This window comes from Roseivirga echinicomitans, from assembly GCF_001592935.1.
GTDB classification, from domain to species: Bacteria; Bacteroidota; Bacteroidia; order Cytophagales; family Cyclobacteriaceae; genus Roseivirga; species Roseivirga echinicomitans.
This window is the reverse complement of the sequence record NZ_LRDB01000051.1, coordinates 115,343-173,013: the sequence shown is the minus strand read 5'-3', so window position 1 is coordinate 173,013 and position 57,671 is coordinate 115,343. Positions and strand designations below refer to the sequence as shown.

At 40.4% G+C, this 57,671-nt stretch carries 59 protein-coding genes and 1 tRNA gene (1 of these 60 cut by a window edge); 29 read left to right on the top strand and 31 right to left on the bottom strand.

The window, feature by feature from the left end:
* Positions 1 to 20: 20 nt before the first annotated feature.
* On the bottom strand, positions 21 to 797 hold the full coding sequence (locus tag AWN68_RS19100) for a hypothetical protein (protein WP_068418991.1): 777 nt from the start codon (positions 795 to 797) through the stop codon (positions 21 to 23).
* Positions 798 to 911: 114 nt separating this feature from the next.
* On the opposite strand from AWN68_RS19100, the gene AWN68_RS18015 reads away from it, so the two are divergent.
* From AWN68_RS18015 to AWN68_RS17995, 5 genes are all read left to right on the top strand, one after another.
* A complete protein-coding gene (locus AWN68_RS18015; protein ID WP_068418988.1) occupies positions 912 to 1,223 on the top strand; it encodes a hypothetical protein in 312 nt (103 codons plus the stop codon).
* A gap of 48 nt (positions 1,224 to 1,271) precedes the next feature.
* Entirely contained in the window at positions 1,272 to 3,467 is a 2,196-nt protein-coding gene (locus AWN68_RS18010; protein ID WP_068418984.1) for a TonB-dependent receptor, read from the top strand.
* A gap of 176 nt (positions 3,468 to 3,643) precedes the next feature.
* The gene (locus AWN68_RS18005; RefSeq protein WP_084362930.1) at positions 3,644 to 4,408 is read left to right on the top strand and encodes a DUF6503 family protein; all 765 of its coding nucleotides are present in this window, start codon (positions 3,644 to 3,646) and stop codon (positions 4,406 to 4,408) included.
* A 121-nt stretch (positions 4,409 to 4,529) separates the two neighbouring features.
* Positions 4,530 to 5,111 (top strand): hypothetical protein, encoded by a 582-nt coding sequence (locus tag AWN68_RS18000; RefSeq protein ID WP_068418982.1) that lies wholly within the window; start codon positions 4,530 to 4,532, stop codon positions 5,109 to 5,111.
* Positions 5,112 to 5,121: 10 nt separating this feature from the next.
* A complete protein-coding gene (locus AWN68_RS17995; RefSeq protein ID WP_068418981.1) occupies positions 5,122 to 6,540 on the top strand; it encodes a flotillin family protein in 1,419 nt (472 codons plus the stop codon).
* Between the two features lie 471 nt (positions 6,541 to 7,011).
* Here AWN68_RS17995 and AWN68_RS17990 read toward each other — a convergent pair whose 3' ends face one another.
* Complete coding sequence (locus AWN68_RS17990; protein ID WP_068418978.1) at positions 7,012 to 7,437, bottom strand: GxxExxY protein; 426 nt, start codon at positions 7,435 to 7,437, stop codon at positions 7,012 to 7,014.
* A gap of 303 nt (positions 7,438 to 7,740) precedes the next feature.
* Here AWN68_RS17990 and AWN68_RS17985 point away from each other — a divergent pair, with 303 nt between their 5' ends.
* On the top strand, positions 7,741 to 8,691 hold the full coding sequence (locus AWN68_RS17985) for a carbon-nitrogen hydrolase family protein (RefSeq protein WP_068418975.1): 951 nt from the start codon (positions 7,741 to 7,743) through the stop codon (positions 8,689 to 8,691).
* A gap of 76 nt (positions 8,692 to 8,767) precedes the next feature.
* On the opposite strand, the gene AWN68_RS17980 is transcribed toward AWN68_RS17985, so the two are convergent.
* From AWN68_RS17980 to AWN68_RS17965, 4 genes are read right to left on the bottom strand one after another with little or no spacing between them, the layout of a single operon-like run.
* Entirely contained in the window at positions 8,768 to 9,739 is a 972-nt protein-coding gene (locus AWN68_RS17980) for a DUF4097 family beta strand repeat-containing protein (RefSeq protein WP_068418973.1), read from the bottom strand.
* A gap of 25 nt (positions 9,740 to 9,764) precedes the next feature.
* Positions 9,765 to 10,541 carry a HEAT repeat domain-containing protein gene (locus AWN68_RS17975; protein ID WP_172796087.1) on the bottom strand — a complete coding sequence of 259 codons (777 nt, stop codon included), beginning with the start codon at positions 10,539 to 10,541 and terminating at the stop codon, positions 9,765 to 9,767.
* 29 nt (positions 10,542 to 10,570) lie between these two features.
* Positions 10,571 to 11,440 carry a DUF4097 family beta strand repeat-containing protein gene (locus AWN68_RS17970; RefSeq protein WP_068418965.1) on the bottom strand — a complete coding sequence of 290 codons (870 nt, stop codon included), beginning with the start codon at positions 11,438 to 11,440 and terminating at the stop codon, positions 10,571 to 10,573.
* Positions 11,441 to 11,460: 20 nt separating this feature from the next.
* On the bottom strand, positions 11,461 to 12,000 hold the full coding sequence (locus AWN68_RS17965; protein ID WP_084362929.1) for an RNA polymerase sigma factor: 540 nt from the start codon (positions 11,998 to 12,000) through the stop codon (positions 11,461 to 11,463).
* A gap of 156 nt (positions 12,001 to 12,156) precedes the next feature.
* On the opposite strand from AWN68_RS17965, the gene AWN68_RS19085 reads away from it, so the two are divergent.
* From AWN68_RS19085 to AWN68_RS17955, 3 genes are all read left to right on the top strand, one after another.
* Positions 12,157 to 12,324 (top strand): hypothetical protein, encoded by a 168-nt coding sequence (locus AWN68_RS19085; protein WP_172796086.1) that lies wholly within the window; start codon positions 12,157 to 12,159, stop codon positions 12,322 to 12,324.
* Between the two features lie 3 nt (positions 12,325 to 12,327).
* Positions 12,328 to 13,296: an MBL fold metallo-hydrolase gene (locus AWN68_RS17960; protein WP_068418961.1), complete on the top strand. Its 969-nt coding sequence runs from the start codon at positions 12,328 to 12,330 to the stop codon at positions 13,294 to 13,296.
* Positions 13,297 to 13,371: 75 nt separating this feature from the next.
* The gene (locus AWN68_RS17955) at positions 13,372 to 13,830 is read left to right on the top strand and encodes an MgtC/SapB family protein (protein ID WP_068418958.1); all 459 of its coding nucleotides are present in this window, start codon (positions 13,372 to 13,374) and stop codon (positions 13,828 to 13,830) included.
* A gap of 159 nt (positions 13,831 to 13,989) precedes the next feature.
* Here the strand turns inward: AWN68_RS17955 and AWN68_RS17950 are convergent, their stop codons facing one another.
* The 3 genes from AWN68_RS17950 to AWN68_RS17940 form a co-directional block, all read right to left on the bottom strand.
* Positions 13,990 to 14,274, bottom strand: coding sequence for a GIY-YIG nuclease family protein (locus tag AWN68_RS17950; RefSeq protein WP_068418957.1), 285 nt, complete (start codon positions 14,272 to 14,274; stop codon positions 13,990 to 13,992).
* Between the two features lie 79 nt (positions 14,275 to 14,353).
* Positions 14,354 to 14,638 carry a GIY-YIG nuclease family protein gene (locus tag AWN68_RS17945; protein ID WP_068418955.1) on the bottom strand — a complete coding sequence of 95 codons (285 nt, stop codon included), beginning with the start codon at positions 14,636 to 14,638 and terminating at the stop codon, positions 14,354 to 14,356.
* 39 nt (positions 14,639 to 14,677) lie between these two features.
* Positions 14,678 to 14,752 (bottom strand) — tRNA-Val (locus AWN68_RS17940).
* A 164-nt stretch (positions 14,753 to 14,916) separates the two neighbouring features.
* Here AWN68_RS17940 and AWN68_RS17935 point away from each other — a divergent pair.
* The 3 genes from AWN68_RS17935 (at position 14,917) to AWN68_RS17925 (ending at position 19,203) form a co-directional block, all read left to right on the top strand.
* On the top strand, positions 14,917 to 15,408 hold the full coding sequence (locus AWN68_RS17935) for an RNA polymerase sigma-70 factor (protein ID WP_068418953.1): 492 nt from the start codon (positions 14,917 to 14,919) through the stop codon (positions 15,406 to 15,408).
* Positions 15,409 to 15,514: 106 nt separating this feature from the next.
* Positions 15,515 to 18,193 (top strand): carboxypeptidase-like regulatory domain-containing protein, encoded by a 2,679-nt coding sequence (locus AWN68_RS17930; RefSeq protein ID WP_068418951.1) that lies wholly within the window; start codon positions 15,515 to 15,517, stop codon positions 18,191 to 18,193.
* A gap of 53 nt (positions 18,194 to 18,246) precedes the next feature.
* Positions 18,247 to 19,203: a FecR family protein gene (locus AWN68_RS17925; RefSeq protein ID WP_068418949.1), complete on the top strand. Its 957-nt coding sequence runs from the start codon at positions 18,247 to 18,249 to the stop codon at positions 19,201 to 19,203.
* A gap of 99 nt (positions 19,204 to 19,302) precedes the next feature.
* Here the strand turns inward: AWN68_RS17925 and AWN68_RS17920 are convergent, their stop codons facing one another.
* Positions 19,303 to 20,592: a UDP-N-acetylmuramoyl-tripeptide--D-alanyl-D-alanine ligase gene (locus AWN68_RS17920; protein WP_068418948.1), complete on the bottom strand. Its 1,290-nt coding sequence runs from the start codon at positions 20,590 to 20,592 to the stop codon at positions 19,303 to 19,305.
* A gap of 128 nt (positions 20,593 to 20,720) precedes the next feature.
* Here AWN68_RS17920 and AWN68_RS17915 point away from each other — a divergent pair, with 128 nt between their 5' ends.
* Both AWN68_RS17915 and AWN68_RS17910 read left to right on the top strand, forming a co-directional pair.
* The gene (locus tag AWN68_RS17915) at positions 20,721 to 22,892 is read left to right on the top strand and encodes an FG-GAP-like repeat-containing protein (RefSeq protein WP_172796085.1); all 2,172 of its coding nucleotides are present in this window, start codon (positions 20,721 to 20,723) and stop codon (positions 22,890 to 22,892) included.
* A complete protein-coding gene (locus tag AWN68_RS17910) occupies positions 22,889 to 23,281 on the top strand; it encodes a hypothetical protein (RefSeq protein ID WP_068418943.1) in 393 nt (130 codons plus the stop codon). Before AWN68_RS17915 ends, AWN68_RS17910 begins: the two co-directional genes overlap by 4 nt.
* Positions 23,282 to 23,332: 51 nt before the next feature.
* On the opposite strand, the gene AWN68_RS17905 is transcribed toward AWN68_RS17910, so the two are convergent.
* The 3 genes from AWN68_RS17905 to AWN68_RS17895 form a co-directional block, all read right to left on the bottom strand.
* Positions 23,333 to 24,121, bottom strand: a complete 789-nt coding sequence (locus AWN68_RS17905) for an amidohydrolase (RefSeq protein WP_068418940.1) — start codon at positions 24,119 to 24,121, stop codon at positions 23,333 to 23,335.
* A gap of 267 nt (positions 24,122 to 24,388) precedes the next feature.
* Positions 24,389 to 25,531, bottom strand: a complete 1,143-nt coding sequence (locus AWN68_RS17900) for a methionine aminotransferase (RefSeq protein ID WP_068418937.1) — start codon at positions 25,529 to 25,531, stop codon at positions 24,389 to 24,391.
* Between the two features lie 664 nt (positions 25,532 to 26,195).
* Positions 26,196 to 26,951, bottom strand: a complete 756-nt coding sequence (locus AWN68_RS17895) for a S1 family peptidase (RefSeq protein ID WP_068418934.1) — start codon at positions 26,949 to 26,951, stop codon at positions 26,196 to 26,198.
* 268 nt (positions 26,952 to 27,219) lie between these two features.
* Here AWN68_RS17895 and AWN68_RS17890 point away from each other — a divergent pair, with 268 nt between their 5' ends.
* From AWN68_RS17890 to AWN68_RS17860, 7 genes are all read left to right on the top strand, one after another.
* Positions 27,220 to 27,993 (top strand): ATP-binding cassette domain-containing protein, encoded by a 774-nt coding sequence (locus tag AWN68_RS17890; protein ID WP_157716329.1) that lies wholly within the window; start codon positions 27,220 to 27,222, stop codon positions 27,991 to 27,993.
* The gene (locus AWN68_RS17885; RefSeq protein ID WP_084362928.1) at positions 27,986 to 28,579 is read left to right on the top strand and encodes an AAA family ATPase; all 594 of its coding nucleotides are present in this window, start codon (positions 27,986 to 27,988) and stop codon (positions 28,577 to 28,579) included. The genes AWN68_RS17890 and AWN68_RS17885 overlap by 8 nt, the downstream gene beginning before the upstream one ends.
* Before the next feature lie 4 nt (positions 28,580 to 28,583).
* Positions 28,584 to 29,438 carry a DUF4435 domain-containing protein gene (locus AWN68_RS17880; RefSeq protein WP_068418926.1) on the top strand — a complete coding sequence of 285 codons (855 nt, stop codon included), beginning with the start codon at positions 28,584 to 28,586 and terminating at the stop codon, positions 29,436 to 29,438.
* Positions 29,439 to 29,756: 318 nt separating this feature from the next.
* Positions 29,757 to 30,011 (top strand): DUF6364 family protein, encoded by a 255-nt coding sequence (locus AWN68_RS17875; RefSeq protein WP_068418923.1) that lies wholly within the window; start codon positions 29,757 to 29,759, stop codon positions 30,009 to 30,011.
* The gene (locus AWN68_RS17870) at positions 30,001 to 30,432 is read left to right on the top strand and encodes a PIN domain-containing protein (protein WP_068418920.1); all 432 of its coding nucleotides are present in this window, start codon (positions 30,001 to 30,003) and stop codon (positions 30,430 to 30,432) included. The genes AWN68_RS17875 and AWN68_RS17870 overlap by 11 nt, the downstream gene beginning before the upstream one ends.
* A gap of 181 nt (positions 30,433 to 30,613) precedes the next feature.
* Positions 30,614 to 30,955: a type II toxin-antitoxin system RelE/ParE family toxin gene (locus AWN68_RS17865; protein ID WP_068418917.1), complete on the top strand. Its 342-nt coding sequence runs from the start codon at positions 30,614 to 30,616 to the stop codon at positions 30,953 to 30,955.
* Positions 30,942 to 31,244, top strand: coding sequence for a helix-turn-helix domain-containing protein (locus tag AWN68_RS17860; RefSeq protein WP_068418913.1), 303 nt, complete (start codon positions 30,942 to 30,944; stop codon positions 31,242 to 31,244). The genes AWN68_RS17865 and AWN68_RS17860 overlap by 14 nt, the downstream gene beginning before the upstream one ends.
* Before the next feature lie 219 nt (positions 31,245 to 31,463).
* Here the strand turns inward: AWN68_RS17860 and AWN68_RS17855 are convergent, their stop codons facing one another.
* The 12 genes from AWN68_RS17855 to AWN68_RS17800 form a co-directional block, all read right to left on the bottom strand.
* Entirely contained in the window at positions 31,464 to 33,644 is a 2,181-nt protein-coding gene (locus AWN68_RS17855) for an acylase (protein WP_068419142.1), read from the bottom strand.
* Between the two features lie 319 nt (positions 33,645 to 33,963).
* Positions 33,964 to 34,575, bottom strand: a complete 612-nt coding sequence (locus tag AWN68_RS17850; RefSeq protein WP_068418910.1) for a thiol:disulfide interchange protein DsbA/DsbL — start codon at positions 34,573 to 34,575, stop codon at positions 33,964 to 33,966.
* A gap of 83 nt (positions 34,576 to 34,658) precedes the next feature.
* Positions 34,659 to 37,268, bottom strand: coding sequence for a DUF5686 and carboxypeptidase regulatory-like domain-containing protein (locus AWN68_RS17845; RefSeq protein WP_084362927.1), 2,610 nt, complete (start codon positions 37,266 to 37,268; stop codon positions 34,659 to 34,661).
* 141 nt (positions 37,269 to 37,409) lie between these two features.
* A complete protein-coding gene (nadD, locus tag AWN68_RS17840) occupies positions 37,410 to 37,985 on the bottom strand; it encodes a nicotinate (nicotinamide) nucleotide adenylyltransferase (protein WP_068418902.1) in 576 nt (191 codons plus the stop codon).
* A gap of 4 nt (positions 37,986 to 37,989) precedes the next feature.
* Positions 37,990 to 38,562 (bottom strand): guanylate kinase, encoded by a 573-nt coding sequence (gene gmk, locus AWN68_RS17835; protein ID WP_068418900.1) that lies wholly within the window; start codon positions 38,560 to 38,562, stop codon positions 37,990 to 37,992.
* Between the two features lies 1 nt (position 38,563).
* Positions 38,564 to 38,857 (bottom strand): hypothetical protein, encoded by a 294-nt coding sequence (locus tag AWN68_RS17830; RefSeq protein WP_157716326.1) that lies wholly within the window; start codon positions 38,855 to 38,857, stop codon positions 38,564 to 38,566.
* Between the two features lie 10 nt (positions 38,858 to 38,867).
* On the bottom strand, positions 38,868 to 39,476 hold the full coding sequence (locus tag AWN68_RS17825) for a sigma-70 family RNA polymerase sigma factor (RefSeq protein WP_068418895.1): 609 nt from the start codon (positions 39,474 to 39,476) through the stop codon (positions 38,868 to 38,870).
* A 111-nt stretch (positions 39,477 to 39,587) separates the two neighbouring features.
* A complete protein-coding gene (locus AWN68_RS17820) occupies positions 39,588 to 40,661 on the bottom strand; it encodes a 6-bladed beta-propeller (protein ID WP_221405744.1) in 1,074 nt (357 codons plus the stop codon).
* A gap of 163 nt (positions 40,662 to 40,824) precedes the next feature.
* On the bottom strand, positions 40,825 to 41,619 hold the full coding sequence (locus AWN68_RS17815; RefSeq protein ID WP_394330281.1) for a TIGR02757 family protein: 795 nt from the start codon (positions 41,617 to 41,619) through the stop codon (positions 40,825 to 40,827).
* Between the two features lie 26 nt (positions 41,620 to 41,645).
* A complete protein-coding gene (locus AWN68_RS17810) occupies positions 41,646 to 43,604 on the bottom strand; it encodes a hypothetical protein (RefSeq protein ID WP_068418890.1) in 1,959 nt (652 codons plus the stop codon).
* A 3-nt stretch (positions 43,605 to 43,607) separates the two neighbouring features.
* Positions 43,608 to 44,471, bottom strand: a complete 864-nt coding sequence (locus tag AWN68_RS17805) for a muramidase family protein (RefSeq protein ID WP_172796084.1) — start codon at positions 44,469 to 44,471, stop codon at positions 43,608 to 43,610.
* Complete coding sequence (locus tag AWN68_RS17800; protein ID WP_068418885.1) at positions 44,468 to 45,259, bottom strand: DUF4905 domain-containing protein; 792 nt, start codon at positions 45,257 to 45,259, stop codon at positions 44,468 to 44,470. The genes AWN68_RS17805 and AWN68_RS17800 overlap by 4 nt, the downstream gene beginning before the upstream one ends.
* A gap of 55 nt (positions 45,260 to 45,314) precedes the next feature.
* Between AWN68_RS17800 and AWN68_RS17795 the strand changes: the two genes are divergently transcribed.
* The 3 genes from AWN68_RS17795 to AWN68_RS17785 are packed head-to-tail and all read left to right on the top strand — an operon-like array spanning position 45,315 to position 48,309.
* Positions 45,315 to 46,685, top strand: coding sequence for an NfeD family protein (locus AWN68_RS17795; protein WP_089082133.1), 1,371 nt, complete (start codon positions 45,315 to 45,317; stop codon positions 46,683 to 46,685).
* Entirely contained in the window at positions 46,682 to 47,935 is a 1,254-nt protein-coding gene (locus tag AWN68_RS17790) for an aminotransferase class I/II-fold pyridoxal phosphate-dependent enzyme (protein ID WP_068418882.1), read from the top strand. The genes AWN68_RS17795 and AWN68_RS17790 overlap by 4 nt, the downstream gene beginning before the upstream one ends.
* Positions 47,935 to 48,309 (top strand): globin domain-containing protein, encoded by a 375-nt coding sequence (locus AWN68_RS17785; RefSeq protein WP_068418879.1) that lies wholly within the window; start codon positions 47,935 to 47,937, stop codon positions 48,307 to 48,309. Before AWN68_RS17790 ends, AWN68_RS17785 begins: the two co-directional genes overlap by 1 nt.
* A 3-nt stretch (positions 48,310 to 48,312) precedes the next feature.
* On the opposite strand, the gene AWN68_RS17780 is transcribed toward AWN68_RS17785, so the two are convergent.
* From AWN68_RS17780 to trxA, 4 genes are all read right to left on the bottom strand, one after another.
* Complete coding sequence (locus tag AWN68_RS17780; protein WP_068418877.1) at positions 48,313 to 48,735, bottom strand: hypothetical protein; 423 nt, start codon at positions 48,733 to 48,735, stop codon at positions 48,313 to 48,315.
* Positions 48,736 to 48,838: 103 nt separating this feature from the next.
* Positions 48,839 to 49,327: a GNAT family N-acetyltransferase gene (locus AWN68_RS17775; protein ID WP_068418874.1), complete on the bottom strand. Its 489-nt coding sequence runs from the start codon at positions 49,325 to 49,327 to the stop codon at positions 48,839 to 48,841.
* 352 nt (positions 49,328 to 49,679) lie between these two features.
* Positions 49,680 to 50,837, bottom strand: a complete 1,158-nt coding sequence (locus tag AWN68_RS17770) for a fatty acid desaturase family protein (RefSeq protein WP_068418871.1) — start codon at positions 50,835 to 50,837, stop codon at positions 49,680 to 49,682.
* A gap of 329 nt (positions 50,838 to 51,166) precedes the next feature.
* Positions 51,167 to 51,466 carry a thioredoxin gene (gene trxA / locus AWN68_RS17765; protein ID WP_068418868.1) on the bottom strand — a complete coding sequence of 100 codons (300 nt, stop codon included), beginning with the start codon at positions 51,464 to 51,466 and terminating at the stop codon, positions 51,167 to 51,169.
* 119 nt (positions 51,467 to 51,585) lie between these two features.
* Between trxA and AWN68_RS17760 the strand changes: the two genes are divergently transcribed.
* On the top strand, positions 51,586 to 52,314 hold the full coding sequence (locus AWN68_RS17760) for a carbon-nitrogen hydrolase family protein (protein WP_068418865.1): 729 nt from the start codon (positions 51,586 to 51,588) through the stop codon (positions 52,312 to 52,314).
* A gap of 370 nt (positions 52,315 to 52,684) precedes the next feature.
* Here the strand turns inward: AWN68_RS17760 and AWN68_RS17755 are convergent, their stop codons facing one another.
* Together AWN68_RS17755 and AWN68_RS17750 are read right to left on the bottom strand one after the other, a co-directional pair.
* A complete protein-coding gene (locus AWN68_RS17755) occupies positions 52,685 to 54,130 on the bottom strand; it encodes an aldehyde dehydrogenase (RefSeq protein WP_068418862.1) in 1,446 nt (481 codons plus the stop codon).
* A 9-nt stretch (positions 54,131 to 54,139) separates the two neighbouring features.
* The gene (locus tag AWN68_RS17750; RefSeq protein ID WP_068418860.1) at positions 54,140 to 54,928 is read right to left on the bottom strand and encodes an SDR family oxidoreductase; all 789 of its coding nucleotides are present in this window, start codon (positions 54,926 to 54,928) and stop codon (positions 54,140 to 54,142) included.
* Between the two features lie 88 nt (positions 54,929 to 55,016).
* Between AWN68_RS17750 and AWN68_RS17745 the strand changes: the two genes are divergently transcribed.
* From AWN68_RS17745 to kynU, 4 genes are all read left to right on the top strand, one after another.
* Positions 55,017 to 55,547, top strand: a complete 531-nt coding sequence (locus AWN68_RS17745; RefSeq protein WP_068418857.1) for a 3-hydroxyanthranilate 3,4-dioxygenase — start codon at positions 55,017 to 55,019, stop codon at positions 55,545 to 55,547.
* Positions 55,548 to 55,617: 70 nt separating this feature from the next.
* Positions 55,618 to 56,631 (top strand): amidohydrolase family protein, encoded by a 1,014-nt coding sequence (locus tag AWN68_RS17740; protein ID WP_068418854.1) that lies wholly within the window; start codon positions 55,618 to 55,620, stop codon positions 56,629 to 56,631.
* Positions 56,632 to 56,634: 3 nt separating this feature from the next.
* Complete coding sequence (locus AWN68_RS17735; protein ID WP_245658032.1) at positions 56,635 to 57,129, top strand: methylated-DNA--[protein]-cysteine S-methyltransferase; 495 nt, start codon at positions 56,635 to 56,637, stop codon at positions 57,127 to 57,129.
* Positions 57,129 to 57,671 carry the 5' end (the start) of a kynureninase gene (gene kynU / locus AWN68_RS17730; RefSeq protein ID WP_068418849.1) on the top strand. The gene runs 726 nt beyond the window's last position, so the window shows 543 of its 1,269 coding nt (coding positions 1-543); the start codon lies at positions 57,129 to 57,131; its stop codon lies off the right edge, out of view. Before AWN68_RS17735 ends, kynU begins: the two co-directional genes overlap by 1 nt.

Genomic DNA, 57,671 nt, shown 5'->3' with positions numbered 1-57,671 from the left:
TAAAATTAATTAAGAAAGCCTTAATTAGCTTTCAACTTGTAGTCAATCTTTACGGTTTGCTCAGAAAACATACTGCCTCTTTCAGAAAAAGCACCGCCTTGTCCACCGCCAGCACCTCCACGACCTCCGCCTCCAGATCTGCCACCAGCACCAGCTTGTGCACCGCCTCCTCCCTGAGGTTGCGAAATAGCGTTCACTGTAAAAGCAATTTCTATTTCAGACTGACTTAAGGCATTCAAATCTACAGTTCCATCAAAAAGCTCTTTTAAAGGAAGTACCAGTTCATAACTCAACAACCTAGTTCTACCTTCTCCTTCGAGACTAAGTATCAGCTGAGTATCATTCATTTCGTTAAGCCCTATGGTTCCTTTCAAGCTTGAAAAACCTTTCAACTTTGCATCAAGTTTGGAGTCCAACAACCCTATTAGCAACATTTCTTGGAGCAACGCCTTGTCCTCTGCTGAACCCTGAGCCCTTAACGTTCCGCTAGACTTATCTTTAGAAGCCAATGGGTAATCGATATTAGCATTAAGCTTTGGCTTTGTCTTGGCCTTTAATTTTACACTCATTCCGGCCTGCATCACCATATTTAAACTTTGCTGATTGGCAGTTTGAAAAATCAGATACAAGTTTTCACTATCGTTCTTGACGCCTGTTAAGAAAGAGGTCTTCTCATCTTTGGTCAGTTCTTGTACTGCCCAAACCTGTCCTTCGGGATTAGTCGTTAGTTGAGTCTCCTGCGCTTTAGTCATTTGGCAGGCAATCAATAGAACCACAAGGAAAATGTTTTTTTTCATAAGTTATATTTTAGCTCCGTTTAGACGCCAATACTGCTTTCAGGTTTAAGCACTTTAAGCGTATATTTTTCACTATTAACCCTGCTGATTGGTTGGATTGATTAACTTTGCAAAATGCAGTGGTCAAAGACCTTCATGGCCTTATTAATTCTCTTTTTTAGCCTTACGCCTTGTGCGGAAGGTTGGGAAGAAGACAATTGCTCAAATGAAAATGGAATTCATGCAGAATCTGAGCCTATTGATTCGCATGAAGAAGCCGATACTTGCACTCCTTTTTGTGCCTGTGCCTGCTGTCATATTCCGCTCACTACAGTGTATGTTTTTCCGAAAATGCCAGAAAATGACCCTCCAGGTGATTTCCTAGTTGAAGTATCGGAAAGCATTACTCCTCCACTCTTTGAAATTTGGCAGCCTCCGAAAATCTAATCTCCCTTCAGATTACAATTAGATTTTTAAACCAAATTCAATTCAAAAATGATCAAAAAATACATTCTAGCATCTCTTTTTACGGTGCTGTTTACCCATATGGCCGCTGGCCAAAACAACATTAGGTTTCAAGTTATCGATGAAGAAACCAACACCCCATTAATTGGAGCTACGGCTTATGTAAGTGATACTAAAGGTGGGATTTCTGATAGCCAAGGCTATGTAAACCTCACAGGTTTAAGTGGAACTCAAGTTGAAGTTCGCTTTTCCTTTGTGGGGTATGAAACGCAAACCAACACTTATATTTTCAGTGAAGTAGGAACTGAGACTATCAAAATCATAATGGAGTCTGCCACTGAAGAGCATGAAGAAGTGGCTATTGTTACTGCCACTCGTTCCAGCAGAAGTATTGAGGAAATCCCAACGCGAATTGAGTTTTTAGGCACGGAAGAGTTGGAGGAAAAAGCGGTAATGAAATCATCAAATATCGCCATGTTGCTTCGCGAAAGTACAGGCATTCAAATGCAGATCACTTCACCAAGCTCGGCCAATCAAAGCATCAGAATTCAAGGTTTGGATGGGCGTTACACCCAGCTTTTAAAGGATGGATTTCCGCTTTACGGTGGTTTTTCTGGTGGCTTAAGTATTATGCAGATCCCACCTTTAGATTTAAAGCAAGTTGAAGTAATTAAGGGAAGTAATGCAACACTTTACGGTGGTGGTGCTATTGCGGGTTTGGTAAACTTGGTAAGTATTCAACCCGAAGATGAAGCAAGATTTAGATTGATGCTAGATCAAACTTCGGCCGGAGGCACAACGGTGAATACCTTTTACGCCAAGCGAAACGATAAATTCGGAATGAGCCTATTTGCCTCAGGAGGTTTGCAAAATGCCTATGATGTAAACGATGATAATTTCTCGGACATTCCTGAATCGAAAGCCTTAACCTTCAACCCTACTTTCTTTTATTACCCTTCTGCGGACAGTAAAATCAGACTGGCCTTGAGTGGTACTTTCGAAGATCGATTGGGTGGAAATTTAAATGCTATTGATGCAGAGCAAAGCAGTGCGAATGTCTATTTGCAAGAGAACACCACCAACAGGCTTTCATATCAGTTAAGTTATGAGAAAAACTGGGATGAAAACAGATCATTCACAGTCAAAAATAGCTTACTAAGCTTTGACCGTACTATCCAAGAACCAAGCCTTGTGTTTAATGGTCAGCAATATGCCACTTTTAGCGAAGCGGCCTATTCCTTTGGAAGAGAGAAAAGCAGATGGATTGTTGGCGCCAACCTTTATTCTGACAATTTCACCGAAGACAGTGGCACAAATAACAACCGTAACTATGAGCAAATTACGGCCGGTGCTTTTGTACAGCAAGTAGAACAGGTTTCAGAAACATTCTCTATCGAATCTGGAGTTAGATTTGACCATAACAATGATTATGGCTGGTTTGCTCTCCCAAGAGTATCTCTTTTTTATAAGCCAGCTTCTAAATTCACTTACCGATTGGGTGGCGGTTTGGGTTATAAAACACCGACCATCTTTTCAGAGGATACCGAAAGAATGTCTTTCAGAGGTTTAGATGCCTCCAACTTAACGAGCCTGGATGCTGAAAAATCCTTTGGTGGAAACTTCGACATCAACTACAAAACCGCCATTGGTGAACGATGGACTTTCAGTGTAAATCAGTTATTCTTTTATACTCAACTAAACGATCCATTGGAGCTTCATCAAGTTCCGCTCTCTACTTCTTTCCGTTTTGAAAACGCTGGAGATCACATGCGCTCTCAGGGGGTTGAAACAAATTTGAAACTGACTTACAATGATTTCAAGCTATTTTTCAATTATGCCTTAATCGACACGCAAGAGAAGTTTGACAACCGAGATGACCAGAAACCATTAACGGCCAAACATAACATTGGGGCGGTTTTGGTGTATGAAGAAGAAGGTAAATGGCGAATTGGCCTTGAGGCTTATTATACTGGTGAGCAATACCGAAGAGACTTGACTAAGACTGATAACTATTGGATTACGGGCTTAATGGTGCTTCGTAAATTCAAAAACATCAGCCTCTACAGTAATTTCGAAAACTTCTCTGACACACGCCAATCTAAGTTCGAAAACATCAATTTGGGTTCAGACATGAATCCATCGGCTCTTGATATTTGGGCACCATTGGAGGGCTTCGTGGTGAATTTCGGAGTCATCATAGATTTTGGTCATTCAGAACATCATTAAGAGACAAACTGCACTTAATGCCACGTTTCATAGTTATTTGAAGCGTGGCATTTTTTTTATTACTCGCTCATATCTGTTGGTTTTAGGTCAGACGCATTACACCAAAGCCCAATTCATAGTGAGATCGCTAACTTTGTTTTATCTTAGCCGTAAGTCCTTTCATAAAATTAAAAAGAATGAACCTTAAAACATCTGCCCTACTTCTATCTGCTTTTGCTATGGCTTGTTCTTCGCCACAGAAAACGGAAAAAGCTGAACCCAAAAGTAAAGTGCAAGAAATTGTCGATGAATCCATTGCATTTCATGGCATGGAAGGCTTAAACAATGCCGACTTTTCCCTCACTTTCAGAGACATTGATTACACCTACAAAAACAGCAACGGGATGTTTGAATACACGCGTACCCAAACCGACAGCATTGGTCAGACGGTTTTCGATGTAATGAATAACGATGGTTTGGAAAGGTTAACGGACGGTGACACAACAAACATAACAGAAGAAAAAAGAGCCGCTTATACCCGATCAGTCAATTCAGTGATTTACTTTTTCAGGTTACCTTTTGGCTTGAACGATGCTGCGGTAAATAAAACACTCATAGGCGAAAAAGAGATCAAGGGCAAAACCTATTACGAAGTAAAAGTAACTTTTGGGGAAGAAGGCGGTGGTGAAGATTTTGACGATGTATTCCTTTATTGGTTCGACAAGGAAGATTACAGCATGGATTATTTGGCCTATCTATACCATACTGATGAAGGTGGAATGCGTTTTCGCGAAGCCATTAACCCTAGGCGAGTGAACGGAGTTCTAATTCAGGATTATGTGAACCTGAAGCCAGAAGACGAAAGTATGGACATTATGAATATAGCGGAACTATATAATGCGGGTGAGCTCGAAGTACTTTCTGAAATCATTAATGAGAATGTGAAATTCACCATAAAATAAGAAGGTTGAATATCACTAACTGCTCAACCAACCTTTCACCCTAAGTTTTAAACCACCTCGACAAAAAGGTGAATATACTGAGGAAATAAATCAATACTTTAAGACATATAATTCTATTACTATGTCTTTTAATTTTTCAGAATGGTGGGATGCCCTAGAAACTACCCATAAAATTTATTGGGGGTTGGCCATTCCATTTTCCATCATTTTCATCATTCAAATGATCATGACCTTTATTGGTGGTGAAGTAGAAGTGGATGGAGACGCAGACTTTGATGTTGACAATGATGGAGGAGCAGGCTTTCAATTTTTCACCCTTAAAAACTTCATTGGCTTTTTCACCATCTTTTCTTGGACAGGAATCGCCTCGATCGACTCTGGGTATAGCGGCCTTACCACGCTAATCATTGCTACAATATCTGGGCTTATTATGATGAGCATAATGGCCTCACTTTTCTACTTTTTCAGTAAACTTACCGACAGCGGTACAATGAACATCAACAACGCAAAAGGCGGGATTGGTGAAGTGTACATGCGCATTTCTGCCGAAAGAGGCAATGTAGGTAGAGTATTGATCAAGGTTCAGGGCTCTTTAAGAGAGCTAGAAGCCATAACCGATGACGAAATAGACATCCCAATGGGCTCGGTTGTCAACGTTAAAGACGTCATCAACAACAACATACTTTTAGTGTCTAAAAATTAACCTAATCAATATGAGCGAAACTTTTATCATTATTATTGCCGCTGCGGTCGTCTTTATCTTTGTGATGCTAATAGGCATCTTCAGGCGATACAAGCGTTGTCCCTCCGATAGGATTCTAGTTGTTTACGGAAAAGTAGGCAATAATGCTGGCTCCGAGACTGGTAGATCGGCAAAGTGTATTCACGGGGGTGCTGCATTTATTTGGCCCGTCATCCAAGACTATGCCTTCCTAGATCTCACTCCAATTTCTATAGAAGTAAACCTTACCAATGCACTGAGTAGACAAAATATTCGTGTAGATGTTCCTTCAAGATTTACGGTTGGTATTTCTACAGAAGAAGGTATAATGACCAACGCTGCAGAAAGGCTTTTAGGCCTTTCTCAACAGAATATTCATGACTTGGCCAAAGACATTATATTCGGTCAATTGCGTTTAGTTGTGGCTACAATGGACATTGAGGAAATTAACTCTAACAGAGATAAATTTTTAGCCAATGTAGCTTCTAACGTTGAGCAAGAATTGAAAAAAATTGGCTTGAAGCTGATCAACGTTAACGTAACCGACATTAAAGATGAGTCGGGCTATATTGAAGCACTAGGTAAAGAAGCGGCTGCAAAAGCCATTAACGATGCAATTAAGAGCGTTGCCGAAAAAGACCGTGACGGTTTGATTGGCCAAGCCAACGCACACCAAGATCAACGTACACAAGTAGCTGCAGCTGGGGCAAGTGCTGTAGAGGGTGAAAACTTAGCGAAGATTAAAGTAGCACAGTCTGATGCCCTTCGTTTGGAGAAAGAAGCCGAAGCCAGAAAAATTGCCACCGCTGCTGAAAAAGTACAGTCGGCCAAAGCATTGGAAGAAGCCTATGCTGCTGAACAACAAGCAGAAAATGCCAGAGCAGAAAGAGACAAATCAAGCCAAACGGCCGATGTTGTAATCCCAGCTCAAATTGATAAGCAGCGTGTAGAAATTGCTGCTGAAGCAGAGGCTGAAATGATTAGAAGAAAAGCAAGAGGTGAAGCCGATGCAATTCTTTACATGAAAGAAGCGGAAGCAAAAGGTATTTACGAAGTACTCACCAAGCAAGCACTCGGTTTAGAGCAAATTGTGAAAGCGGCTGGAGAAAACTCTAGAGATGCTGTACTCCTACTGATAGCTGATAAACTACCAGAATTGGTAAGGTTGCAAACTGAAGCGATCAAGAATATCAAGATTGATAAAGTAACTGTTTGGGAAGGTGGTAACACCACTGACGGCAAAAACTCTACCGCCAACTTTATTTCTGGATTGTACAAATCAGTTCCTCCATTGCAAGACATGTTCAACATGGCTGGAATGCAATTGCCAGATTATCTGAAAGGAAAATCTGCTGAGGAAATCCAGCAAATGGCAGAAGAAGTGAAAAAGAAAGAGGAAGGCGAGGCCTAAACCTTATCAAAACTCAAAAATTTAAAAGTCAAGTCGAAAGGCTTGACTTTTTTTATTGTCCATTGTCAGGATTTGGATTAGGTGGATTAAAGGATTGTTAGATTTTCTTTGGGCTGAACAGTGAGCTTTCGAACTCTCAATCAGTTAGTAAATGAAGCTTCAACATATTCCCAATAATTTGGGCGGTGAGAATAAAAGATCATGCCTTCCTAAATCCGATAATCAAGTAATCCTCTGAATCCAAATACTGAGCTTGAAGGGATAGCAAATGTTAGTATTCAGATTACCTAGATTAAAGGATTGTTAGATTTTCTTTGGGCTGAACAATGTCCTTTCGAATTCTCAAGTAACAAATGAGACTCCAACATATCCAATAATTTTAGAGGTGTAGGTAAAAGATCATGCCTCCCTAAATCCTATAATCAAGCAATCCACTGAATCCAAATACTGAGCTTGAAGGAACACCAAATATCATGATCTAGGATGCCTAGGCTTTGGAATCGTGTTAGGCATTTTATTTTTAGGGTGTCTAAGTCTTTTCACTTCTAGGCTTCTAGCTCCAAAATTTATCAACAATCCTTTTTGCAGTTTATATGCAACTAAATAATTCAAGCCTTGTGCTAAGTGAACATCCTCCATCTGAGTTACAGCCTTCATTTCTACCATAACCTCATCCTCCACTAAAAAATCAACTCTTCTAGTTCCTATATCAAAACCTTCAAAATAGATTTTCACTTCAAGCTCTCTTTGAAAGCCTAAACCAGCCTTGGTCATGGCTATAGCCAAAGCCCGCTGATAAATAACTTCCTGAAAGCCGTTACCCAAAGTTGCATGTACGTGCATAGCGCAGCCTATGATTTTATAGGTAAGAGGATCTTCTATTTTCTCGATTTCCATTTTTAAAACAAAATAGATCTATCTAAATTAATAATAATCTAATTAAAAAACACCTTAATCGTAAGGATTGGGATTGCATAGATTTTGAGATTATTGGATTTCCTATGGCTGTAAGTATGCCGTAGAGTTTTTTGATCGCGCAAGCACAAAAAGTGTCATTATTATTTTTAATAATAAAAGGTTAAAAAACTGCGCTTCATAAAATCCCGTAATCTAACAATCCTCTGAATCCAAATACTGAGCTTTTTCACCTCGCACAAACTCCATCTTCCTTTTTGACTTCAGAATGATTAATATCGCTTCATGAATCAGAAGACCACCATCGGAGTTGTGCAATCCGCACCGGAGTATCTTAATGTTGAAAAATCAATGCAAAAGGTGGAAGCGCTTTTAAGAGAAGCCGCAGCCAAAGGTGCGCAGCTAGTCACTTTTGGCGAAACTTGGTTTACTGGTTACCCCGCTTGGATAGACTATTGTGATGAGTACGCTCGCTGGGATTTTCCCGCCACCAAAACCGTTTTTGCTAGAACCCATGAGCATAGCTTAGACGTAAATGGCCCAGAGGTAAAGCAAATCGGGAAATGGACCAAAGAACTGGGTGTAGTGGTCGTAATGGGCATCAATGAAAAAGTGACTTCTGGGATTGGAAATGGCACTATTTACAATAGCCTGCTGACATGGAATGAAAAAGGAGAATTGGCCAATCACCATCGCAAACTGATGCCAACTCACACGGAAAGACTTCTTTATGGCCAAGGTGATGGTGCAGGATTGCAAGCTGTTGACACAGCCTTTGGTCGAATTGGTGGATTGATTTGTTGGGAACACTGGATGCCACTGACACGCCAAACCATGCACAATTCTGGTGAACATATTCATGTGGCGGTTTGGCCAAAAGTGCATGAAATGCTACAAGTGGCTACACGCTCATACGCCTTTGAAGGTCGTTGCTTTGCCGTAGGTGTTGGTCAAGTCATGAGGGTGAAAGACATTCCTTCTGAGTTTAAGCTTCCTCCAGAATTTGAAGGTAAATTTGAAGGTAAACCTGAGCACATGATTTTGAATGGTGGTAGCTGTATTTTCGGGCCAAGTGGAGAAACTATTTTAGCACCGCAATGGGATGTTGAAGGTGTGTTCACAGCCGAAGTAGACCTAAACAAATGCTACGAAGAACGATTGGCTTTGGATGTAACTGGACATTATCAACGCCATGATGTTTTTGAACTATCCGTAAACAAAAAAAGGCCGAAGTAAATCAGCCTTTTTTTTTGTCGATTACCCTATTATAAATCACTCATAATAAGAGCCCTTTAAGCTAAAATCTTAATAATTACCCTTTTCGGATATATATGTTTCCGTTTCTGGTTTCCATGGTTACTTCTGCTCCGCCACCATTGAGTTTTCCTTCCACCCAATCTTCGTACTTCACCTTATAACCATTGCCTTCTTTACTCTTTTGAGGTGTTGCTTTTTGAAGTGCGAAATTTTCGAAGTCGGTAAAAATATCCTTAAAAGTTTTCATTTTGGTTGAAAACTTAGTACCCGCTGGAACAGTCAAGTCTACATTACCATTGTAGGTAGTGAAAATCATTGGAGCATTAGCCGTTACCGCACTGAAAGTAGCTTTCACCTCTCCATTGTAGGTACTTGCGCTCGCAGACCCACTAATGTTGTTCAGCGTAATTGGCCCATTGTAACTTTCTATACTGTGCTCACCATTCACGCCTTCTATTTCAATTGCTCCGTTATTATAGGTTTGCACATCAAGGCTAAAGTTGGCAGGCACCTGAATCTCAAAATCAATTCGGTTGTTCCAGCCTTCTGTTTCGATTTTCACCGTGTTATTGCGTTCTTCTGCCTCCACATTAAAACCGCCACTACTCAACAATCGCATACCATCTTTACCTGATTCACGCTCCACTTTTTTGCTGTACTTAATCATTTTGACCTTCACAGTTGGCCCCGAATAAGCTGAAACCTTAACCGTTCCATTATGGGACTCTACTTGTAGTTTTCCTTTTTCGCCTGGCTTGCTTAGCGGAATTTCAAGTTCTTCTGTGTCTTGCTGATATTTTTCTTCCCATTTATCTCCCGAATCTCCAAACCCCATTCCGAACATGCCATCAATACTGCTCATCGCCTCTTCTATGTGTGCACCTAAGTCGATTTCAAAGTCTGGCCCCATCGTCATTTTAAGATCTGGAGTTACTTTAACTTTCATTTTCGGATCTACCTTAATCTTTTGAGCACTCATGCTAAAAGCCGCGCAAATCGCTAATAGTGTTACAATTACCTTTTTCATATCGTTTGTTCTTTTGAGTCTTTGATTAAATAATTTTTTCCATGCTCGCTCTGAGCGTAACTTTTACATCTTCTGGTGTTTGATCGCTTTCTAGGATAGATTTTAATTCATCCTTGGCTTTAGTCTCCTGAAGCTTCACCATCAGTTCAGCAAGATTCACTTGCATCAATGGCGACTTTTGTTTCGAAATACTGTTCACAAGCCCTTCCCTAACCTTGGGGTCACTAGTATACCCCGCCAAGGTGTTTAGCGCTGCAATCCTCACATTCGTGCTTGGGTCACTGTTGAGGGTAAGAAAAAGTGCGTCAATCACTTTTTCATTAGAAGAAGAAAGCGCAGACGACATTTGCACCCCTTTCAATCGATCTGAAACAGATTCCCTTTCCAGCATGGCCATCATCATCATTTCTCGCATCTCCACCATCTGACCGTTCAAATCGGTCAACTCTTCTTTATAGGAATTACTCCCCAAGTTTGAGCCCAGAAAAAGACCGATGATTAACACTCCTATTCCAAAAGCCATTCTACCATACTGGTTTCCGAAAAGCGAAGCGTTTATTCTTTCTAATAAGGAAGTGGGATTTTTAGCCTGAGGTTGTTTTAACTGTGCCTCATTCAGCATTTGATAGAAATTCTCTTTCAAAGCAGCCGAAGGTGCTGGTGCGGATGAACTCAGCATAATTCCCTGAAGTTTCGCCATCTCATCTACCTCGGCCATATCAATATGTCCTTCTTGAACGTATTGTTGGAATTCCTTTTCCCTTTCAGGAGAAAGCGTGCCATCAATATATTCGGTGATCATTGACATATATTTATTTTCCATCTTATCCACTATTTAGCTTTCATTACCCTTATATCTCCATTCAATGTTTTGAATGTAAACTTGGGCCCTCCATTACCTACTTGGTAACTGTTGGAGTTATCAACCTTATATTTTGTGCCACCACGTTCACCTTTATTGGCTACCATTCTTGGGGATAACTTTTGAGTAAATTCGAAATCACTGTAGACTTCTCCCCATTGAGTTTCGAAGTTGTAAAAGGCACCTAAATTAGCTGGAGCAAAGATTTCTATTTCCCCATTGACTGTTTGGAATTCCGCAAATTCTGCAGGCATTTTCAAGTAATTCACCTCAATTTTACCGTTTACAGTACTGGCTTTGGTATTGCTTTCTACATCAATCAAAGTCACATCGCCATTCACATTATTGGCATACACCTCTCCCTTCACCCCCTTTATGTAGAGGTCGCTCTTATTCACCGTAGAGATTTTCACGCTGATATTTCTTGGCACTTTAACTTTGTAGTCAAGCCTCACCCTGTAATTAACTCGTTCTCGATCTTGATTCCAGTCCCAACCACAAGCCAAAGGGTCATCTCTTTCCCTCACCTTATTATTTGGAGTTGTAAATCTCGCTCGTACAAAGTCGTCTCCTTGACCAAAATCAAGTTTAACCTCTTCCATACCCTGTTTAATCTCTGATTGATTCCCAGAAATTCGTTTCTCTACTTCGATTTCTATGGTGTTACCATCATGGACTTCTACCTCAATATCTCCTTCGATATTGCATACAGCAAACCAAGTTGCCTTTTCATTCTTCACGGTAAAGCTCTTTTTCACCGTCTCGGTTTGGCTTTGCCCCTTAACCATCAGGGCTGGCAAAAGTGCCGCAAACAAAATCATGTATTTTATACCTTTCATTATTCAGCTATTTTGATGTTTTACTGCGCAGAAGGTGTTGCCTCCAACTGCATATAGACCATTTTTAAATCCTTCAATGCCCTGAAGATTCGCACCTTCACTGCACTTTCAGTAATTCCTAATAAGTCGGCAATGTCTTTATATCGCATCTCCTGATACTTACTGAGGATAAGGACTTCCTTCTTTTCGAAAGTCAGTTGATTCATGGCATGCTGCAGCAAATCCATTTCTTCCTTTTGAATTCTATTCGACTCAGCGTTACTCTCGTTTCTGAAATATTTATCAGTCACCTCTACATCTTCCTTGTAGCCCATCTTTTTGTTTTTCCGGTAGTAATCAGAAAAAAGATTTCGAGCCATATGGTACATCCAGGTTTTAAACTGTCCGTCTCCTTTGTAGGTGTGCTTGTATTTCATCACTCGCAGAAACACATTTTGCACAAGATCTTCACTCACCTCACGGTCAAGGGTTAAGCGATAAAAAAAGCCATAAAGGCTCTTATTATATCGCTCGAATAACAACCCGAGTTTTTCGAGCTGTCCTTCTTTTACTTGTAGCATCAACGCGTTGTCAGAGAGAGAATCCAATAGTTTATTTTAAGAATTCAATGGGGGAAACCTAAGCTTTTTAGAAAGGTTACATTCAAGGTACACTTTTTTGTTTTTATTCAGATATGCCCTATATTCATACACCCTAAGTATTATCGAACAATGGAAATGACAACAGAAACCCTCGAACAAGAAATTCAAACGCTAACTGCGCAACTTACTGGAGACATGTTTAAAGACATGGACATTAAGGATCAAATACACAATTTAACGATGAAATTAAATGGGGTAAAACCTATGGATTCGTCTATTGATTGTGTAGGCTGTGGAAGCTAAGCCATGAAAATAGCACCAAATTCAACCATAAAAATTGAGCCTCTTTTGGCTCTTTTTTTATTCCTATTCACCGCTTGTAACGAAACGGATAACCAAAGAGAAATCCCTACCGAAGCTCCCTTCCTTGTGGTTTTGGGTGTAGCACAAGATGCGGGCTACCCACAAGCAGGGCAAAAACAGGAATGGGAATTGATTAAAGAGAAAAGCGCCAGACCAAAGAATGCAGTGGCACTTGGCCTTGTTGATCCCACGACAAAACAACGCTGGCTTTTTGAAGCCACTCCCGATTTCAAACTTCAGCTGCAAATGCTAGATGATGTTTCGGAAACCAATAATTACCCTTTAGACGGTATTTTCTTAACCCATGCGCATATTGGCCATTATACTGGACTCATTCATTTGGGACGAGAGGTGATGGGCACTTCAGGTGTTCCTGTCTATGCCATGCCTAAAATGAAGACTTTCTTGGAAGAAAATGGCCCTTGGAGTCAGTTAGTTGATTTAAATAATATTGAAATCAAGACTCAGCAAGACAGCAGCGCCATTCAATTGAGCAATAGTATTTCCGTTACGCCCTTCATCGTTCCACATCGTGATGAGTTTTCAGAAACCGTTGGTTACGAAATTAGAATCAAGGGTAAGTCCATCATTTTTATTCCAGACATTGATAAATGGAGTAAATGGAATCAAGATGTCATTGAAGTAATCCAAAAAAGTGACATGGCACTACTAGACGCTTCCTTCTTCAAGAATGGCGAAATATCAGGGCGCGACATGAGTGAAATACCACATCCTTTTGTGGAGGAAAGCATGGGATTATTTGGCAAACTCTCAGTCGAAGATAAAGCCAAGGTCCACTTTATCCATTTTAACCACACCAATCCCATGAACTTCAGTGATAGCGAGGAATCAAAATTGGTACGCGACAAAGGCTTTAAGATTGCTTATGAAGGCCAAATTTTGACATTTTAGAAACCCTTGTTCATAACAATCTCTAACCTTCTCTAGTTGTTTTTGTATCTCTTTAAGAGTTGAAATTTAGGTTGTATGGAGATCGATCATCAAGAATTAGAAATATTATTGAATGTCTTAGTTGCTACTGTTTTATGTGGTTTAGTGGGTTATGAACGTGAAAACAAAGACAAACCAGCTGGCTTAAAAACAAATATGATTGTGGGAGGCTTCAGCTGCCTAATCGTCTCACTCTCTCTCCCATTAATCGATTTCGTCCATAATTACGAGTTTCAAGAAGCAGTAAAAGCAGATCCAATTCGAATACTACAAGCCCTTGTGGTAGGCATCAGTTTTATTGGTCCTGGAACAATCATTAAACAGAATCACGACAAAGTAAAGGGACTTACCACTGCTGCCACCTTACTCTACTGCCTTGGAATAGGCATTTCCATAGCTTTACACAAGTACATCATTGCGATAGGCATTACCTTAATCATTCTGATGATTAACTACTCCTTCACGAGATTAAAAGAAAAAATCATCGACAAGTGAGAAGATAGACAAGATTTGCAATACTCCTTTGAGGTAAACCATATTATCTAGAATTGATCGAATATATACCTAGTGCATAAACACAAAAAAAGACAGCCATTTCTGACTGCCTTATTGTGGGCGCTGAGGCTCCGAAGCTTCGGAGCGAACCCTGACCCCTTATTTAAACCTTAACAAAAGATCACTAATTATTTTTGACTCCGATTGTAATCGCTCTATGAATTTCCGGCTCTTCTGCTGCTTGATAAATCGTTCAAGCTTCAATGCCTGACTTCGATCAATACATTCAACTTCTAAAAACAACTCCCAGTCCGAAGCAGACTTGGTACTGGCGTTCTTATAAAAACCTCCATTGTGTTGCTCCAAACGACCTGATACAAAGGCGGTTTCGCCTATATAATAGCGGTCTGTTGATGGAGAATATAGAATATATACGTAGTGCATAAACAAAAAAAAAGACAGCCATAAATGACTGCCTTATTGTGGGCGCTGAGGCTCCGAAGCTTCGGAGCGAACCCCGACCCTATTTAAACCTTAACAAAAGATCATCAACTATTTTTGGCTCGGACTTCAATCGCTCTATGAATTTTCTGCTCTTCTGTTGCTTAATAAATCGCTCAAGCCTCAAAGCCTGAGTCCTGTCAATACATTCAATTTCTAAAAACATCTCCCAGTCCGAGGCGATTTTTGTTACTGAATTCTTATAAAAGCCAGAGTTATGTTGCTCCAAACGACCTGATACAAAGGCGGTTTCGCCTATATAATAGCGGTCTGTTGATGGAGAATATAGAATATATACGTAGTGCATAAACACAAAAAAAGACAGCCATAAATGACTGCCTTATTGTGGGCGCTGAGGGATTCGAACCCCCGACCCCCTCGGTGTAAACGAGGTGCTCTGAACCAACTGAGCTAAGCGCCCTTCCTAATTGGGAATGCAAAGGTAATATTGGTTTTCATTATTGCAAATAGTAACGTGAAATAAAATTCATTTTTTTCACAACCGAATCAAAAAAGCTTCTTGAGCACCTTTAAGCCTATATTTTGACTAACTTCGCGTGGGTCTTAAAATAGAATCCTCCTAAAATGACGCTCGTAGAGTTCAAACAAATATTCGATCTCTATTATACTCCTATCAAGAACTTCCTTTATTATAGATCGGGAGACGTAGATTTGGCTGAAGACCTGACTCAGGATGTCTTCATGAAACTCTGGGACAAGCGTGAAGAAATCAATCAAGAGACTGTAAAAAGCTATCTTTACACCATTGCCAGCAACATGTTGCTCAATAAGTTTCGCCATGACAAAGTGGTGTTTAATTTTGCGGAGAAAAACAAAGACCAGTTTAATGAGCAATCACCTCTATATGCTTTAGAGGAAAAGGAGTTTAAAGAACAACTAGAGCAGACAATTGCAGCAATGCCCGAAAAGCAAAGAGATGTGTTTTTAATGAACCGAATTGACGAATTGACCTACAAGGAAATTGCAGAGAGATTAGAGTTGAGTGTTAAAGCGGTTGAAAAACGTATGCATGGAGCACTATTTTTCTTACGAGACAAAGTGAATCACAAAATTTAACTATATATTGAATAAGTGTATAACAACGCCCTCATAATGGGTTAGTTTTGCACCAATAAACTTATATTTCAAAATCAATTACAAAGAGGTAACGTTACAACAAGCAGTGCGAAAATTAACCTGCCTTCTCTTACTCTTTTTCATCAGTGGGCTGCTTTACTCGCAAGAACTTCCTAATATATCCATTTCTGAAAACTTCAATAACACCTCACTATCCAAAGTCATTCGTGTATTAAAAAACAAGTATGACGTTAAAATCGCCTATGATGACGCCTTGGTTACTGGAGTTAAAGTGAATGGGCAATACAACGATAAATCCATCACCGCTTTCCTTAATGAAATACTCTCATCTAAAGGGATTGACTACCAAGTTCTAAATGGAAAAATAATCCTCACTCCTGGACAGGTTAATATTGACCTTAAGACCCCAAGTCTATTTGACCTTACTGTTTTTGGAATGATCCAAGATGCCCAAACTGGAGAGCTGTTACCCAATGCTTTGATCAGGGTTGCTGGAGAAAACAAAGGTACTGTCTCTAATAAAGACGGTTTTTTCTCTTTGAGTCAAGTACCTACCGATACATCCACTATAGAAATAACTTATCTGGGATACAAAAAGAGCAAGGTAAAGCTCGATCCCACTAAATCTAGAATGGCCATTCGGGTTTCTATGGCAGAAAACACCTTGGATTTAGCAGAGTTTACCGTTGTTGATCTTCGAACAGACAATACAATTCAGTATGGAGAAGAAATAAGCCAAATATCCATTGACCCTCATAGTCTAACTTCTTTGCCAAGTTTAGGAGAATTAGATATTTTCAGGTCGCTCCAACTACTACCAGGTATTAGCGGAACCGATGAGACTTCTTCGGATCTTGTTATCAGAAATAGTCCATCGAGCCAAAACCTAGTATTACTAGACGGATTCAAAATATATAGACTCGATCACTTTTTCGGAGTTTTTAGCGCAATCAACCCTGATGCAATACGGGACATACAGGTTTATAAGGGTGGTTTTGGTCCTAAATATGGGGATAGAGTTTCTGGAGTAGTTGATATAACGGGTAAGTCAGGAAATTTCAATAATCCAGAATACTCATTCGGTATAAACCTTCTTAGTGCGAGGATGAGTGTAAACGCGCCTTTAAATGAAGGCAAAGGCGCCATTCACTTCAGTACTAGAAGGGCCTATACCGACATTATTAGGAGTAATCTATTTCAGAAACTTTATAAAAATTACCGTGAAAGTTCGAACCAACTCAACAACCAAGAAAACAACAACTCACTCAGACCAAACTTTCATTTTTACGATTTCAATCTAAAATCTACATACAACCTTTCCAATAGGGACATCGCCAGTTTTTCAATGTACTGGGGCAGAGACGAGCTATATACTGACTTTGATCAAATCACAGGCTCAAATACCAATCGCACCACAGAAAACATAGATGAAAATTCCCTTTGGGGAAACATAGGCATTGGAGCCACATGGTCGCGAAATTGGAATAAAAATTACTATTCAAGTTTCCAGGTGGCTTATTCAGGTCATAACTTTGACTACTCTTTTCAAAGCGAGGATCGAGATGAAAATGGGCAAGTCGCTAGAACTCATAGTGCAGAGCGCCTCAACGAAGTAGCCGATTTACAAATCAATTACAGGCATGAGCTAAAGCTAAAAGAGATACACAAAATCGATTTTGGACTCAATGTCTCTTCGATTAACACAATTAATGACGTTACCATTGATGAGCGAATACAGCAACCCACTGGCAATAGAAAGCAATCAGGTAGTGTTGTTGGCTTATACGCATCAGATGAACTTAGGGTCACAAAGAACTTTAGACTGAATGTAGGTTTCAGACATAACGTGACAGACCTTACGAACGAAAATTACTTTGGGAGGCGACTAGGAATGACCTACCAGCTCACACCTTCATTGAAACTGAAATTGTCGAACGGGCAATACTATCAGCTAGCAAGGCAAATCACTTATGACGACCCACACTCTAACCTTCAAGACGGTTGGAATTTGGCCAACAATCAAATGTTTGGCGCAATAAAGGCAGAGCACCTTATTGGAGGCTTAAACTATTCTAAAAATGGTTTTATGGTAGATATGGAATACTACCAAAAAGATGTTTATGGTCTGGTAGAATTCACGGTTTCACATTTAATAAGCGCTGGGATGTCTAACCATCCTCAACCACTAATAACAGTATCTAATGGCGAAGATAAAATTAGAGGGCTTGATATATTGATACAGAAAAAAATCGGCCCCTATCACGGATGGCTGTCTTACACCCACAGTAAATCAAGCAGCACCTATTCTCAGATAAATGGCGGACAGCGTCTCCCTTCAAGGTTAGACCAGCGCAACGAAGCTAAATTCGTTCACGTGCTAGAGTTTAAGAAGTTCAACCTCTCGGCCACTTTTTTATACGGCAGCGGAAAACCACTTTTTAAACCAACGCTTAACTTTATCCGAAACAATGATGGCACTATAATTAATTACGAAATCCTCAACCTCAATAAAACAGTTGAGCGATTACCCACTTACCATAGACTCGATATTTCAGCTGCCTTAAAATTCGAAAATGAAGAAATCAGAGGAGAGTTCGGTATTTCAATTCTCAATGCATACAACCATCAGAATATTCAAAGCAAGAGATTAAATATTAACGCCATCGAACGGGCAATAGGCAATGGAGAAGAACCAAGACAATTGTATCGAGACATTGTACTACTTGATTTCACCCCCTCAATATTCTTAAATCTTTTCTTTTAAATTATCTAGACCTTAAGGTAGGGTATCTTCTTACACGTGTGTACTAACTCCAGATGCCCCAAACCACAAACAAATATGAGTCGCAATGGCTAAATGGTGAGATTTCTTCAGAGAAATTTCTCCAGAATGCTAATTCAGGTGACTCAAAATCCATTTTAGTCAAATCTCTGAGTAAAACAGTCTGTTTTGATGTGCCAAATAAAAGCACCCAACAGGAGGCTTGGGCAAATCTTGAGAAAAAGATTTCAGAAGAAAAATCTCAAAAAGTAATTCCTTTATACAGATCGTATTGGATAGGTATTGCGGCTTCTTTAATCTTAGCCATTGGAGCATTTTTTATTTTTAAACAATCAAATGTCAGTGCCAATCACTCAATTGTAGCAACCTCTCTTGCAGAGGTCCAGACGGTTTACCTGCCTGATAGTTCAGTGGTTTATCTGAATGCTGGCTCAAAAATATCATTCTCGGAAAGCCAATGGCAAGAGGAAAGAACTCTGGAATTAAGTGGAGAGGCCTTTTTCGAAGTTAAAAAAGGAAGTGATTTTACTGTTGAAACTAGACTTGGCGATGTTGTCGTTCTAGGAACTAGCTTCAATGTAAAAGAAAGAAACAACATTTTAGAGGTCGCCTGTAAAACGGGAAAAGTGAAGGTAACTGTTAAGCCTAGCGGTGAATCTCAAATAATCACCCCAGGTCAAGTCTTGGCAACCAAAGACAATGGAATTAAAGACGTTTCTTCCATTTCTCTAGTGTATATAGACAACTGGAGAACTGGAGACTTTGATTTTGAAAGTGTAATGCTCACCGAAGTGTTTGAAGAACTAGAGAGGCAGTATAATGTAGACCTTGAATTTGACATGAATGACATTCAAGACAGAACCTATACTGGCTATTTCAATAATAGGAATTTAACAGAAGCACTTCAGTTGGTTTGTAGCCCAATGGGACTCAATTTCCAGATTGAAGAGAAGCAGGTGAAAATAATGAATAAAAGCGTTCTGACACCTTAGTGTCTAAACGTTGAATGTTAACGAGTGGCATTATTAAAAAATCTTGTCACTAGTTTCTTAGGTTGAGGTTGAGGAACGGGTGGTACCGTTCCTCTTTTTTTACCCTATAAAGCCCAACAAAGACTCCAAGCCCATTCCCCTAGAACCCTTCAGAAGAATTGTTTGACCTTCGAGTATATTAGCCGATAAATAGTCATTCAAGTCGGCCTTTGTTTCAAAGTATAGCGCCTTAGGGTTTACCTCCTTTGCGGCTTTCATATGAGGACCACAAAAAATCACTCCTTCTATTCCCAATTGAGCCGTTAACACCCCTATAGCAGAATGCTCCTCTTTGCTGGTTTCGCCCAACTCCAACATATCACCCAAAATTGCCAGTTTATGTGTTGCATTCAGAAGACTTAAATTCTCTAAGGCTGCTTTCATCGAGGTTGGGTTGGCATTGTAAGCATCCATGATAATGGTATTGCTTCCTTTTTTTAAAACCTGCGATCTATTGTTATCCGGACTATAGGTGGCCACGGCTTGTTTAGCCTTCTCTATATCCACCTTAAAGCACTTACCCACACAAAGTGCGGTGGCAATGTTTTCAAAGTTGTAAGCACCACTTAATGCGGTCGTAGTTCTTTTGCCTTCCGCATCTTCAAAAACAATATTCGGTTTGGCTTCAATTAAGGATAACTCTAAATAATCACCTTTAGCGGGGTAGTATATAGGCGATTCAATTCTTCGTTGGGCGATGTTCGAAAGAATCTCATTCTGAGAATTAACGAAAATAACTCCATCGTTTTCAATCAGCCAATGGTACATTTCTGTCTTCCCTCTAATCACGCCCTCAAAACCTCCAAAACCTTCCAGATGCGCTTTACCAATATTGGTAATCAAACCGTGAGTGGGCTCAGCTATTTTGCATAAGGCCGCAATTTCACCCACATGATTCGCACCCATTTCTACAATAGCCATCTCAATATCAGGCCCAATACTCAGTAAAGTAAGGGGTACGCCAATGTGATTATTCAGGTTCCCGATTGTAGCCGACACCTTATATTTGGTGGCCAAAACATTTCTTGTAAGCTCTTTGGTGGTCGTTTTTCCGTTAGAACCCGTAATCGCGATAATCGGGATTTTCAACTGCTTCCTATGATAGTTGGCCAAGGCCTGAAGGGCTTCCAAAACATCGGCTACCAACACACAGCGTGGGTCATTATCATATTCCGCATCGTCAATCACGGCATAGGATGCACCAAGACTTAGTGCTTGCTCTGCCAATTTATTTGCATTAAAGTTGGGTCCTTTCAGCGCGAAAAAGAGATTGCCCTTTTCTATTTTCCTTGTATCGGTGCAGATGCCCGTTGAGGCTATATATTTTTCGTAAAGTGAAGCAATGTTCATAGGTTTTGAAATCTTTGTCAGTCAAATTGCACGACAAGATAATACAGATTGATGAGCTATACCGTTCCTACATTAGCAATCGTTGAAATCTTTACCTTTGCAGTACTCTTGTTATGAAATTTCTCTTTTTGTCAATTTTATTATTCTTCAGTTTGAATCTGTTCGCTCAGTTTTCATTCCGTTATGAAAATGACATTCCTTTAACTATCAATGGAGATGTTTTAGACCGCGCTTGGGAAGGAGGAATCAATTCTGCCCAATTCCAGAAGATGGATTTGGATGGTGATGGCATTGAAGACCTCATCGTTTACCACAGAATGTCAGGCGAGCTGACTACCTACCTGGCCAAGAACAGCGAATTTGTTTGGGCGCCAGAATACAAAAGCCTCTTCCCTACAGAAATTAACCACTGGTTTATTTTGGCTGATTATAACTGTGATGGTAAAATGGATATTTTCACCTCTGTACCCCAAGGAATTACCGTTTTCAAAAATATTAGTTCAGGAAATCTTCCAGAATGGGAACAAGCGGTAGACTTTCTTCGCTTCGATTCTGGCGCCAACATTCAGGTGAATGCCTCCGACATTCCGGGCATTGCCGATGTAGATGGCGATGGCGACCTGGACATTCTAGCCTATCGATTTACCACCGCCAGCACCATCGACTACTACAAGAACACAAGCATGGAAGTCAACAGCAATTGTGATGAACTTACTTTTACGCGTGAAACTAGAAGGTGGGGCGAATTCGCGGAATGTGAGTGCAATAGCTTTGCTTTTTCTGGTGCTTCATGTAATGTTGGTGGAGCAGCCAATACGAGTTACGACATCAATAGCCCAACAGAATTGGAACATGCTGGTGGAAAAACCATTCTGCTATTCGATGCAGAAGGAGATGGTGACCTAGACCTGATCACCTCTGACGAGTTCTGCCAAACGCTCTACTACATGGAGAATGTTGGCGATGCCCGAAACGCCTTAATGACTTCCTTTAGCAGCTACCCTGCCCCCAATCCTGCTGGCTTTCAAATCTTCCCCAATGCTTTTCTCGCAGACATTAATTTTGATGGTAATAAGGATCTATTGATTTCTAGCAATGCCGATGGCAACGTACTGAACAGTGTAGATTTCAGCAATACGGCTAAAGTATATTCAAATTTAGGCACCAACACTCAGCCTGATTTTACTGGGAACTCAGTGCCGTTCTTGCAAAATGAAATGCTTGATTTAGGTGAAAACACCTATCCCGCTTTTGCAGATTATGATGGCGATGGCGACTATGATCTCTTTATCAGCAACAGAGGTCAAATTACCCAAAATGGTTTTGTGGCCTCCATTTTCTTATTTGAAAATACCGGGGGAAAGTTTGCCCCTGCTTTTGAGTTAGTAGACGATGACTTTCTTGGATTAAAATCCGAAAGCCTTAGAAACATCAAAATTCAGTTTGCAGATATCGATAGAAATGGGCAACCAGACCTGATTTATCAATCCACCACCGCAAGCAACGAAACTAAACTTCAGTACCGATTGAACCAAGGTAATTTCTCCTTTGCCAGTACCGAAGATATTTCGATTTCGATTGGCGAAAATGACAACGCTTATTTCTATGATATCAACAAAAATGGAAATTTAGACTTACTGCTGGGCACGCGCTTTGGTGCTTTAAATCTCTATGTAAATAAGGGCAATTTCATTTTTGAAGATGTGATTCAAAACTACGCGGGCATTACGGCCAATTTCGAGGCCTTAAACCCCAACATATTAATCACCGACCTCGATAATAGTGGAGAACCAGAATTGATCAAAACCGATGTTTCGGGTCAAATCAGCATTCTTTCAGGAACAATCAATACCGATTTCATTCCCAGTTCAGTCACAAAAAACATACTCAGCAACGACCTGCTTAATGACCTGACAACTACTTCCATTGGCCAAATTTCATGGTTGACTACAGCCGACCTTTTTGGTGACGGGAAGCCCACCCTATTTATTGGGAATAACCGAGGGGGAATTTCTGTGTTGAAAAATGAAAGTATTGCCGAGAACGGATCGGAAGGCAATGCAATTCGGCTTACGCTTTTTCCGAATCCCACAAGCAGTAGTTTTTATATTAGAACGGACACCAATGCGCAGGCAGAAATGTACACGGTGAAAGGTGAAATGATTTTCTCGAACTTGCCGATCTCAGCTGGGCTTTCAAAAGAAATCAACACGGAACTGCTGGCCGCTGGTGTTTACCTTATCCGGGTTTCAAACGGAACCAATAAACCGACTGTGCAACGCATTTTAATTCAGAAATGACCCTATTCATTCACCTTCAAATAAAGCCCATTGCCCAAATCCAATTTCGGAACGAATGGGTGGAAATGATGAAAACGGAATTTCCTGAAGCGCTGATTTTTGAGGCCGATGCTCACTCCGAACCTTTTGTGATTAGTCAAGGGGTTTCGTTTCTAAAGGAAGCTGAAAAGGTCGTCTTGTTCTTAGATTCCAACCCAAGTGAGAAGCTTGACGCTTGTGCTCCATTGATTGAAAAAGTGCTTCGGAACAAAGCCATTGCCCCTTTTATTCTGCTACAGGGGGAGCATTTAATGTTTGAGAAAATGGCAAAAATGATGAAGAAGGGGGTTTTTAGGTATGAAAGTGTTGAGGAATCGTTAGTTCAAATTCATCAGTTTCTAAAGAGTTAAAATGCTTTCCTCAAAGGGGTTCCGAAACTAGTTCGGAATGACTGCAACCCGCTATGAAACATTCTTCTTGATTTCGAAATCATCGGCATCTAGGTGTGCGGGGAACTTGGTTCGGAAATGATCCAACTCTTCTAGGCTTAAGGTCAGCGTGATAATCTCTTCCTCGGAATCAGAGAACGCCAATGTTTCGCCTTTGGGTGAATAAACACCTGAATGACCATTGTATTCGATTCCGTTGCCATCAGCCCCTACTCGATTAAGTCCAGCCGTATAGCTTACATTTTCAATTGCTCTGGCTTTCAATAAAGCATCCCAAGCATTGACGCGCACCGCTGGCCAATTGGCCACATAAAGGAGCAAATCGTATTCTAAATTTCGGTTTCTGGCCCAAACCGGAAAACGCAAATCGTAACAGACCATCGGGCAGATCTTCCAACCTCTCCATTCTACAATCAGGCGTTCAGTACCAAAATCAAAATGATCGTGTTCATCGGCCATTCGGAACAAATGACGCTTGTCGTATTTTTGCCACTCGCCATTGGGCTGCATCCAGATCAAACGATTGAATACTTTCCCTTCTTCCTTCACCATAAACGAACCAGCAATGACCGCATCAACCTGCAATGCCATTTGCTTCATCCATTTAAAGGTTGTGAAGTTCATTGGTTCTGCCAGCTCGGTGTTTTGCATTGAAAAACCCGTCTGGAACATTTCTGGAAGTAAAACCAAATCGGTTTTGCCTTTCAGGCTCCAGATTTTCTCTTCGTAGGTAGCCAAATTGGCGCCTATTTCGTGCCAGTGGACATCGCTTTGAACAAGGGAAATTCGTAGGTCTTGCATGGGGCTAAGTTAAGAGGACTTTAGGTTAAAGGCACTGATTATTAATCCGAAATTTAAAGTACTATAATTGTGTTAATCACACATTGATCAACTGAAAACTGTTTTATAGTTTTCTATCCTAAACACAGCGAAGGAACTATAATTAAACTCTAGACCCTTCGTAACCTCAGGGAAAGAAAGCTTTTCATAGACACTTTCTCTGAAACAGAAAATTCGCCATTCCCAATCAAGCACGGAGACTTCACAACCCAAGTAAGTAATCCTATACTAAATAGCACAAAGTATTTCCGCTGCCTTTGTCAATGTCTCCTCGCTTTTCGCAAAGCAGAACCTGAGCATTCGATTGTCTTCTTTGGTGTCGTAAAAAACTGAAATTGGAATGGAGGCGATTCCCTTTTCTTTGGTCAGCCATTCGGCCATTTCTAAATCTGGCTTCTCTGAAATGTTTTTATAACTCAATAACTGAAAATAAGTACCGTTAGACGGCAACGATTCAAAGCGAGAACCTTTGATCAAATCCAAAAACAGGTCACGTTTCTGCTGATAAAAAGCGCCAAGGTTATTGTAATGGTCAGCATCTTCTAAGTAATCGGCAATGGCCAATTGGCTGGGCGTGTGCACGGCAAAAGCCATGTACTGATGTACTTTCCTTACTTCCGCAGTAATCCAATCGGGCGCCACCATATAGCCTATCCGCCAGCCTGTGGCATGGAAGGTTTTCCCGAAGGAGAAAGTAGCCACCGACCGCTGCCTCAGTTCTTCATGCTTTAAAATCGATTCGTGTGCTCGACCATCAAATACAATATGCTCATAGACTTCATCTGAAAGTACAATGATGTTGGTATCTCGCGTAATCTCCGCCAAAATTGACAGGTCACCAGCATCAATCATAGCACCCGTGGGGTTATGCGGAGAGTTGATAATGATCATCCTCGTTTTAGCATTCACCTTCTCCCTCACAGTGTCCAAATCGATAGCAAAATGCGGTTGGGTCAATGCAATCGGAATGGTTATCCCGCCATTTTGGGTAATAATGGGGTCGTAGGCATCGTAAGCCGGAACCATCATAATGACTTCATCGCCTTTGCTTACCAATGTGGTGATGGTGGCATTGATCGCTTCTATAGCGCCAGCCGTCAAGGTGATTTCAGTTTCCACATTGACCTTGGCCCCAAATGACTTTTCGATTTTATCAGCAATTCTTTCCCGCAGCTGCGGCATGCCCGTCATGGGTGGGTATTGGTTAAACCCTGCCTTCATGTAATGATGAACGCCTTCAATTAACTCTGGCGACACCGGAAAATCAGGAAAACCCTGCGACAGATTCAAAGCATTATAGTCTTTCGCCATTTTAGACATGGTGGCAAAAATGGTAGCGCCTACATTGGGCAGTTTTGAATTGATATGCATTGAGCTTGGGGCTTAGGGTACGTTGTATTTATGAGTGGAAATTAGGGTTTTATGGGTTGTTAAGCAAAATGATTAGTTAAGAGGGATTAGTTATTAGTTAAGAGTTAAGTGTTAAGAGTTAAGGGGAGTGGGTTAGAAGTAATGAGTCTTGGGTGTTTGTACATTAGTGGTGAAGCAGGCGGTATCCTGTCCTCCCCTGGGGGAGGTTGGAGGGGGATTGACCAGAAACAGGAATAAATGTTAAACCTGTCAACCTATTTCAGGACGAGGCAGGGCTGGGGGATTGAAAAAAGGATTGGAAAATAGAATTGTTAAAATTTAAATCAATTTCCCCATTACCTCATTGATCTGGTAATTATTGGGCGTTGGCAGTGAAGTAGGCAAATCCCCCTAACCCCCTTTTTCTAAGGGGGACGCACTTACCGACAAATGTTTACTATACGCAAGACTTGAATGGTTAAAATACTGATAGCATTTATTTAGAAGTAATAAATATCATCACCATCTCCACCTTTTTTCTACAGGGGAAAAGCTTCGATTGAGCAGCTTCAGTCAACTTAAAACATTTGCGTTGCCAAGTAAACCAAGAACATATATTTGAAAGTAGTAGGCATCGCTACAGCCTCCCCCTTGGTGAAGGGGGTTGGGGGATTGGGAAATAGAATCAATTCCCCATTACCTCATTGATCCATGACAGGTATTCGCTTACTCGGGTGTAATATTCATACACGCCATACACTCCTTCGGGTTTTCCGGTATCGCGACCATCTTGATGGGAACTTACGCCCATGATATAAGCTTGATCGCCATCGAACCAAAGGGCAGGGCCTCCACTATCGCCTGGGCCACTGATGCCTTCTAAAGGAAGTACATTCTCTGAATCTGGTGCATCAAAAGTAAAGCGGATATAACTAGGTTTGGTGCCATCAATTAAGTTCTGGGCAGCCCTGAGTTTTCGGTCTTTGACAATGGCTCCGTCTACCATTCCTCTATCGCCTGTGCCTGCCCAACCCGTGCCTGCAAAAATGATTTCTTTGCCTACTTCATCCGACTTTTCATAAAGTATGGCCAACTCTACATTGGGTATATTTTCTTCCAATTCTATCAGCGCAATGTCATGATTGACGGCTCCCCTCAGGTTATAATCAGGGTGAATGATTTTTCTTTTGATGGCGTATTTCACTCCGTTTACGGTGACATCTTCCCCTACCCTTGAACTTTCCAAAACATGCCCTGCTGTAAGAATCCAATTGGCTTGAATAAATGTGCCGCAACCTGCATTTAAACGCACAGCCGAACCACCATACTTTGCGCCTAGGGCCACATATTCTGAATCGTCTACATCATGCCGCATAACGATTTCCTTGGGCGAACCCATCAACAATACCCCTATAAAACTAAGTGAAATAAATGCTTTCATATTTTGAGATTTTAAACTAAAAGCCAATTTACGTAAGCGCTTTCTTATTTACAACTAATTACTTAGTAGATTAATTTATAACCAAGCCACTTCAGGATTATATGATACTTAAATTGTAATTCTCTATATTGATTCCCCATAGACAGAAACTTCCGTGTAGCTACTATTACTAGACTGCTATAAGGAAGTTTTGGTAAATTATATGAGATGTATACGCCTCAAAGGTGGCAAGTACATAACATTGGCAACAATTAAAAAAGTAAAATTGATGAAGATTAAACGATTTACAGCCGAAAAAGTAAACGGATATCTAAGTTTTGATATAAAACTAAATGATTCCTTGACGTTTTTAGTGGGGATTAATGGTTCAGGTAAGACTACAGCGTTAAAACTTATATTGGGTCTACTCAGTCCGAGCTGGATTAATTTAACACAGATTAAATACTCGTTTGCTCAAGTTGAATGCGAAAGTGATAACATTGATTTTGTTGTTAGGTCTGAATTTCTCGATGAATCTAAAAGAAGACTAACGATTGAATCCGAAAACCCTGATCTTAATGCAGCAAGTACTATTAAAGTTCAAGATTTACCACTGATTCAAGTTAGTGACTTTAGTAGATTTGAAATGAGAAATATCATGAGTAGATATTCTCGCTATGAGGCTCATTTTATTGAATTAGATGCAGTAAAGGCTGTAAGAAAACTAAATACTCCTGCTTTTTTGGGACTTGATAGAAGAATTCATGAAGGAGGTGAAATTGATATATTAAGTATTGAAAGTTTCATGCAACAAAGAGACTTTACAACAGACATCAAAGGGAACCTTTACGAAAGTCTTATTGATGTTGAAAAATTAATAAAGAACAGCTTCATTGAATTTTCTCAAAAACAAGCGACAATAAGTTCCAAACTTAAGAATAATATCATATATTCATCTTTCGATACAATTCAAGGAAATGATGATTTAGGCTTCAATATAGAACAGGAAATAGATATTGAATCAAGGAAAGAAAGAATTTTAGCCGCCTCTCAGAATTTCTGAAATTCCAAATCTTGAGGAAAAGATCCTCAATTATTTTGATGAATTAGCGAAAATCCAGAAAACACTAATTAAAGAACGGAAAAAGAAAACAAAAGAACCGGGCACAGCTTTTATGAAGGCTCTTGGGCAATGGCTTATCAATAGTCCACAACTAGAACGCATTGATAGAATAATTTCTTCATATGAAGATGCTCAAGATGAAATTGAAAAATCATATTCCTCTTTTACAAAATTTGAATCACTTGCTAATCTTTATTTTGGAGAAAACAAAAAATCTCTTCTAGTCGAAAAAAATGGTGACCTAAAAATATCACTTCCTAATGGTGATTCCACAGGAATATACCGTTTGTCTTCCGGTGAAAAGCAAATAATTGTTATGCTAGCACAGCTTATTTTTGGTACACAAAGAGATACTTTTATTATTGACGAACCTGAATTAAGTCTTCATTTAGGTTGGCAGGAGTTGTTCGTTAATACACTTTTAGAAGCAAGCCCACATACACAGTTCATAATGGCTACTCATTCCCCCACTATCCTTGGCAATGTTGAAAATCAGAAATACTGCCAAGACTTAACTCAAGTTTAAGTCTATGCTAGAGTTTAAGAAGAGTATCTTACCCAACCTTGGAGTTTTTTTCCGGTATAAAAATACAGTTGATGTATTTGTTGAGGACAGTTATGATGATGAGTTCTATAAGGTAATTATCAATCGTGTCTTTGAAAAAACAGGTCACAAAATAAACAAATTGATCTCATTAGGCGGGAAAATCAATGTTATAGAAGCTTGTAAAGCTGACCAACATAAAAGAGAAGTAAAACGAGTTTACATTGTTGATGGTGACCTAGATCTGATCAATGATACCAACGAAAATGGTATTGATTATCTGTTTGTTCTTAATAGGTATTGCATTGAAAACTACCTGATTCAAGAAGAACCTCTTATTGAAATAATTCACGACAACATCTTGATTGAAAAAGAAAAGATTTCGAAAATCTTAGGTTTTGAAAATTGGCTTAAGGGTATTTCTGATGATTTAGTAGAGCTGTTTATTCATTATGCACTGTGCAAAAAACATGTCCCTACCCATCCTACTATATCTCTCGGGGTAGGAACCCTTTGTTACCAAAAAAGCAAAATTACCGTTCTCGATTCTACCCAATGCCATAATAGAATAGAAGCCATAAAGAGTAAACTTTTAGAGGTTATATCAGAAGAAGATTACAATGAATTAGTTTACGACCTACGACAAAAATGGCCTCCATCAGTAGAAAACGTATTGAAAATTGTTTCCGCTAAAGATTATCTATTACCACTAACCGAATTTCGACTACAGAAATTCAAGAGTGTAAAAAAGTTTACCTTAAGAAGAGACAGCTTAAGGATTAGACTTGCTAAGTTAATAGACATATCAGATTTGCAACAAATAAAAGCCATAATAAAATGAGGCTTTTTTCCAACTCCTCCTCGATTGTATCGGGGAGGATTGATAGGTTGGTTTCTAGCCGATAAGATAGATGCAAGCATTTGGTAACCAAATTAATACAAGCCTTCGCTTTTATTACTCTGATAATTTCAACGATTAAGCTTCTAGACCTTTCGTTACCTCAAGGAAGGAAAACAGGCATGGTTGGTTTAATAAAGATTCGAGGTTATAACTTCCGCCCCTGTTCGTGAAAAGAAACTAATCCTTACTCCCTATTTGGAACTCTCAAGAACTATTAATTAAATTGCACGTATAGATTACAGAATAAACACACGTGCCATGAGTACTAAATTAACACTTACACTAGACAAAGAGGTTATAGAGCAGGCCAAGAAATACGCTGCGGATAAAGGCAAAAGCCTGTCTGAAATGGTGGAGAACTATTTTAAATACCTCACTGGTTCAAAAGCAGAAGATGAAAAGGAGCAATTATCTCCACGTGTAAAAAAACTACGTGGCGTCTTAAAAGTAGACTCGGACTTCAATTACAAGGATGTTTTGAACGAAGCTAAGAACACTAAACATGGCCTCTAAAATATTCATTGATACCGATGTGATTATTGACTTGCTTATTGACAGGCAACCTCATGCGATTGCAGCATCTATCCTTTTTGACTTGGCCGACAAGAACGAATTGAAAGTGTACACTTCTTCATTATGCTTTAACAACGTCCATTATATTTTAAGGAAAGAACTTGGGGATAGAAAAACAAGGGCCGTCATTGGCGAACTCCTAGAAATAGTTGAGGTGCTAAGTGTGTCAGGCAAGGATATTTCAAACGCTGTCACGAGCGAATTCAAAGATTTCGAAGATGCCATTCAACACTCCGTTGCTATTTCTGAAAAAGGGATCAACGCCATAGTAACCCGAAACACAAAAGATTATAAGAAATCAAAAATCGCTGTCTTTAATTCGGATACCTATGTCCAAATGATAGTAAACGGAGCCCGCTAATCAGCGTCAGGCTATAACCTTACTTTCAACTTAATTTTGTCAGGCCATAGCCTGACTTTCCCGCCCCTGTTGGTATTCTTCACCAACAGGCCTCTAAGGCCCAATAATAAAATTCTCATATTCAAATTTGGAGAATGTTACCTTTTTAGGTAACTTTTGCCTCAGTTTAAATTCAACGAAGTTGAGCGAGTTTAAAAGGGAAATAGGGTTTTACGAAAATCACTTTAAAGACTTTTATTTAAAGCAATCGCTCGCTGTTCGAAAAAAAATAGATTGGACGCTTTTGCTATTGAAAAGCACTCGAATTGTTCCAGAGAAATTCCTCAAACATCTAGCGAATACTGACGGGCTTTGGGAAGTACGAATTTCCGCAGGAAACGGAATATTCCGTCTCTTTTGCTTTTTCGATGAAGGAAATTTAATCATCCTGTTGAGCGGATTTCAAAAGAAAACGCAGAAAACGCCTAAAAATGAAATTAAAAAAGCGGAACGATTAAAGAAAGAATATTATGAAAACAGATAAGAGAATTACATCGTTTGACGACCATCTGGATGAGCAGTACGGGAAAACTGGAACTGAGTCACGTGAGCAATTCCAAGAAGAATTTGAAACGTTTAAAATTGGCATTCTAATTCAAGAGGCTAGAAAGAAACAGAATCTAACACAAGAGCAACTCGCTGTAAAAGTTGGAACCACTAAAAACTACATCTCAAGAATTGAAAATAATGCTAGTGACATTAGACTTTCGACCTTGATGAGAATCATCAGAGAAGGATTAGGTGGAAGTTTGAAATTTTCGCTTGACGTTTAAAATCATTAACAAAGTCAGGCTATAACCTTACTTTCAACTTGGTTTTGTCAAGCTATAACCTGACTTCATATTCCGCATTTGTGATTTAGAAGATGCCATTTTAAGCTGCATCAGCTTGTTGGAAAAACTCCAACAAGGGCGAAATGGCACTAAAGCCACCAACAAAAAAAGAGCTGAATTTCTCCAGCTCCTTTTCATCTCATCGATCTAAATTCAAATCTATTTTCTTTTGCCTGGCTTGTAGGTTTCTGCTGCGCGGGCTTCTACATCTTCTTTGTAATAGGCTACATCTTTAAACTGGGCATCGGCATAGCGCTGGGCTTGGTCGTAGAAATGTGGAGATGCTGGATCACCACTTTGACCACCTGCCAACATGCTCTTGGCTTTTACTTTGTCGCCAAACTCTACTACAGCCACAAAGCTATTGCCCGAAGAACCATAAATACGGTTGGTGCCAGGCTTTTTGCTCGCTCCAAAAGAGGCCAATGCGCCCCATCGGGCGGAAGCCATGCCTACGGCAATGCTTTCTTTACTGTCGTCATATTGTAAATCGATGTCGCCATTCAAACGCTGGAACCTATTGATTTCGCCCCAAGGCGTATTCCATGTTCCGAAATCGGCTTCCAACTCTTTTATAGAGGCTTCAAAGATTTCTAATCTCTCGCTGTAAGGAGAACCCGTTCCGTAATAATCCACGCGTTCGTTTCCGCTTAAGCGTTTTGGGTTTTTGCCCATTCTGCTGTAAAGCGAACCATAATAATAAGCGATAGACATGGCCACAGATTCCTTCGAAGTTTTCATGTCCCAACCACGTAGCGCATCAATCGCTGGCTTTAAATCCGTATTCTTTTTGCTGCTTTTATCATAGGCCTCCACCACACCTGGAATCAGTTTCTCGAAAGCAGGTAAGTAAGGATCGTAAGCCAATTCGATTAAGCCGTCTAAGGTGAGGTCTTTCGCTTCTTTCAGCACTTTCACCGCGTGCACCCCTCTAAAATTCTCTTGGTCTGGCGCCATGTACACCGGGTAATCTTCCGGTTTCGGACTGAACTCCATGGCAGCAGTAAATGGTGTAGAATTACAGTTCTGAATCCAGCCATTGGCAGGGTTTAAAATGGTAATACTCTCGTCTACGGTATGGCTTCCTTGCCAGTCCGTAGCAGGATTGCTTCCATCCACTGGTTTAGAGTAATCGAACTGAGTGTCTCTTTTTGGAATGAAGTTGCCATGGTAATAAGCGATGTTTCCATCGGCATCGGCATAGACCGTATTGTTGGATGAGTTGGTCCTGATGTCCATCATTTCTCTGAACTCATCATGGGTATTTAATTTGGTACGGGTGTAACTCTGGGTAAGTGCATTCACAGGGTCCCAATTGATTTTCGTCACCACCCATTTGTCGTTTAACTTATGCGTCACTGGCCCGTGATTGGTATGATACATCGGGAAAGTTCTTTCCTTCATTTCGTTACCGTCCTTGTATTTCAAAGTCACTTCCGAAACCTTGACATCAAGCATTTCTTCACCGTACTTGTACTTGAATTTTCCATCTACTTCAGAAACTTCTTCCACAAATTCATCAATAAAATCAACGGCAGTAGAAGTGTGCATCCAACCCATTTTATCGTTGAAACCTTGGTACACAAAAAACTGCCCCCAAGTCACGGCTCCATAAGCATTCAAGCCTTCTTCGCTCACCACATGTACTTCTGGGCGGAAGTAAAAAGAAGTGTGCGGGTTGATCAATAACATAGCATCACCAGAGGCGGTATGTTCTCCAGCAATCGCAAAACCGTTCGATCCTTTTGGTTCTTCATAAGGATCAGGATGGGTCAGGCCATCACCAAATTCGGTAAGCGCTAAAGATTGATCGTTTTCGTAAAAAGACTTCACCCTGCGGGTAGAAATACTTTCGATATCGCCACCAATGGAGCCTTCGCTAAAGAACATCGGGAACCAAGGTTCAAAACGCGTAAGCACTTTAGGCTGTACTTCTGGGTGGGTATGTAAGTAATAATTGATTCCGTCTGCATAAGCATCACAAAGCTCCTGAAGCCATTTTGGAGAGGCGTCATAGGCCGCTTTGGCCTCTTCTACTGTCATGTATAGTCTAGCGCGTAAGTCGCTGTACAAAGCGTCTTCGCCTTCCATTTCGGCCAAGCGCCCTGTCGCCCACACGTAGTTGCGTTCCACACGTGCAAAATCATCTTCGCATTGGGCGTAAAGTAGGCCAAAAACTGCATCAGCATCGGTTTTTCCGTAAATGTGCGGCACACCAAAATCATCACGAATGATCTGGACATTCTCTGCCTGTGCTTCCCACTGACTTACCTCATCGGTAGCCTTGGGCTGACAGGAGTAAAGGATTGAAATGAATAATAGAAAAAAGGTTTTCTTCATGGTTGTAAGGTTTGAAGAAAGATGGAACATGCTAGGGAAATCTGCAAGCATATTTTTGTGGGTGGATGCTGAGCAGAAGGAACCCTAAAAAAAGAAATGATCCAACTACTCCCTCTTGATGAAGGAGGTATAGAGGATTAAATATTAAACCTATCAACCTATTTCAGGACGAGCCCCCCCCTAACCCCCTTTTCGAAAAAGAAGGAGTAGGCCAGTGCTAACTTTTACTTTGTTAGTGGACTGTAAATAAGATCGGGTCTCCTTTTTTCAAAAGAGACCCGATTCTAATATTACCAAGTAAACCTTAATGGCTCACTAATTATTTTTTCTCAACAAGGAAATTTATTAAGCCTGTCAATTCTTCGATGCTTTTCACACTGCCAATATCTATGGAATATTTTCCATTGATCACAAAAGCAGGTACGCTAGTTACCTTCTTGCTTAGATAAGCTTTGGCCATTACTTTGGCTTTGTCTTGCAAAGTTTTGTCAGCAAAATGCTTGTCAACCTCTGCCTTGGTCAGTCCATTCTCTTCGAACATCTTTTTAATCACATCCATGCTGTCAACAGCTCTGCCTTTGACATGAATTTGGTCGAAGAAATACGCTCTAATTTCAACGCCCTTCTCTCCCAGTTTCTCCATAACCACAAATGCCTGCACAATTGCAGCTTGCATTACAGGGTTATCGTGTGGGATATAATCTACATGAGATTTTTCGAATTTCGTCCCTGGCTTTAAAGAAGCTTTAATTTGTGGCATTAATGACTCAAACTGATAGCAAGTACCGCAATACATAGAGAAATACTCGGTTACGTTTGGAGTTGCGGTTGCCTTTTCAGACACCACAGAGTAGTGTACATTTTCCTGATACTGTGCAAAAGCCGATCCTACTCCTACAGTCAACATTAACGCTATTAATAGTCCTTTCATGATTTTTTCTTATGGTGCCGAAACTACAAAGTTTAGTGGGTTAGAAAAAGGTTTTTTACACAGATAATGCCCTTTGCGCCCAATTAATCATTACTATTCCCGATGATTGCCGCCACTCCTATGCGTACGCCAAAGTCTTTGGCCTTCCAACCCTGAAACGATTGAACGAACTCAACCCTCAAGACCCTGAAAATATTATCAATGGTATAGCCCAGTTCGGTGTAATTATCAGAAGTAGGTGTGGCCAAGTAATTCACAAACAAGTTTTCTTTCAAACCACTCAATCTGAGCATTGGCAACTGGGTAAACAGGAATTTTCTAAACCTGATGTGGGTGAATACCGAAGCATAGTCGTCTGAAGTGCTGTACTTATAATAGTCGAGCATTCTAAACCCACCCGTTACACTCATTGGTGTAAAAGGAAGTCGGTTGCCCTGAAAATGCTTAAAATCAGTAAAGAGCATTTGGGAAGTGTTGAAGAATTTACCTGCTTCTCCTTCGACATCAATCTTCGCCCTTACACCTAAATCGAAGGTAGTTTTTAAACCAAATTCTAACTGATCGAATTGTGTTTCGCTTCCCAAAACATCATTAAATGCTTTTTTATAAGACAGTCTGAAAGAAGGGGATGAATTATCTAGTGGGATCAATCGACCATTGTATTTCCTGAATTTCAACCAAGGTTTTACAGTAAAGGAAAAGCTAGAGATCAACGCTTTGCTGTCTTCAAAACCGCCAACAACGGTTTCATTGTTGATGGGTTGGTTGGTTTTGTATTCCCTGTTCTCAATATCAAAAATGCTGAAATCGGTGGTATTGAACAGTTCGCTTCTGCTCGCCCATTCTAGTTTGGCGCCAACCGTATAACGGTAGCGGAAACGTTTGGCAAAACTGACGTTCGCATAAGTTTTCTCATAGAATTTGGCAAAGTTTTTTTCGGCCAAAAGGCTATAGAGTGAATTGCTCAAGTCATCAATACTGGTGGGGTTAAACTGCTCAATGTAATTTCCACCTTGCACCCTAAAAGTACCACGCTGTTGATTCTTTCCTATTCCAAAAACACTCTCCACTTTACCATAAAGCTGTTCTCCAGAAAAACCATAGCGTATAAAAGGTGAAATTCTTAAATTGGTTGTAGTGTCCTGTCGCCAAGAAAATGTACCTGTAAAATCTAAGTTGAATCCCTCAACTGTGTTGAAACGAAGTCTTGGCACAAAACCTGCAAAATTAAACCTCAATCGGTCACCCAGCTTGTAATAACTGCCGAACAAAATATCCTTCGCTTTGAATTTCGCTCCATTTTTCAAGCGTAAAGTGTCTGCTTCTGCCTTGGCTTTATCTGCAAAATAGGTGCTGTCTTCGCGCTGATAACCCACCACTTCCTTTTTGGTCAAGGGAACTGGTCTTCTACTTACCCAGTACAACGAATCTTTTTTAGTGGCCAACGAGTCAATATTGAAGTAGTAATCAGAAACTACATCCACCTCTCCAGCTTCTTTGCGCTCTTCCTTATCATATTCCTTCATCAGTTTCTTGAATTGCTTGCGCGAAACTTCTTGGTCTTCTTTAAATACCTGATTGACTCCTTCTTCCACATTGCCCGACTTGATGGCCTGAATTTCTTCTGGAGCGGCCTGAATTTTCTCATCGATAAGAATTACCGAAGGATCTAAATCTTCATTTTCGGTTACGGTATAGTCACTCACCGAAGCCAGGTAATTATAACTGCCTGCCAAACCAAAAATTGAACCCGAGAATTCAAACTTCTGTGTAACTGGCATCCAAATTTCACCTTTTATGGGCGCGAATATCTGCTCAATTCTAATTTGGAAGCCCATTAAGCTGGTGGTTAAATCTAGGGAATGAATGTTCCAGAAGTCTTCTCTGATGTAAATCACCCCCTCGAATAAATCATCTCCTTTAGACCGTGGCGTTACTCTAATCTTATTGATTTCATAACCACGTTCTCTAAAGCTTCCTTCATATTTGAATTTGTAATATGAAAAAGCACGAGGACTTAATGGAGAAACTGCATTCACCACATCTGGAAGGTAAAAGCTGCTGTTGATATAAGCATTTGGGTTGGCGTTATCGCTTTCTTGCCCCGTAGTTCTTACCGATATCACCTTCTCTTTAAAGGTATTCGGCCTTTCGAAGTAAATCTCACTCACCGATTCTGAAGTGAATACCTGAGAGGTATCAATTCCTTCCTTTTCAAAAGTTTTTCTCAGTAGCCAAGGCACTTTAGTGATTTGGCCTGTTCCTTTCATATAGACCTCGGCCGAATAGCTGTCGTTCTGTAATAAGTGATATTCCGCTTTGGCGATGGCCTTACGCATAATCGTGTAAGAAGGATCTTCGGCTTTGGCCTCTACCGTTACCGATGCCAAGTTGATGACCTGTGGGTTCATAACAATACTCACCGTTTCGAAACCAGCACCGACCTTGATGTTCTTGATTACGGTGGCATAGCCCATAAACTGATAGGTGACTTGATAATCCCCTGGCTTGAGTCGATATTCGTAGAAACCATCGAGGTTGGATGATGTACCTGAACCAACTTCTTTCACATAAATGGAGGCAAAAGGAAGCGCTTCACCTTTGTCGTCTTTAATGGTTCCCTTAATGCCTTGCGCCATTGAGGGGAGCGAGAATAGCAGCAGTAATGCTACAAAAAATTGTTGTTTTAACATGGTTTGAGTTTTGTGTTGACCAGCAAATAAAGTACCTCTTTTGCTTTAGTACATTATCAACTTAGTTAATAGACGTGAAGAACAACAAATTGGGCGTCTGGGTTTGAAAAAAAATTTACTCAGACCCTATTTTCGAAAGATCTATTGGTAAAATTTTTTGAAACGAATATAATCAGCTACGTTTTCTGGAAGAAGGTATTGAACTGAATGTTCATTGCGAATGGCATCGCGAATAAATGTGGCAGAAATATCCAGCATTGGCGACTCCACATATTTAATGTTCTTATGAACCACTTTAATTCTGGAGCGGTCTACTTGCGGACGCGGATAAACATAAAGTCCATAATTATCTAAAATAGCTTCGTAGTTTTTCCATTTGTGAAAATGCACCAAGTTGTCTTCACCAATAATGAGCACAAATTCATGTTCCGGATGCTTATCTGACAAATAGGCCAGTGTATCTGCAGTATAGCTGGGTTTGGGCATATGAAATTCGACATCGGAAGCCCTGAATTTAAAATTATCGGCAACGGCCAACTCCACCATTTTCAGTCGGTCGAATTCGTGGAGCAAAGTTTTGGAGCTTTTGAAAGGGTTTTGCGGGCTTACCACAAACCACACCTGACCTAAATCGGTCTGATCGGCCATGACATCGGCAATTACCAAGTGACCGATATGAATAGGATTGAATGAACCAAAAAAGAGACCGATGCGCAAAATCTTATTTGTTTAAAAAGTCTGAAACCAAAACCTCTGCGTTTGCAAAAGATTCCTCTAGGTCTTCATTGACTAAAGTAACATCAAATTTGTTTTCAAATGTCATTTCAAATTCTGCACGATAAAATCGTTGTGAAAGACTTTCGGCAGATTCAGTACCTCTGCCTGTTAATCGTTTTTTAAGTTCTTCCATAGAAGGGACTTTAACAAATACGGCCAGGGCATTGTCGCCAAAATACTCTTTAAGTTTCAGGGCTCCTTTCACTTCAACATCAAAAACAACATGACGGCCATCGGCCCAAATGCGTTCTACTTCTGATTTTAAAGTACCATAGTAATTTCCTGTATACACTTCTTCCCATTCCACAAAGGCATTATCTTCTATTTTCTGACGAAATTCCTCTTTGCTCAGAAAGTAATAGTCCTTTCCGTTTTCTTCGGAACGACCTCTTTTATCACGTGTGCTGGCAGATATTGAGAAACCCAGTTTTGGATTGTTAGCAAGCAGGTGCTTGACAATGGTAGTTTTGCCCGACCCAGAAGGTGCGGTAAAAATGAATGCTTTTCCTTTACCCATGTTACAGACCGATGCTCTTTTTTATGGTATTGGCCAGGTCTTCAGGTATTTCTTGCTTGTGCTCACAAAGCTTTTGCTTTATGCTTTCTTGCACACATTTTTCACGCTCGTAATTACCGTTCGATTTAACACAGGTTCTAATTTTCTCTTCAAAGATGGCGCGTGACTCTTCGTCTGCTTCGTTATCTAGGACTAACTGAATAATTTCTGAAAATCTCTTTTCATCCACCAAATTGCCCCTGTCGCAATAACATTCCTTGAAACTACTTTTGAACCAGTCTGAGAACTCACTCATGGTTTTCATTTTATTTGTTATATCCCATTTCCTTTGCGTATGAAGAAAGTTTTTCCTTCAGCATATTTCTTGCTCGATGTAATCTAGATCGAACGGTACCAATCGGAATGTCCAAAATCTTAGACATCTCCTCGTAAGTAAAGCCTTCTAAATCACTTAGAATAATCACTGTCCTAAAATCTACTGGAATGCCGTTCATCGCCAGTGTGATTTCATCACCAATCATGTGCTGAACAGTTTCAACCCTTAGATCGGTTGTGATGCTTTCATCTATATCGTCAGAATTGTAGTATGACTCAACTTCATTATAGTCCACCTTAGCGGGCTGCTTGCTCTTTTTACGGAACTCGTTAATAAAGCTGTTTTTCAAAATGCGGAACAACCACGCTTTGGCATTAGTTCCTTGCTCGAATGAGTTGATAAACCTAAAGGCCTTCAAATAAGTATCTTGTACTAGGTCTTTAGCATCATCCTCATCAAATGTAAGTCGATACGCAAAATTGTACATGGAATTAACATGTGGCATGAATTCCTGATCAAAAACACGAGCGGCTTCTTTCTCGCTGTATTTCTGTCTTTGCGTCCCCTGATTTTCTTTGTTCACAGCTTCTTCAGACATGGTGCAAAAATAGCAAATATTAATTGCGGTATCCTAAAATTAGGGAGCAATAAGGATTTAAAAGGAAAGTTAAAAACGCTAAAATTTTCAGTTAAAGACGATCTCTAACAGTCACAGTTTGAATGACACAAGGTATGTATAGCCGCTATTCTTCGCGTTTTTTAGCAGTTCAGAAACCTCAAATGAAAGATTTCCCCATTCTAAATTCTCTTCTCTAAAGTTTTCTATCATTTCAGAAGACAGCACACTAAAGTATCTACCGTCTTTTATCAATTTGGGATAAAACACCTTTAAGCCTCCACCAATGGTAAATTGAGAAAATAGTTTTAGTTGCTCTTCTTGATACAATGCCATCACGTTTTCCAACCTCTTCGATCCGTTTGTCTCGAAAAACTGAAAAAGCTTATCATCATTGTTAATCAACAAACCTCTTACCCAACCTTTGTATTTGCCGCGCCCTACCTTGTCAATAAATTCTCTAATGCGGCTAGAATACAGCATATCTTTCGTGTACTCCAAACCTTGAAAATCGAAAAGAAGGAAGGGGGTAAGTTTATCCAAAGAAGAGCTTAACTGATATACCGTATCGGAAAGCGGCTCGTAAAAAATGACATCATTGGAGTCTGTCTTTATAAAAGGTGCTGGGTTAGCAATGGTTGAAACAATGCTCTTGTCCTGCGGCTTAAGCTTATTTAAGATTTCAAAGTTATCGTCTGCGACAAATATTTGGTAAGGGTTGGATTTATCATCACTCCATGCATTGTTGATTAACCATTTATCACCCACCTTAAATAGGTCTCGGGCAAAATACTCTACCTTTTTTTCTTTGACGAATTCTCCTTGAGCAGTATAGGTCAAAAACTTGAAGAGCCGTGAATCGAATATGACTATTTCACCCCTCTCTTTATCGACAAAAAAGCATTCTAAAAACTTGAACTCACCTGGTCCCTCACCTTTTGACTCTATTCTTTTTATAAGCTCATAAGACGAATTGAAGATCAGAATTTGATGAATTTTGTTATCAAACAACACAACATTTGAACCCAAAAAATCCATGTATTGAACATTGCCAATAAGCAAATCCTTGTCATTTGCTAAGGGGTAAAATTGAACATCGTTTTTTTCAAAATCTAAATCCCACGACTTGATCACTTCTTGTGGCCCTATCACCAACGTATCTAACACTCGTAAAGAATTATTCGACTTAGAGCAAGATGTGATGGAAAGGAATCCAAAAACTACTATACATAAAGGAAGAAGTTGCTTAAGGCCATACATTAGTCGTTAATTTAAACTAAAAACTTAATTATACACAGCGGTTCAGTACGAACATCTAGAATACATGTGGCTAAAACGACATCACCTCATGCTCAAAACCTTCAATGACTCCCAAACCAAAAAGTGCAAAATCATATTTCACAGGATCGTGGGAGTCTAGTAATTTAAGATTTTCAGTAAGCTCAATGGCAGTTCGCCAATCGGTTTGCTTTCTAGTGATTAGCCCTAGTTTTCTGGCAATTCGATCCACATGGACATCGCAGGGGCATACTAGTTGGCTTGGTGAAATATTCTTCCATATCCCAAAATCGACACCTTTGTCATCTTGCCTGACCATCCACCTTAAGAACATATTCAGCCTTTTACAAGCCGATTTTCTGGCGGGCGTGGCTATGTGTTTTCTGGTACGTTCAGGAGCATCGGGCAAAGCAAAAAAAGAATGATGAAACTGAATCAGGCTGTTGGCCATATCAGTATCTCCGGACTTCATTCCTGCCATAAAAGCTTGCTCCAGCGAATCATGCTGCGTGTAGAAATCCTTAAAGAAAGCGATAAAGTAAAGGGTGTCGGTGGTGTTGAACGTGCGGTGTTTAAAATTCAGTAAACGCTTTAAATCAGACTCCTTATGATTCATTATAAAATCATGCGGAGCGTTATCCATCAAGCCGAACAACTCATTGCATTTATTGATGATAGTAACACGCTGACCCCACGCCAATATAGAAGCCCAAAAGCCAGCGATTTCTATATCTTCCTTTTTCGAAAATTGGTGAGGTATAACAATCGGATCGTTCTCAATAAAATTGGGCTGATTGAACTGCTCTACTTTAGCGTCTAGGAAGTCTTTTAGTTTATCGGAAATCAAGTGGCTATAAATATGGTCGGCTAAATCTACTTCTTTATCACTTCCAATTTCCCTATTTGGCTTTGCTTCAAGGTCACGTTTCCTTTTTGGCTCATGGCTTCTTTCAGCTTCAAACTGCCCACTTGAATATATAATTCTGTTGGGCTGTTTCCTTCCAAAAGGTTTACGGTTTTCACGGTAATTTCTTCTTCGGTAATGAAATCCACTTTTCGACCCTTAATGTTAACCGTTGTCGTTTCGCAGGGCACTACACCTATCACTTCTCCATTTTCCTTGTCCGACCAAATATTGGGATCATTCCATTCTCCTGATTTAATAGCCCAAAGTTCATTTTTGCAAGAAACATTAAAAGGAAGAATCGTCAGTTTAGCTTTGGCAGAAGTCGAATTTCCGGACATATCCGATACAAAAAAATCTACTTCATTTTCGCCCAAATTGGCAGAAGTGAATTCCCTTGGCTCAATCCAAAACTCAGAAATTTGGGCGTTATCCTTCGTGCAACCTTCCTGTTTTGAGAGTTTCTCAAAAAACTCATCCTCTTTACTTCCGTCTGGTTCAAAACCACCAGTCTGTTCTCTAACCATAACAGCTGCATCATCACATAATTTCACTAGTTGCTTTGCTTCCCGAACCTCTAAGCGTCCGTTTTTATCCAAATACATTGTGCTTGGTTGGCTTACAACGACTGGGCTTATCGTATCTCTCACGGTTACTTTCACTTTTACCGAAGCCAAATTATCACGGTCATCTTTGATAATAAAACTCACTTCGTTTTCGCCTAAGTCATTGTAATCAAAAACAGATTTATTAAGCGATGTTTCATAGCCATCACAGCCAGCAGTAGAACCACCGTCCATTAGGTCTGCATCTGCCTTTGCCAAACCATCTGCTCCCAAATAAACCGTAGCATTTATAGCTCTCGCCACTGGAGCTGTCAAATCATAAATGGTAATCATCACTTTTGTAGTCGCCTCGTTGCCGCTTTTATCCACTACCCTAGCGGTCACTTCGTTCTCCCCAAGATCGGCACAAGTAAAGGTAGTTTTGCTCAATTCATAAAGCACAATTCCGCAATTATCCTTAGCGCAAGGCGTTTCTTGAAAGAAAAGGGATTGTCCTGCTCCAGGAACGGGGTCAGGACTTGGAATAGAACCAATCACTCCGCAACGCCAAAGAATTACATTCTTTGGGTCCACTTTTACAGAATTTCCGTCTGTGATATTCGCTCGAATATTTCGTGCGGCAATCGTTGGAGGAATATTATCGATCACTTTCACCAAAGTGGTTCCATAATAAACTGTTCCATTTGCGCCAACTCCTTTAATAGTTACATAGTTCTCACCCAAGTCATCGCAGTCGAATGTTGATTTATTCAGCTCACGGGAGCATTCTACGCCAGCGCAAGGCCAATAGCAGTCTGCGTTCAATAGATCATCAATTTCAATCGTGCCTTTCCCATCTTTGTCCAATGCCAACACATAAGGTTGGGTGCACATAGTCAGTAGGTAATTCTGAAAATTTAAAGCGAATTGGCCCATGGCTTTTCCTTCAATTGGATTGTCCACCACAATGAAATATTCTTCGCCTTCTCTGAGACCAGAGTACATCAATTGCTCTGATTTAACGGGGTAACCAAAGGCAGAACTCGCCAATTCTTCACCCTTTAAAGTGACCAAGGCCAGTTGGATGTAGGACTCTTGTCCTTCAACAGTAATGATAATTTTATCGGAAGCGGGAGCTTTAAATTTGAACCAGACGCTTCTACTGGCCCTGCTACCCCATTGACTGTAGTAAGTTCCATCTCCAGAAGCACCACTGATGCTAAACTGGTCTTCCTTAGAAAAGAAGTTACCATTAGGCCCTAAAGGAATTTGAAAAGCACTTTGACGGGTATCGTTGGATGGAATTTGAAAAGCAAAAGCAGGACTTTTCAGCATAAGAAAAGCCAAAAAGATAAATATCGTTTTGGCGTAAATCTTTATCATGGGCTATTGAAAATAACTCAATTCGACAAGGAAACGATTGTCCAAAGCCTTTAATTGATCGTAGGCCCTTTTATTGAGTTTAATCAAAATGTTTTTATTGTCTGCCGTATCTGGGATTTCACCCACCACACGCACATAAACAGTAAGGTTGTTCATGCGGTTTTTTACTTTGATTACAGTGCCCACTTTGGCTGTTTTATGCAAAGCCAAAAATTTGGTGGATGACTCGTCTTCAATAATAAGCTCCGCTTGGCCTTCTTCAATGATCTCATTAAAAGGACTTCCATTGTACGACTCTTCAGCGATTTCCTCTGCCTCCGAATTCATTGAATTGGTCACCTCTTTGATTGAGTCCGCGGCTTTTGGTTTCTCAATGGACTTTTCAATAGGAGTAGTTATTGGTTTTGTTACCGTTTCAGTTTTGGTTGTTCCAACAGAGATTTTTAGTGTTTGCCCAACGGACAGTGAATTGGAAGTAAGATTATTTAATTTCTTTAGCTCATTAACATCAACATTGAATTTCTGTGAAATAGAAAAGAGTGTTTCACCAGCAGCAACTGTATGATTTTTACTGGTTTGAGGCGTTGTCTTTGTTGGTATTTCAGGTTGGCCCATTGGTTTTCCGTAAGGGATATTGATGATTTGCCCCACTTGTAGGTCATTCACCAATTCGGCATTCTTTACCTTTATTTCCGTTACCGTAGTTCCATACCTGCGCGCCAAAGAGTAAAGTGTTTGACCAGAAGCCACCTTATGGATTACAAAGTATTTTTCACCTTCTTTTTTAATTCCTAGCGAGTCTGCTTGACCGAAGCCTGACGTTGCCGCCAACACTAACACCAACAAACTCAACAAAAACTTTCTCATAAATCCTTGATTAAATAGCATTTGACCTCGCGCTTTTCTTTGACAAATATAAGCTGTTCATTAACGATATAAAAAGTATCTGAGGCTAGTCCTTTAGCATGTTGCGCTAAAACTTCCTTCAAAACAAGTTCGCCATTTGCATTAAAAACATAAAGCTTGTTAGTCAAATTCTGTTCCAGCTTTTCGTGTGCCGAAATAAAAATAAGCCCTTCGTATTCAAGATAATCGCAAGCGCCAACCAAATCAACTTCAACAAATTCCTTTAAAAAACGAACAACCGTGGTAAAGTGATCACTGTCCCCAGTGTAATGGAACGGAAGAATTAGGCTTCCCGACATAGATTTGACCGAAAAATCTTCTTCCTCACTTAATATTTCATTCCCCGTTCGAATATCAATGGAGAAAACTTCAGCTTCTTCCTCATTCGTTTTGAGCGAAAGCGCAAAACCGTTTAGGCCTCGCACATTAATATTATCCACCGACCAAACTGCCTCTTGGGTGTTGGCATCAAAACCAAAAACGGATCGTTCTTCTATGTTTTGGGAGTCATTGAAAATCTGAAAAATGATGATATCGCCTATAAAAGCATAGACCGTTACCCACCAGTTTTCATCAAAACCCAAGGCCTTCCATTCAAACTGCTGACTGCCCAAATGAAAAAGCGAAAAAGTCGCTTCCATGGCTTCTCCATTTCGGTTACTAATCAGCAACCGATCGTTGGAAAGGGCGGTTTCCCAAATATCTGTAGGGAATACTTCCGAAAACTGTAAGTGAAGTTGCTTTGGCAATGCGTTTCTTTGTATTTTGACACAAAAATAGCCGATTCATAGGCCTATCAAAGCGATGTTGAAATTTGTACGAAGAATAGGGTTGGTTTGCCTCGCCATTTTATTTTGCGCAGGGCTTTTTGCAAAATGGAATCCATTCCAAGACCCCACCAAAAAAAGGATTTTCGTGATGGAAATCCGTAATGATATTGATCCGCGGATGAACCGCTATGTGGACTTAGCCCTAGACCAAGCCACGGAAGAAAATGCCGATATCATTATCATCGACATGGATACCTATGGTGGTGCGGTCAACGATGCCAATGATATTCGCACCCGAATTTTAGAATACGAAAAACCAGTTTGGGTGTTCATCAATAACGATGCAGCCTCAGCTGGTGCGCTAATTTCAATTGCCTGCGACAGCATCTACATGGTGCCAGGTGCCAATATTGGTGCCGCTACCGTGGTCCTTGGTGAAGACGGAAGCCAAGCGCCAGACAAATACCAATCTTACATGCGATCGATTATGCGTTCTACAGCCGAACAAACCAATCGTGACCCTACTATTGCTGAAGGCATGGTAGACGACCGTATCGAAATTGAAGGCGTTACTGAAGCAGGAAAAACAATTACGTTTACCACTTCTGAAGCGATCAAAAATGGCTTTTGCGAAATGCAAGTCACCAGCATTAAAGACTTACTGTCCAAAAACAACATTGAGAATTATGAGCTGATCAATTACGAATTGGCCGAATCTGAAAAAATCATCGCCTTCTTCCTCAACCCATTCATTAGCGGAATTTTGATCTTGGTGATTGTAGGTGGGATTTACTTCGAACTACAAACGCCAGGCATTGGTTTTCCGCTGGCTGCGGCTGGTATAGCTTTGGTGTTTTACCTCACCCCTTATTACCTCAATGGACTTGCCGCCAATTGGGAAATTGCCGTGCTGTTTATCGGAATTATCCTCATTGCACTTGAAGTCTTTGTGATTCCAGGTTTTGGCGTTGCAGGAATAGCAGGCATCTCTTGTGTAGTCATGGCGCTTATTTTTGTCATGCTCGATAACGACTTCTTCAACTTTGACTATGTACCCTCTGGTGAACTGAGCACCGCAGCCGTTGTAGTTTTCGCAGGCATGTTCGGGGCCATCTTGGTGATATTTGGGCTGGGTTACCGGCTTACAGAATCGAAGATGTTCAGCAGAGTAGCACTCATGAGCGAACAGCGCAAAGCCGATGGTTATACTTCTTCTTTTTACACCGCTGATTTGATGGGAAAAGAAGGAACCGTTTTCTCCACATTGAGGCCTAGCGGACGAATAGAGATTGATGGAGAAATATATGACGCCTACACCCGTGGAGAATATGTTGAAAAGGGCGAAAAAATAACAGTAATTAGCCAAGAAGGAACCTCCATAAAAGTTAGACCGAAAACAGCATGACCGATAATCCCAACGAATTTAGTCCTGAAAGCTTAATGATGAGTTTTGGACATGACCCATCTTTGGTTAGAAACTCCATTAAGAACCCAATATTCCAGACTTCTACTTTCGAGTTTGCTACTGCCGAAGAAGGGAAAGCCTATTTCGAAAAAGTATATGGTGGAGCTGCAGCAGACGAATTAAGCAAAAGCTTAATCTACACCCGACTGAATCACCCCAATTTAGTCACGGCTGAAAAGCGTCTTTCCTTATTGGACGAATCGGAAGAATCTGCCTTTTTCGAAAGTGGGATGGCCGCCATTACCACTTCCCTTTTAGAAATTTGTAAAGCGGGTGATTTAGTGCTGATGTCCTTCCCTATTTATGGCGGCACCGATGCTTTTATCAAAAACTTCCTTCCCAAATTCGATGTCCAGTCGCTGGCTTTTAGTCCAGACATGACGGAAGAGGAAATTATAAAGTTGATTGAGGCCCACCCAAGAAAAAACCGACTGGCTTGTATTTATGTAGAAACACCTGCCAACCCTACCAATACTTTAATTGATATCGAAATGACGGTGCGCATTGCAGCACGTTTTTCAAATCAAGACAAGAAAACCATTGTAGCTGTAGACAACACTTATATGGGGCCGCTTTGGCAAAAGCCAATCAATCATGGAGCAGATTTAATTATGTATTCGGCTACAAAATATATTGGCGGTCATAGCGATTTGATTGCTGGTGCCATTTCTGGAAGTAGTGCTTTGGTTTCACGAATTAAGAAAGTACGTAGTGGTTTGGGCTGTATGGCTTCTCCGTGGACCTCTTGGCTTATCAGCCGAAGCTTAGAAACAATTTCCCTACGCATGGAAAAACAGGCTTCGAATGCGGCAAAATTAGCAGACTTCTTACGCGACCATCCAAAAGTGGCCAAGGTATATTATGTAGGTCACATTGCCGAAGGACACAAACAATATGAATTGGCCAAAAGACAAATGACTTCTGGTGGCGCCATGTTGGCCTTCGATGTAGTCGGTGGTGAAGCAGAAGCTTTCCGTTTTTTGAATGCCGTTAAATTGGCTAAACTGGCTGTGAGTTTGGGCAGTACGGAAACACTTACCTCTCATCCATTCACCATGAGCAGCTCCAATATGAGTTTAGCCGATCGTGAGGCTGTGGGTATTACGCCAAGCATGGTCAGGATTTCGACAGGGATTGAAAACCCAGACGACCTTTTAAAAGATTTCGCGCAAGCTTTTGAAAAAGTATAATGTCTGAAAAAGGTCAAACGCTGTACGAACGCATTGGCGAAGAGAACATTCTTAAACTGGTGGATGATTTCTATGCTGAGTTGGAGCAGGACGAGCTGATCAGAAAGATGTATCCAGAAGATCTATTGCCTGCCAAAAACCGACTCAAGCTGTTCTTTATTCAAGCACTGGGTGGCAGACAAACCTATACCGATGAACGTGGACACCCGATGCTCAGGCGTAGACATTTCCAGTGGAAAATTGGTACCGAAGAAGCAACACACTGGCTCAAGCACATGCATGCGGCCTTGGAAAAAGCCACCTTCCCCGAACCTGAAAAAGACGCTTTCTGGGAATATGTCTATGGCGCTGCTCAGCATATGATTAATAAGTGAGATTCAAAGCCCTGGAATCATACTCTTTTTTACAGATTCACTTGAAAGGCCTTGTGCTACAATCATATCAACATTGTAAGGTTCTATAACATCTGAAAAGGTGATAAACACAAAATCACTTTCTTTCGATTTAAATTTGAATTTTTGTCTTTGCTTTAACTCTGGTAACACAACCTCCAAAGAAATACCATTCGCCTTATTCAAATACTGTTTGAAGGAATAGCTAAATCGGTGTGAAATAAGGTTTTGTTTAATATTCTCATCCAAAATCATCTCTCCATTCGCATAAAGTTGAACATGAACAGTATCCTCACTAAGGAGTACATTATTTAGATAAAACCGAGAACTTCTATCGGCTGTAAAGTAGACAATAACATAAAGTACGATAACCGATATAATTAAAGCCCATGTCGGTTTTGAAGTCATATTCAGTGCATGTTAAACACTCCCAATTTATCTCATTCCTGACCTAAAACAAACCCACGAGTGAGGTACTACTTTTATTTACCTTATAAGAAGTGATTTGAGATTATATCAATTCAGAAGCCGGTTTCCTTACGTAAATCCAATCCTTTCCTCCAGAGTAGATCACTTCTCTCTCAAGCGTGAATTCGTTTTTCATATAGAATTTAGCAAGCCCTGCATCTTCAATAGAGAGCCAAAATGGATTTTTGGGAAACGTTTCGAAAACTGAGTTCAGCCAAAAATCACCGAGGTTTCTTCCTCTAAACTTTTCTGCTACCCAAAGGTAGCCAATGTATAAAAAGTCATTATCGAAATAGTATTCAGCTATTGGAGGGTAATTATCGGTTTCTGAGGTATGAGCAGAAAAAACTAGGCCTCCACCAATCAACTCTTCACCCTGCTTAATCCCATATACCTTAACCGCTGGCGCAAATTCTTCCCAGTTAGACTCCAATTCTAACCTCCAGTCGTCAGGAAGCATTTCAAAAAACAGTTCAGGAACATCAGAAATATCAATGATTTCTGCACTCGATTTGGGGAATTCTTCGGCCACAATAAAATGAGCTAATAAGGTTTTAATTGATGCAAATGTAGAGTGGTAAAATCAATTTTCAATGAATCGATGACGAATGATTTAAAAACAAAAACCACATTAATAGAGAACAACCAACACCACCTTTGTGGGTGTTATCACCCACAAACCACCAAAGGGTTTTGACTTTTTCATTATCCCTGTTTAAGCAGAAACGTATTGGAGAAAGTGCTACTTTTCAGCCTTCATCAGCTTGTTGGAGAAAACTCCAACAAGGGCAGGGTTTTCAATGAATCCACTCCCATTGGTTTAAAACTAAAAAAACCCGATAGTCAAGTTGACTATCGGGTTTTCAAAATTCTTTATTTAACGTTTAAGCATTGGCCACTCTCGGTACCATAACACCTTTTGGGGTTGTACCAAATTGCTTTAAAAAGCGTGTATGTGAAGCCACAGCACCAAAGAAGGTTTCATGCTCAATGTAAGGTAAGTCATGCTCTTTAGCTGTTTCCTTTACGATTTCAGCTATTTTAGGATAGTGTACGTGGCAAATTTTCGGAAACAAGTGATGCTCAATCTGGAAGTTCAGTCCCCCGAACAGGTAATTCACCAACTTGTTCTTTATAGCAAAATTAGCAGTGGTGTACATCTGTAAGTCTGCCCAAGGCAATCCAATCTTTCCGTCCTTTTTTGGTTCAGGAAAGGAAGTACCTTCAATGATATGAGCAAGCATAAAAATAACGGCTACAGTAAAGCCTTCTAACAAATGGCCTGCAATAAAACCGAAAAGAATCCAGTACCAAGGCAAGTCAATCACGATAATCGGGATGACTAAGAACACAGAATAATAAAGCGCCTTGTAAAAGAAGAGCCTGAAAATTTCCTTCTTTGGAAAGTCTTTTCTGTAATGCCCCCCCAACTGATGTTGAAAAAACTTCTTATAATCTTTCACAAAAACCCAAGAAACTGTGGCCAAGCTGTATAAGAAATAGGCGTAAATGTGTTGAAAACGATGCACCCACCATAAGTCTTGGTTAGGCTGAAGTCTTAAAATTGGTGGTTGATCTATATCGCCATCATGATCAGGGATATTGGTATAAGTGTGGTGCACTAGGTTATGACTGATTTTCCACACATAGTCATTGGCACCCATAAAGTTGAATGTCAAACCTAAACGTTCGTTCAATTTTTGATTTTTTGTGTAAGAGCCATGAATAGCATCATGAGCAATGTTTAATCCGATCATGGCCGAAAAGAAACCGTGGCCTAAAGCCAAAAGAAACATACCAATTGGACTTACCAAACCAGAGATTACTAAAGCGTAAGTGGCTGCCCAGCCAGCCAAAATCCAAATGGTTTTAAAAACCATTCCACTGTTAGCGGTTTTTGACAAATTATTTGTTTCGAAGTAACGATCTACTCTTTCGTTAACATCTTTTTGAAAACCGTCTTGCGTAAATTTGTCAAAAATTACTTTCTGGAACTTTTTTTTAGAAGGGGCAGTTTTGTGCTCTAAAACGTCTGAATTCATAGGCTAATTACTAGGCTGGGGAGAAATGATTGGACAATATCGCTAGCTGAATCTCCCAAGCAATTCTCGATTGCCTAAGGTACGAATTATTTATCAGCCTAATGCCATTTTAAACACATTAAAATAAGGTTTACCACTCCATAACTACCTATAGAACCAAGTTCACATTTATATTTTTAAGGTAGAAATACAGAATAATAATGGAATCAACTCCTTAAATTAGGCTTGTATTTAATACCTCTAGATTTTTTCTATAATTTGTCTTAAATCACCTTAATCAAATTATCATACACTTGCTTAAAGTAAATGTTTATGTGGCCAATCGATTTTCAAACCTCCTTTGCCAATAAATCAGATAAGCTTTTTATGGTTTGCATACCTGCTTTCTGCCAAACCAGCTTGCCATTTTTAAACAAAATTAGCGTTGGAATACTCCTAACTCCAAACCGCTGAGCCAACGGCTGGTTTTTATCAACATCTACTTTAATGATTTTCACCTTTCCTTCGTGGGCTTGAGCCACTTCTTTTAAAACGGGTGCCATGGCCTGACAAGGCCCACACCAGTCGGCATAAAAATCCACCAACACTGGTGCGTCTTGGGCAATTAGAGTTTCAAATTTTCCTTTCATACCATATGCTTTTTATCATTATCAAAACCCATATACCTAAGGATTCGTTCCGAATTCTATTCTTGTAAATTAGCCAATTGTGCTAAATTGAACTTGAATCATAATCATCTCTGCAAACAATGAGAATTTGTGTAGCTCAAACAAAGCCCGTTACAGGTAATATTAATGCCAATATCACAAACCACCTTAAGCTGATTGAACTGGGAGTTTCACAAGACGTAAACCTAATGGTGTTCCCTGAGCTGTCACTTACCGGCTACGAACCCGCTCTAGCGAAGGGCTTAGCCATTGACATCGAGGACTCTCGGTTAGCCATATTTCAGGAGATAAGCAATTGTAAGAATATTACCATTGGTGTTGGTGTACCGATGAAAGCAAAAAAAGGCATCAACATTAGCATGGTCATATTTCAACCCAACCAACCGATTCAGGTGTACTCCAAAGGATATTTACATTCAGACGAAGTCCCTTACTTTCAAGCTGGAGACAACTCCTTTTCTCTAAGGATTGATCACCACAAAATCGCTTTGGCCATTTGTTATGAAATCTCAATTCCAGCGCATTCAGAAAACGCTTTCAAATGTGGTGCTGAAATCTACATTGCCAGCGTAGCTAAGTTTAAGCTCGGAATTAATAAAGCAAAAGAAGAACTAGCAAGCATCGCTAATCAGTATTCGATGAATGTATTGATGGCTAATTGCACTGGAATATCTGATGGTGCAAACTGCGCAGGAAGAACCGCTGCATGGAACAAGGAAGGAAGAATGATTTGTGAACTGGATGACGTTAGTGAAGGCCTGTTAATTTATGACACAGAAACTCAAACCACAGAAAAGTGTTTGCTCTAGTTGGTGAATATTGGAACAAGCACAAAAAAAAGAGTCACCCCCGTTGGAGCGACTCCCTTTCACCTAAACACCTGGGTAACTAACTACTTATAGCGAATCTCACGATTCCTATACCCAGACTTATCTTTAATCTATCTTTCGATAGGCATTATTCCTTATTAAAGCTCTCTTAATTTTACCTAAACCGACAGAAGATTGAAGCTCTCCTCGACCAAAACTTTGAGTACTTAGTATTACTCAACAGCTAAACAAACATAATCGGATTTTTTGTTAATTAAAATTTAACTTAAGCATAAAAACAAAAACTTATCCGCATTTTAGCAAAAATCAATGATTGCTGTTCAAATACAAGCTTTTGCACTATACATTATTACAGAAGTTTAATACATACATTTTTCTTTTGAGAGAAGAATTGTAAAGCATCCCATCCTCCCTCTCTACCTACCCCACTATTTTTAACTCCTCCGAAGGGTGTTCGGAGGTCACGAAGCAGCCAACAGTTGACCCAAACTATGCCTGAATTTAGTTTAGAGGACACTGAATGCGCTCTGTTCAAATTGCTCGTCCAGACAGTAGCTGCCAATCCATATTGTGTACTATTTCCCATGGCCAAAACTTCCTCATCCGTATCGAAAGGAGTAAGCGTTATTACTGGGCCAAAGATTTCTTCTTGATTGGTTCTGCAATCGTATGATAAGCCTTCAATAATGGTGGGTCGAATATAATAGCCTTCTGAAAGTTCACCTTCGAGAATCACTTGTTTCCCTCCTGCTAAAACAGTTCCACCTTCCGACTTGGCCAAATCAATATAAGAAAGCACCTTCTTCATATGCCCTTCTGAAACTATAGCACCTAGATTTGAGTGCTCATCAGCGGGATCACCTACTTTCAATGCATTCGTTTTTTCTATTAATGCCAGTTTGAATTTTTCATAAATAGGTCGTTCTATGAAGACCCTAGAACCACAAAGGCAAATCTGACCCTGATTGGCAAAGCTCGAATGAACCGTAGTTTTAAGCGCTTCTTCAAAATTGCAATCGGCAAAAATGATATTAGGGTTCTTCCCTCCTAGTTCCAATGATAGTTTTTTAAACATTGGAGCTGCTGTGGCGGCAATTTGTTTTCCCGTGGCTGTTCCACCTGTAAACGAAATCAAAGGAATATCGGGATGTTCCGAAATGGCTTGCCCTACTTTTGGCCCCAAACCATGAACGATATTTAAAACTCCTTTAGGCAAACCCGCTTCAATGCATAATTCTGAAAGCAAAAAGGCCGTCATAGGTGTGATTTCGGAAGGCTTTGCCACCACGGTATTACCAGCAGCCAATGCTGGAGCAATCTTCCAGGTAAACAAATACAAAGGCAAGTTCCAAGGCGAAATGCAGCCAGCAACACCCACAGGTGACCTTTCAGTATAATTAAAGGCCAGTCCATCGGTTTGATGCGCCTCGGTACTTTCATGAAGAATAGCGGTGGCGAAAAATCTAAAATTGGATGATGCCCTTGGAATGTCTACCCTCGTGGCCAACTTCACTGGCTTTCCATTGTCTTTTGATTCTGCCTTGGCCAACTTTTCTAAATTAGCATCAATCAGGTCTGCTACTTTGAGTATCAAACGTGAGCGCTCTTCTCGCGGAGTTGCTGCCCATATTGAAAATGCATCCTTTGCCGCTTGAGTCGCCAATTGCACATCGCGCTCATCTGAGTCTGGAATTTCACCATACACCTTTCCCCGTGAGGGATCGATGTTTTCTAAATAGCTTTTAGAGACAGGCTCAACTAATTGGCCATTGATATAATTCAGAATTCTTTCCATTGCTTCAACTTAAAGGCAGCCCGTTCTTCCGCCATCTACTGGCACATTGATTCCATTGATATAGCCTGCTGCTGGAGTGGCTAAAAAGGCTACTGCTGCAGCTATTTCTGAAGCATCTGCAAAGCGATGGGCTGGAATTTCTCGTTTCATTTCTTCTTCTACTTCCTCCGCGCTCTTGCCTAATTTCTTTGCCTTATTTTCAATAATTGAAGAAAGCCTTTGTGTGGCAGTGGCGCCCGGCAACACATTATTTACGGTAATGCCATATTTACCCAACTCACCCGCCAAAGTTTTGGACCAATTGGCAACAGCTCCGCGAATGGTATTCGACACCCCTAAGCCAGCGATTGGCATTTTTACGGAGGTAGAAATGATATTGATAATTCGACCGTAAGTCTCGTGTTTCATTCCATCCACCAAAGCTTGGGTCAATATGTGATTACACACCAAATGCTGCTCAAATGCATTTCTAAATTCATCTACTTCTGCATTTAAAGCAGGGCCACCAGCAGGACCGCCAGTGTTATTAATCAGAATATGATATACATTTCCTTCCGCTATATGGGCAGCAATAATCTTCTTGAGCGCATCAACTTGAGTAAAATCCGCAGTGAGGATTTGATGATTTTGCCCACCAGAGGAAAAAAGAGAGCCTTTTACCTCGTTAAGTCTTTCAGTATTTCTAGCAAGCAAGGTTACATTAGCGCCTAAATTGGCCAATTCTTCGGCCACAGCTTTACCAATTCCTTGGGTGCTACCGCAAACCAATGCTCGTTTTCCTTTTAAATTTAAATTCATAGCAATAGTGTATTGAGTAAAGTTACAAAATTGGAATTAGCCTTTCCCGAATTTCGTTAAATTCGCCAAGAACTAAATAGAACTGACCATGGGAGTAAAACGACCTTTCAACTTGCAAAAATGGATTGATGAAAACCGTGACTTACTAAAGCCACCCGTTGGAAACAAGAACCTTTACCCTGAAGGCACCGACTATATTGTGATGATTGTGGGCGGCCCAAATGCCAGAAAAGATTACCACTACAACGAAACCGAAGAGCTTTTTTATCAGCTGGAAGGTGAAATTACGGTAAGAATTCAGGAAGACGGAAAAGCAGTAGACATCCCTCTAAAAGCGGGCGATATGTATTTGCACCCACCCAAAGTGCCCCACTCTCCTATGCGTTCAGAAGGTTCAATTGGTTTGGTCATCGAGCGAGTTAGAAAACCAGAGCATAACGATGGACTGATGTGGTTTTGCGACAACTGCAACAACAAACTTCACGACACTTATTTTAAGCTTACCAATATTGAAAAAGACTTTCTTCCGCGCTTCCGAGAATTCTACGGTTCAGAAGAACTAAGGACTTGCAATAGTTGTGGCCATGTGATGGAAATGGATCCTAGATTTATTAAATAGTTATCAGTAAAACAGTTATTAGTTATCAGGAGTCCTGATATACTGTTTCCCGATAACCGAACACTTTATTATGCTAAAGATAGACATGCACACCCACATCATTCCGGAACATCTGCCCAAATGGACAGAGAAGTTTGGCTATGGTGATTTCATTCATCTGCACCACCACAAAGAGAGGGCAGCCATGATGATGAAAGGCAGTAAATTCTTCCGTGAAATCCAATCCAATTGTTGGGATCCAAAAATCAGAATGGAAGAATATGCGCAGTTTGGAACACAAGTGCAGGTCGTTTCTACCATTCCCGTTATGTTTTCTTATGATGCCCAACCACATCATGGACTGGAAATCAGTCAATTTTTGAACGATCATATTGCAGGCATCTGCCGCGACTACCCAAAGAATTACATCGGGCTGGCCACTATCCCGATGCAGGATGAAGATTTGGCCATTCAGGAATTACACCGTTGTAAGCATGAATTGAACCTGCCTGGGATTCAGATTGGATCGAACATCAATGATAAAAACTTAAGCAGCGAACGCTTCTTCCAAATCTTTAAAGCTTGCGAAGAATTGGACATGGCCGTGATGATTCACCCTTGGAACATGATGGGCTTCCATAGCATTGAACGTTATTGGCTGCCTTGGTTGGTGGGCATGCCTGCTGAAACTTCAAGGGCCGCTTGTTCCCTTATTTTTGGAGGCGTCTTGGAGCGACTTCCGAACCTAAGGTTCAACTTCTCCCATGCGGGAGGCTCCTTTTTACCGACTATTGGGCGAATTGAGCACGGTTTCAACTGCCGCCCTGATTTAGTGGCGATTGACAATACCGTAAACCCACGAGAATACATTGGGAAGTTTTGGGTAGATTCTATCACCCACGACCCATTAATGATGAAATACATTTTAGAGATGCAGGGCTCTAAAAGAGTCACCCTTGGTTCTGATTACCCATTCCCTTTAGGCGACCTTGAAATTGGGGCCTTTATTGAGAAAATGGGCTTATCGAACGAAGTGGTGGAAGACATATTCTGCAATGCCACTTTGGAGTGGTTAAACTTATCTAAGGAACAATTTTTAAATTAAGCATTGAAAAATACAGCAATCACGTACATGGATTCGCCCTTGGGCGCCATCAAAATAGTGGGAGACGCAAACGCCATTAAGATGGTGGTTTTTGTGGATGAAATAGGAGAAGAGAACGAAGGAATTATTCCGTTGGTAGTGCGTAAATGCAAAAAACAGCTTCATGAATATTTCGTTGGACAGCGCAAGCAATTCAACATTCCTGTGGCACCAGAAGGCACCGATTTTCAGCAAGAAGTTTGGCAGGTTTTGCAGGACATTCCTTTTGGAGTGACGAGCACTTATGCTAAACAATCCATCAAATTAGGAGATATAAAGAAGATTAGGGCCGTAGGAACCGCCAATGGCAAAAACCCAATCGCCATCATTATCCCTTGCCACAGAGTCATTGGGTCAGATGGAAGTTTGACGGGCTACGCAGGCGGTCTCGACAAAAAAGCTTGGCTATTGAAACACGAAAAGAGCATGCCTGGAATGGCACAAACCAGTTTATTTTAATGACTTACGAGAACACTTTAGCATACGCTCAATATTTAGACAAAAACGATTCGTTAAGAGATTACCGCAATCGTTTTCATATCCCAAAAGTGAATGGCAAAGACAGCTATTACTTTACTGGAAACTCACTTGGTCTTCAACCCAAAACTGCCAGAACTTATATTGAAGAAGAAATGAAAGGTTGGGAAACCTTGGGCGTAGAGGGACATTTTGCATCGAGCAAAAGGCCTTGGATGGAATACCATAAATTCAGCAAGGACGCATTGGCCAGAATTGTTGGGGCAAAACCCATCGAAGTGGTTTCTATGAACAACCTTTCAGTGAACCTCCATTTGCTGATGGTATCGTTTTTCAAGCCTACCAAAACACGCTACAAAATCATTTGCGAAGCAGGTGCTTTTCCTTCCGATCAATACATGTTCGAAACGCAGCTTAAATTTCATGGACTTAATCCTGATGAAGCGCTAATTGAACTCAAACCTAGAACAGGTGAAAACACGCTGCGTGGCGAAGACATTTTAAGCAAAATAGCTGAAGTGGGC

Bases quoted from the DNA above. Each gene is read 5' to 3' on its own strand.
- AWN68_RS19100 (WP_068418991.1), bottom strand. From the start codon at position 797: ATGAAAAAAAACATTTTCCTTGTGGTTCTATTGATTGCCTGCCAAATG.
- AWN68_RS18015 (WP_068418988.1), top strand. From the start codon at position 912: ATGCAGTGGTCAAAGACCTTCATGGCCTTATTAATTCTCTTTTTTAGC.
- AWN68_RS18010 (WP_068418984.1), top strand. From the start codon at position 1,272: ATGATCAAAAAATACATTCTAGCATCTCTTTTTACGGTGCTGTTTACC.
- AWN68_RS18005 (WP_084362930.1), top strand. From the start codon at position 3,644: ATGAACCTTAAAACATCTGCCCTACTTCTATCTGCTTTTGCTATGGCT.
- AWN68_RS18000 (WP_068418982.1), top strand. From the start codon at position 4,530: ATGTCTTTTAATTTTTCAGAATGGTGGGATGCCCTAGAAACTACCCAT.
- AWN68_RS17995 (WP_068418981.1), top strand. From the start codon at position 5,122: ATGAGCGAAACTTTTATCATTATTATTGCCGCTGCGGTCGTCTTTATC.
- AWN68_RS17990 (WP_068418978.1), bottom strand. From the start codon at position 7,437: ATGGAAATCGAGAAAATAGAAGATCCTCTTACCTATAAAATCATAGGC.
- AWN68_RS17985 (WP_068418975.1), top strand. From the start codon at position 7,741: ATGAATCAGAAGACCACCATCGGAGTTGTGCAATCCGCACCGGAGTAT.
- AWN68_RS17980 (WP_068418973.1), bottom strand. From the start codon at position 9,739: ATGAAAAAGGTAATTGTAACACTATTAGCGATTTGCGCGGCTTTTAGC.
- AWN68_RS17975 (WP_172796087.1), bottom strand. From the start codon at position 10,541: ATGATCACCGAATATATTGATGGCACGCTTTCTCCTGAAAGGGAAAAG.
- AWN68_RS17970 (WP_068418965.1), bottom strand. From the start codon at position 11,440: ATGAAAGGTATAAAATACATGATTTTGTTTGCGGCACTTTTGCCAGCC.
- AWN68_RS17965 (WP_084362929.1), bottom strand. From the start codon at position 12,000: ATGCTACAAGTAAAAGAAGGACAGCTCGAAAAACTCGGGTTGTTATTC.
- AWN68_RS19085 (WP_172796086.1), top strand. From the start codon at position 12,157: ATGACAACAGAAACCCTCGAACAAGAAATTCAAACGCTAACTGCGCAA.
- AWN68_RS17960 (WP_068418961.1), top strand. From the start codon at position 12,328: ATGAAAATAGCACCAAATTCAACCATAAAAATTGAGCCTCTTTTGGCT.
- AWN68_RS17955 (WP_068418958.1), top strand. From the start codon at position 13,372: ATGGAGATCGATCATCAAGAATTAGAAATATTATTGAATGTCTTAGTT.
- AWN68_RS17950 (WP_068418957.1), bottom strand. From the start codon at position 14,274: ATGCACTACGTATATATTCTATATTCTCCATCAACAGACCGCTATTAT.
- AWN68_RS17945 (WP_068418955.1), bottom strand. From the start codon at position 14,638: ATGCACTACGTATATATTCTATATTCTCCATCAACAGACCGCTATTAT.
- AWN68_RS17935 (WP_068418953.1), top strand. From the start codon at position 14,917: ATGACGCTCGTAGAGTTCAAACAAATATTCGATCTCTATTATACTCCT.
- AWN68_RS17925 (WP_068418949.1), top strand. From the start codon at position 18,247: ATGCCCCAAACCACAAACAAATATGAGTCGCAATGGCTAAATGGTGAG.
- AWN68_RS17920 (WP_068418948.1), bottom strand. From the start codon at position 20,592: ATGAACATTGCTTCACTTTACGAAAAATATATAGCCTCAACGGGCATC.
- AWN68_RS17910 (WP_068418943.1), top strand. From the start codon at position 22,889: ATGACCCTATTCATTCACCTTCAAATAAAGCCCATTGCCCAAATCCAA.
- AWN68_RS17905 (WP_068418940.1), bottom strand. From the start codon at position 24,121: ATGCAAGACCTACGAATTTCCCTTGTTCAAAGCGATGTCCACTGGCAC.
- AWN68_RS17900 (WP_068418937.1), bottom strand. From the start codon at position 25,531: ATGCATATCAATTCAAAACTGCCCAATGTAGGCGCTACCATTTTTGCC.
- AWN68_RS17895 (WP_068418934.1), bottom strand. From the start codon at position 26,951: ATGAAAGCATTTATTTCACTTAGTTTTATAGGGGTATTGTTGATGGGT.
- AWN68_RS17890 (WP_157716329.1), top strand. From the start codon at position 27,220: ATGAAGATTAAACGATTTACAGCCGAAAAAGTAAACGGATATCTAAGT.
- AWN68_RS17880 (WP_068418926.1), top strand. From the start codon at position 28,584: ATGCTAGAGTTTAAGAAGAGTATCTTACCCAACCTTGGAGTTTTTTTC.
- AWN68_RS17875 (WP_068418923.1), top strand. From the start codon at position 29,757: ATGAGTACTAAATTAACACTTACACTAGACAAAGAGGTTATAGAGCAG.
- AWN68_RS17870 (WP_068418920.1), top strand. From the start codon at position 30,001: ATGGCCTCTAAAATATTCATTGATACCGATGTGATTATTGACTTGCTT.
- AWN68_RS17860 (WP_068418913.1), top strand. From the start codon at position 30,942: ATGAAAACAGATAAGAGAATTACATCGTTTGACGACCATCTGGATGAG.
- AWN68_RS17855 (WP_068419142.1), bottom strand. From the start codon at position 33,644: ATGAAGAAAACCTTTTTTCTATTATTCATTTCAATCCTTTACTCCTGT.
- AWN68_RS17850 (WP_068418910.1), bottom strand. From the start codon at position 34,575: ATGAAAGGACTATTAATAGCGTTAATGTTGACTGTAGGAGTAGGATCG.
- AWN68_RS17845 (WP_084362927.1), bottom strand. From the start codon at position 37,268: ATGTTAAAACAACAATTTTTTGTAGCATTACTGCTGCTATTCTCGCTC.
- gmk (WP_068418900.1), bottom strand. From the start codon at position 38,562: ATGGGTAAAGGAAAAGCATTCATTTTTACCGCACCTTCTGGGTCGGGC.
- AWN68_RS17830 (WP_157716326.1), bottom strand. From the start codon at position 38,857: ATGAGTGAGTTCTCAGACTGGTTCAAAAGTAGTTTCAAGGAATGTTAT.
- AWN68_RS17825 (WP_068418895.1), bottom strand. From the start codon at position 39,476: ATGTCTGAAGAAGCTGTGAACAAAGAAAATCAGGGGACGCAAAGACAG.
- AWN68_RS17810 (WP_068418890.1), bottom strand. From the start codon at position 43,604: ATGATAAAGATTTACGCCAAAACGATATTTATCTTTTTGGCTTTTCTT.
- AWN68_RS17805 (WP_172796084.1), bottom strand. From the start codon at position 44,471: ATGAGAAAGTTTTTGTTGAGTTTGTTGGTGTTAGTGTTGGCGGCAACG.
- AWN68_RS17795 (WP_089082133.1), top strand. From the start codon at position 45,315: ATGTTGAAATTTGTACGAAGAATAGGGTTGGTTTGCCTCGCCATTTTA.
- AWN68_RS17790 (WP_068418882.1), top strand. From the start codon at position 46,682: ATGACCGATAATCCCAACGAATTTAGTCCTGAAAGCTTAATGATGAGT.
- AWN68_RS17785 (WP_068418879.1), top strand. From the start codon at position 47,935: ATGTCTGAAAAAGGTCAAACGCTGTACGAACGCATTGGCGAAGAGAAC.
- AWN68_RS17780 (WP_068418877.1), bottom strand. From the start codon at position 48,735: ATGACTTCAAAACCGACATGGGCTTTAATTATATCGGTTATCGTACTT.
- AWN68_RS17770 (WP_068418871.1), bottom strand. From the start codon at position 50,837: ATGAATTCAGACGTTTTAGAGCACAAAACTGCCCCTTCTAAAAAAAAG.
- trxA (WP_068418868.1), bottom strand. From the start codon at position 51,466: ATGAAAGGAAAATTTGAAACTCTAATTGCCCAAGACGCACCAGTGTTG.
- AWN68_RS17760 (WP_068418865.1), top strand. From the start codon at position 51,586: ATGAGAATTTGTGTAGCTCAAACAAAGCCCGTTACAGGTAATATTAAT.
- AWN68_RS17755 (WP_068418862.1), bottom strand. From the start codon at position 54,130: ATGGAAAGAATTCTGAATTATATCAATGGCCAATTAGTTGAGCCTGTC.
- AWN68_RS17750 (WP_068418860.1), bottom strand. From the start codon at position 54,928: ATGAATTTAAATTTAAAAGGAAAACGAGCATTGGTTTGCGGTAGCACC.
- AWN68_RS17745 (WP_068418857.1), top strand. From the start codon at position 55,017: ATGGGAGTAAAACGACCTTTCAACTTGCAAAAATGGATTGATGAAAAC.
- AWN68_RS17740 (WP_068418854.1), top strand. From the start codon at position 55,618: ATGCTAAAGATAGACATGCACACCCACATCATTCCGGAACATCTGCCC.